Annotated in this window: 52 protein-coding genes and 1 pseudogene (1 of these 53 only partly in view); 28 read left to right on the forward strand and 25 right to left on the reverse strand. The window is 70.8% G+C overall.

All coding sequences use genetic code 11. The annotated features are described in order from the left end of the window. Positions 1 to 307: 307 nt before the first annotated feature. The 5 genes and pseudogenes from ACZ68L_RS08565 to ACZ68L_RS08585 all read right to left on the reverse strand — a co-directional run. Positions 308 to 712, reverse strand: a pseudogene (locus ACZ68L_RS08565) (YdcF family protein); the annotation flags it as partial. Between the two features lie 178 nt (positions 713 to 890). After that, complete coding sequence (locus ACZ68L_RS08570; RefSeq protein WP_469575314.1) at positions 891 to 2057, reverse strand: acyl-CoA dehydrogenase family protein; 1167 nt, start codon at positions 2055 to 2057, stop codon at positions 891 to 893. A gap of 8 nt (positions 2058 to 2065) precedes the next feature. Next, positions 2066 to 3025, reverse strand: a complete 960-nt coding sequence (locus tag ACZ68L_RS08575; RefSeq protein ID WP_469575316.1) for a hydroxymethylglutaryl-CoA lyase — start codon at positions 3023 to 3025, stop codon at positions 2066 to 2068. Next, entirely contained in the window at positions 3022 to 5100 is a 2079-nt protein-coding gene (locus tag ACZ68L_RS08580) for an acetyl/propionyl/methylcrotonyl-CoA carboxylase subunit alpha (RefSeq protein WP_469575867.1), read from the reverse strand. Before ACZ68L_RS08580 ends, ACZ68L_RS08575 begins: the two co-directional genes overlap by 4 nt. Before the next feature lie 13 nt (positions 5101 to 5113). Further along, positions 5114 to 6736, reverse strand: coding sequence for a carboxyl transferase domain-containing protein (locus ACZ68L_RS08585; protein ID WP_469575318.1), 1623 nt, complete (start codon positions 6734 to 6736; stop codon positions 5114 to 5116). Positions 6737 to 7063: 327 nt separating this feature from the next. Between ACZ68L_RS08585 and ACZ68L_RS08590 the strand changes: the two genes are divergently transcribed. From ACZ68L_RS08590 to ACZ68L_RS08625, 8 genes are all read left to right on the forward strand, one after another. Next, positions 7064 to 8290: a DUF418 domain-containing protein gene (locus ACZ68L_RS08590; RefSeq protein WP_469575319.1), complete on the forward strand. Its 1227-nt coding sequence runs from the start codon at positions 7064 to 7066 to the stop codon at positions 8288 to 8290. 407 nt (positions 8291 to 8697) lie between these two features. Next, on the forward strand, positions 8698 to 8931 hold the full coding sequence (locus ACZ68L_RS08595; RefSeq protein WP_469575321.1) for a response regulator transcription factor: 234 nt from the start codon (positions 8698 to 8700) through the stop codon (positions 8929 to 8931). A 120-nt stretch (positions 8932 to 9051) separates the two neighbouring features. Continuing rightward, entirely contained in the window at positions 9052 to 9501 is a 450-nt protein-coding gene (locus tag ACZ68L_RS08600) for a hypothetical protein (protein ID WP_469575322.1), read from the forward strand. A gap of 74 nt (positions 9502 to 9575) precedes the next feature. Beyond that, the gene (locus ACZ68L_RS08605) at positions 9576 to 9839 is read left to right on the forward strand and encodes a hypothetical protein (protein ID WP_469575324.1); all 264 of its coding nucleotides are present in this window, start codon (positions 9576 to 9578) and stop codon (positions 9837 to 9839) included. A 608-nt stretch (positions 9840 to 10447) separates the two neighbouring features. After that, complete coding sequence (locus ACZ68L_RS08610; RefSeq protein ID WP_469575327.1) at positions 10448 to 11053, forward strand: SACE_7040 family transcriptional regulator; 606 nt, start codon at positions 10448 to 10450, stop codon at positions 11051 to 11053. Between the two features lie 238 nt (positions 11054 to 11291). Continuing rightward, positions 11292 to 12761, forward strand: a complete 1470-nt coding sequence (locus tag ACZ68L_RS08615; RefSeq protein ID WP_469575329.1) for a glycosyltransferase — start codon at positions 11292 to 11294, stop codon at positions 12759 to 12761. Positions 12762 to 12854: 93 nt separating this feature from the next. Further along, entirely contained in the window at positions 12855 to 14366 is a 1512-nt protein-coding gene (locus ACZ68L_RS08620) for a DUF6056 family protein (RefSeq protein ID WP_469575330.1), read from the forward strand. 66 nt (positions 14367 to 14432) lie between these two features. Beyond that, the gene (locus ACZ68L_RS08625) at positions 14433 to 15212 is read left to right on the forward strand and encodes a phosphatase (RefSeq protein ID WP_469575331.1); all 780 of its coding nucleotides are present in this window, start codon (positions 14433 to 14435) and stop codon (positions 15210 to 15212) included. Between the two features lie 146 nt (positions 15213 to 15358). Here the strand turns inward: ACZ68L_RS08625 and tesB are convergent, their stop codons facing one another. The 4 genes from tesB to ACZ68L_RS08645 all read right to left on the reverse strand — a co-directional run bounded on the left by tesB (position 15359) and on the right by ACZ68L_RS08645 (position 19822). Next, positions 15359 to 16234: an acyl-CoA thioesterase II gene (gene tesB / locus ACZ68L_RS08630; protein WP_469575333.1), complete on the reverse strand. Its 876-nt coding sequence runs from the start codon at positions 16232 to 16234 to the stop codon at positions 15359 to 15361. 18 nt (positions 16235 to 16252) lie between these two features. Further along, complete coding sequence (locus ACZ68L_RS08635) at positions 16253 to 17410, reverse strand: acyl-CoA dehydrogenase family protein (RefSeq protein WP_469575334.1); 1158 nt, start codon at positions 17408 to 17410, stop codon at positions 16253 to 16255. 236 nt (positions 17411 to 17646) lie between these two features. Next, the gene (locus ACZ68L_RS08640; protein ID WP_469575335.1) at positions 17647 to 18051 is read right to left on the reverse strand and encodes a peptidase inhibitor family I36 protein; all 405 of its coding nucleotides are present in this window, start codon (positions 18049 to 18051) and stop codon (positions 17647 to 17649) included. Between the two features lie 205 nt (positions 18052 to 18256). After that, positions 18257 to 19822, reverse strand: coding sequence for a serine protease (locus ACZ68L_RS08645; RefSeq protein WP_469575336.1), 1566 nt, complete (start codon positions 19820 to 19822; stop codon positions 18257 to 18259). A gap of 144 nt (positions 19823 to 19966) precedes the next feature. On the opposite strand from ACZ68L_RS08645, the gene ACZ68L_RS08650 reads away from it, so the two are divergent. Together ACZ68L_RS08650 and ACZ68L_RS08655 are read left to right on the forward strand one after the other, a co-directional pair. After that, a complete protein-coding gene (locus ACZ68L_RS08650; RefSeq protein ID WP_469575339.1) occupies positions 19967 to 20650 on the forward strand; it encodes an RNA polymerase sigma factor in 684 nt (227 codons plus the stop codon). Continuing rightward, positions 20647 to 21741, forward strand: coding sequence for a CU044_5270 family protein (locus tag ACZ68L_RS08655; protein ID WP_469575342.1), 1095 nt, complete (start codon positions 20647 to 20649; stop codon positions 21739 to 21741). The genes ACZ68L_RS08650 and ACZ68L_RS08655 overlap by 4 nt, the downstream gene beginning before the upstream one ends. A 123-nt stretch (positions 21742 to 21864) precedes the next feature. Here the strand turns inward: ACZ68L_RS08655 and ACZ68L_RS08660 are convergent, their stop codons facing one another. Next, positions 21865 to 22086, reverse strand: coding sequence for a DUF397 domain-containing protein (locus tag ACZ68L_RS08660; RefSeq protein WP_469575344.1), 222 nt, complete (start codon positions 22084 to 22086; stop codon positions 21865 to 21867). After that, the gene (locus ACZ68L_RS08665; RefSeq protein ID WP_469575345.1) at positions 22079 to 22876 is read right to left on the reverse strand and encodes a helix-turn-helix domain-containing protein; all 798 of its coding nucleotides are present in this window, start codon (positions 22874 to 22876) and stop codon (positions 22079 to 22081) included. Before ACZ68L_RS08665 ends, ACZ68L_RS08660 begins: the two co-directional genes overlap by 8 nt. 341 nt (positions 22877 to 23217) lie before the next feature. On the opposite strand from ACZ68L_RS08665, the gene ACZ68L_RS08670 reads away from it, so the two are divergent. The 6 genes from ACZ68L_RS08670 to ACZ68L_RS08695 all read left to right on the forward strand — a co-directional run bounded on the left by ACZ68L_RS08670 (position 23218) and on the right by ACZ68L_RS08695 (position 28243). Further along, complete coding sequence (locus ACZ68L_RS08670) at positions 23218 to 23565, forward strand: hypothetical protein (RefSeq protein ID WP_469575347.1); 348 nt, start codon at positions 23218 to 23220, stop codon at positions 23563 to 23565. A gap of 310 nt (positions 23566 to 23875) precedes the next feature. Further along, on the forward strand, positions 23876 to 24046 hold the full coding sequence (locus ACZ68L_RS08675) for a hypothetical protein (RefSeq protein WP_469575348.1): 171 nt from the start codon (positions 23876 to 23878) through the stop codon (positions 24044 to 24046). A gap of 18 nt (positions 24047 to 24064) precedes the next feature. Further along, complete coding sequence (gene hemC / locus ACZ68L_RS08680; RefSeq protein ID WP_469575350.1) at positions 24065 to 25000, forward strand: hydroxymethylbilane synthase; 936 nt, start codon at positions 24065 to 24067, stop codon at positions 24998 to 25000. Between the two features lie 816 nt (positions 25001 to 25816). After that, the gene (locus tag ACZ68L_RS08685; protein WP_469575351.1) at positions 25817 to 26650 is read left to right on the forward strand and encodes a thiopeptide-type bacteriocin biosynthesis protein; all 834 of its coding nucleotides are present in this window, start codon (positions 25817 to 25819) and stop codon (positions 26648 to 26650) included. 92 nt (positions 26651 to 26742) lie between these two features. Beyond that, positions 26743 to 26895, forward strand: coding sequence for a hypothetical protein (locus ACZ68L_RS08690; RefSeq protein ID WP_469575354.1), 153 nt, complete (start codon positions 26743 to 26745; stop codon positions 26893 to 26895). A 91-nt stretch (positions 26896 to 26986) separates the two neighbouring features. Further along, entirely contained in the window at positions 26987 to 28243 is a 1257-nt protein-coding gene (locus ACZ68L_RS08695) for a lanthionine synthetase LanC family protein (RefSeq protein ID WP_469575356.1), read from the forward strand. Between the two features lie 114 nt (positions 28244 to 28357). Here ACZ68L_RS08695 and ACZ68L_RS08700 read toward each other — a convergent pair whose 3' ends face one another. Further along, a complete protein-coding gene (locus tag ACZ68L_RS08700) occupies positions 28358 to 28924 on the reverse strand; it encodes a TetR/AcrR family transcriptional regulator (RefSeq protein ID WP_469575357.1) in 567 nt (188 codons plus the stop codon). An 87-nt stretch (positions 28925 to 29011) separates the two neighbouring features. Here ACZ68L_RS08700 and ACZ68L_RS08705 point away from each other — a divergent pair, with 87 nt between their 5' ends. Then, positions 29012 to 29437 carry a nuclear transport factor 2 family protein gene (locus ACZ68L_RS08705; protein ID WP_469575358.1) on the forward strand — a complete coding sequence of 142 codons (426 nt, stop codon included), beginning with the start codon at positions 29012 to 29014 and terminating at the stop codon, positions 29435 to 29437. A gap of 301 nt (positions 29438 to 29738) precedes the next feature. Here the strand turns inward: ACZ68L_RS08705 and ACZ68L_RS08710 are convergent, their stop codons facing one another. The 6 genes from ACZ68L_RS08710 to ACZ68L_RS08735 form a co-directional block, all read right to left on the reverse strand. Beyond that, complete coding sequence (locus ACZ68L_RS08710) at positions 29739 to 30020, reverse strand: sulfurtransferase TusA family protein (protein WP_469575869.1); 282 nt, start codon at positions 30018 to 30020, stop codon at positions 29739 to 29741. A gap of 11 nt (positions 30021 to 30031) precedes the next feature. Beyond that, positions 30032 to 30697 carry a class I SAM-dependent methyltransferase gene (locus ACZ68L_RS08715; protein WP_469575359.1) on the reverse strand — a complete coding sequence of 222 codons (666 nt, stop codon included), beginning with the start codon at positions 30695 to 30697 and terminating at the stop codon, positions 30032 to 30034. A gap of 35 nt (positions 30698 to 30732) precedes the next feature. Beyond that, positions 30733 to 31071, reverse strand: coding sequence for a hypothetical protein (locus tag ACZ68L_RS08720; protein ID WP_469575361.1), 339 nt, complete (start codon positions 31069 to 31071; stop codon positions 30733 to 30735). Between the two features lie 18 nt (positions 31072 to 31089). Beyond that, positions 31090 to 31803, reverse strand: coding sequence for a cation efflux transmembrane domain-containing protein (locus tag ACZ68L_RS08725; RefSeq protein ID WP_469575363.1), 714 nt, complete (start codon positions 31801 to 31803; stop codon positions 31090 to 31092). Further along, a complete protein-coding gene (locus ACZ68L_RS08730; RefSeq protein WP_469575365.1) occupies positions 31804 to 32139 on the reverse strand; it encodes an ArsR/SmtB family transcription factor in 336 nt (111 codons plus the stop codon). A gap of 196 nt (positions 32140 to 32335) precedes the next feature. Continuing rightward, on the reverse strand, positions 32336 to 33820 hold the full coding sequence (locus ACZ68L_RS08735; RefSeq protein ID WP_469575367.1) for a PucR family transcriptional regulator ligand-binding domain-containing protein: 1485 nt from the start codon (positions 33818 to 33820) through the stop codon (positions 32336 to 32338). Positions 33821 to 33941: 121 nt separating this feature from the next. Here ACZ68L_RS08735 and ACZ68L_RS08740 point away from each other — a divergent pair, with 121 nt between their 5' ends. From ACZ68L_RS08740 to ACZ68L_RS08750, 3 genes are all read left to right on the forward strand, one after another. Next, the gene (locus tag ACZ68L_RS08740; protein ID WP_469575369.1) at positions 33942 to 35447 is read left to right on the forward strand and encodes a sodium:solute symporter family protein; all 1506 of its coding nucleotides are present in this window, start codon (positions 33942 to 33944) and stop codon (positions 35445 to 35447) included. 68 nt (positions 35448 to 35515) lie between these two features. Then, positions 35516 to 36484, forward strand: a complete 969-nt coding sequence (gene speB, locus ACZ68L_RS08745) for an agmatinase (protein WP_469575371.1) — start codon at positions 35516 to 35518, stop codon at positions 36482 to 36484. Beyond that, complete coding sequence (locus ACZ68L_RS08750) at positions 36481 to 38166, forward strand: thiamine pyrophosphate-binding protein (protein WP_469575373.1); 1686 nt, start codon at positions 36481 to 36483, stop codon at positions 38164 to 38166. The genes speB and ACZ68L_RS08750 overlap by 4 nt, the downstream gene beginning before the upstream one ends. Before the next feature lie 19 nt (positions 38167 to 38185). Here the strand turns inward: ACZ68L_RS08750 and ACZ68L_RS08755 are convergent, their stop codons facing one another. Beyond that, entirely contained in the window at positions 38186 to 38557 is a 372-nt protein-coding gene (locus tag ACZ68L_RS08755; RefSeq protein ID WP_469575375.1) for a hypothetical protein, read from the reverse strand. A 219-nt stretch (positions 38558 to 38776) separates the two neighbouring features. Between ACZ68L_RS08755 and ACZ68L_RS08760 the strand changes: the two genes are divergently transcribed. Further along, positions 38777 to 39739, forward strand: a complete 963-nt coding sequence (locus ACZ68L_RS08760) for a serine hydrolase (RefSeq protein ID WP_469575376.1) — start codon at positions 38777 to 38779, stop codon at positions 39737 to 39739. Between the two features lie 248 nt (positions 39740 to 39987). Beyond that, on the forward strand, positions 39988 to 43743 hold the full coding sequence (locus ACZ68L_RS08765) for an ABC transporter ATP-binding protein (RefSeq protein WP_469575378.1): 3756 nt from the start codon (positions 39988 to 39990) through the stop codon (positions 43741 to 43743). Between the two features lie 21 nt (positions 43744 to 43764). Here ACZ68L_RS08765 and ACZ68L_RS08770 read toward each other — a convergent pair whose 3' ends face one another. After that, complete coding sequence (locus ACZ68L_RS08770) at positions 43765 to 44262, reverse strand: hypothetical protein (protein WP_469575380.1); 498 nt, start codon at positions 44260 to 44262, stop codon at positions 43765 to 43767. 319 nt (positions 44263 to 44581) lie between these two features. Between ACZ68L_RS08770 and ACZ68L_RS08775 the strand changes: the two genes are divergently transcribed. Further along, positions 44582 to 44950, forward strand: a complete 369-nt coding sequence (locus tag ACZ68L_RS08775; RefSeq protein ID WP_469575871.1) for a hypothetical protein — start codon at positions 44582 to 44584, stop codon at positions 44948 to 44950. Between the two features lie 191 nt (positions 44951 to 45141). Further along, on the forward strand, positions 45142 to 46611 hold the full coding sequence (locus ACZ68L_RS08780; protein ID WP_469575381.1) for a S28 family serine protease: 1470 nt from the start codon (positions 45142 to 45144) through the stop codon (positions 46609 to 46611). A gap of 147 nt (positions 46612 to 46758) precedes the next feature. On the opposite strand, the gene ACZ68L_RS08785 is transcribed toward ACZ68L_RS08780, so the two are convergent. Beyond that, positions 46759 to 48624: a glycoside hydrolase family 3 protein gene (locus ACZ68L_RS08785; RefSeq protein WP_469575382.1), complete on the reverse strand. Its 1866-nt coding sequence runs from the start codon at positions 48622 to 48624 to the stop codon at positions 46759 to 46761. A gap of 233 nt (positions 48625 to 48857) precedes the next feature. Beyond that, on the reverse strand, positions 48858 to 49772 hold the full coding sequence (locus tag ACZ68L_RS08790; protein WP_469575383.1) for a LysR family transcriptional regulator: 915 nt from the start codon (positions 49770 to 49772) through the stop codon (positions 48858 to 48860). 106 nt (positions 49773 to 49878) lie between these two features. On the opposite strand from ACZ68L_RS08790, the gene ACZ68L_RS08795 reads away from it, so the two are divergent. After that, positions 49879 to 50892: an EamA family transporter gene (locus tag ACZ68L_RS08795; protein ID WP_469575385.1), complete on the forward strand. Its 1014-nt coding sequence runs from the start codon at positions 49879 to 49881 to the stop codon at positions 50890 to 50892. A 94-nt stretch (positions 50893 to 50986) separates the two neighbouring features. Here the strand turns inward: ACZ68L_RS08795 and ACZ68L_RS08800 are convergent, their stop codons facing one another. Then, positions 50987 to 51775: a sugar phosphate isomerase/epimerase family protein gene (locus ACZ68L_RS08800; RefSeq protein ID WP_469575387.1), complete on the reverse strand. Its 789-nt coding sequence runs from the start codon at positions 51773 to 51775 to the stop codon at positions 50987 to 50989. A 113-nt stretch (positions 51776 to 51888) separates the two neighbouring features. Further along, complete coding sequence (locus ACZ68L_RS08805; RefSeq protein ID WP_469575389.1) at positions 51889 to 52995, reverse strand: LacI family DNA-binding transcriptional regulator; 1107 nt, start codon at positions 52993 to 52995, stop codon at positions 51889 to 51891. Between the two features lie 139 nt (positions 52996 to 53134). Here ACZ68L_RS08805 and ACZ68L_RS08810 point away from each other — a divergent pair, with 139 nt between their 5' ends. From ACZ68L_RS08810 to ACZ68L_RS08820, 3 genes are all read left to right on the forward strand, one after another. Then, positions 53135 to 54286: a Gfo/Idh/MocA family protein gene (locus ACZ68L_RS08810; RefSeq protein WP_469575390.1), complete on the forward strand. Its 1152-nt coding sequence runs from the start codon at positions 53135 to 53137 to the stop codon at positions 54284 to 54286. Between the two features lie 119 nt (positions 54287 to 54405). Further along, positions 54406 to 55551: a dihydrodipicolinate synthase family protein gene (locus tag ACZ68L_RS08815; RefSeq protein WP_469575392.1), complete on the forward strand. Its 1146-nt coding sequence runs from the start codon at positions 54406 to 54408 to the stop codon at positions 55549 to 55551. Continuing rightward, positions 55548 to 56375, forward strand: coding sequence for a sugar phosphate isomerase/epimerase family protein (locus tag ACZ68L_RS08820; protein WP_469575393.1), 828 nt, complete (start codon positions 55548 to 55550; stop codon positions 56373 to 56375). The genes ACZ68L_RS08815 and ACZ68L_RS08820 overlap by 4 nt, the downstream gene beginning before the upstream one ends. Positions 56376 to 56765: 390 nt before the next feature. Here ACZ68L_RS08820 and ACZ68L_RS08825 read toward each other — a convergent pair whose 3' ends face one another. After that, positions 56766 to 56772, reverse strand: partial view of a DUF6584 family protein gene (locus tag ACZ68L_RS08825; protein WP_469575394.1) — the 3' end only. It continues 500 nt past the right edge of the window; the window shows 7 of its 507 coding nt (coding positions 501–507); its start codon lies beyond the right edge, outside the window; its stop codon occupies positions 56766 to 56768.

Here is a 56772-nt window from a genome sequence, read left to right on the forward strand (position 1 = left end):
GAGCCTTTAGGGCTTGCTTGAGCCGTGTGCGGTGAAAGCTGCTTGCACGGTTCTGAGGGGGCGGGGACGCAGTAATGCGTCCCCGCTACCCGACTGCTCGGCGACGAACTCCCCTGGTACACATGGGAGAACGAGGAGGAGAAGTGCGCGGAGCTGACCACCTGGCTGGTCGTCCACGCCAAGACCCGACTCACCGTCCACGGCGCATCCGACGAACTGCTCCACCGGATACGGCTCCTCGGCCTCACCGGCCCCGACCGTTGGGAGGACCCGCACTGGCCCGGTCATCGCTACTGAGCAGCTGGACTCAACCGTCGGATACCGCGTCGCCCGCCACGAGCCGGCTCGTGAAGCCCGCGCGGCACAGCGGCTCGTACGCTGCCGCCACGTCGCCGGGAACGGGGCTGGAGATCATGAACCCCCGGTCCGGACAGAGCATCAGACGTTGCAGCGCACCGACGAGCATGTCGATCACCAGACGGTCGTCCTGGATGGATGCCACGTACTCCTCGAACGTCATCGGGCTCGACGCGCTCACGAACTCGATGCCGGGCCACAGCTTGCGGGCGGTGGCGTGGGCGCGGCGTTCCTCGTACGGCTTGCTGATCAGCAGTACGGACGAGACATCGACGCCCGCCTCTTCGAGCAGCGCCCGCGAGAATCGGATGTTCTCGCCCGTGTTGCGGGCGCGTGGTTCCACGAGCACGGCAGCAGCGGTACAGGGGCCTGGCAGGGTGAGTCATGAGGTGCCGCTGTGCGGGACATCCGCGCGTGTACTCGGCGCACGGTGCGTGCGGACGAGGCCGGCTGGGGGCTGTGCCGACGGGGCTCCGGGGCGCAAGGGCGGGGCGGGCCCGGAACCCGGACCCGCCCCGTACCGCCGCAGGACGTCAGGCCGGCAGACCCAGCTCCCGGGCGATCAGCATCCGCTGCACCTCGCTCGTGCCCTCGCCGATCTCCAGGATCTTGGAGTCGCGCCACATCCTGGCCACCGGGTACTCGTTCATGAAGCCGTAGCCGCCGTGGATCTGGGTCGCCTCGCGGGCGTTGTCCACCGCCACCGTCGACGAGTACAGCTTCGCGATGGCCGCCTCCTTCTTGAACGGTTCGCCCGCCACCAGGCGCGAGGCCGCGTCACGCCAGCCGACCCGGGCCATGTGCGCCCGCGTCTCCATGTCCGCGATCTTGAACTGGATGGCCTGGTTGGCGCCGATCGGCCTTCCGAAGGCGTGGCGCTCCTTGGCGTACTTCACCGACTCGTCCACACAGCCCTGCGCCAGGCCCGTGGACAGGGCGGCGATGGCGATCCGGCCCTCGTCCAGGATGCGCAGGAACTGGGCGTAGCCGCGCCCCTCCTGCCCCAGCAGGTTCCCCAGGGGGACGCGGACGTCGGAGAAGGACAGCTCGCGGGTGTCCGAGGCGTTCCAGCCGACCTTGGAGTACGGGGCGGCGACCGTGAAGCCGGGGGTGCCGGACGGCACGATGATGCAGGAGATCAGCGGGGCGCCGTTGTCCTTGCGGCCGGTCACCGCCGTGACCGTGACCAGTTCCGTGATGTCCGTGCCGGAGTTGGTGATGAAGCACTTGGAGCCGTTGATCACCCACTCGCCCGTCGCCTCGTCGCGCACCGCCGTCGTGCGGGTGCCGCCCGCGTCCGAACCGGCGTCCGGCTCGGTCAGGCCGAACGCGCCGAGCGCCTCGCCCGAGCAGAGCTTCGGCAGCCACTGACGCTTCTGCTCCTCCGTGCCGTAGTGGTACACGGGCATCGCGCCGAGCGAGACCCCGGCCTCCAGCGTGATCGCCACGGACGAGTCGACGCGGGCCAGTTCCTCCAGGGCGATCCCGAGGGCGAGATAGTCGCCGCCCATGCCGCCGTACTCCTCGGGGAACGGCAGCCCGAACAGCCCCATCCGTCCCATCTCCCGCACGATCTCGTACGGGAACTCATGGCGCTCGTAGAAGTCGCCGATCTTCGGCGCGATCACATCGTGCGCGAACTCCTCGACGGTGCGACGCAGTTCCTCGTGCTCGGCGGTCAGCCGGTGGTCCAGGGACATGGTGGGTGTCACTCCTTGTGGGACTGGGTGGACCGCACCGAGAGCGCGCGGACGGTACGGGACGGGCTGGGTCGGCCCAGCTGTTCGGCGAGCCACACGCTGGTGGCGGTGAGCGCGTCGAGGTCGACCCCGGTTTCGATGCCGAGGCCGTCGAGCATCCACACGAGGTCTTCGGTGGCGAGGTTTCCGGTCGCGCTCTTCGCGTACGGGCAGCCGCCGAGGCCGCCCGCGGAGGCGTCGACGGTGGTCACACCGTGCTGGAGCGCGGCGAGGGTGTTGGAGAGGGCCTGGCCGTACGTGTCGTGGAAGTGCACGCCGATGGTGTCGGTGGGCACGCCCTCCTCGTTCAACTCGGAGAGCAGGTCCTGCACATGGCCGGGGGTGGCGACGCCGATGGTGTCGCCGAGGGAGAGTTCGTCGCAGCCGAGGTCCATCAGCGCCTTGGCGACCCGGACGACCTGGTGGACGGGGACGGGCCCCTCCCACGGGTCGCCGAAGCACATCGACAGATAGCCGCGGACATGCACCTTGTCGGCCTTGGCCCGTGCGACGACCGGTTCGAACATGGCGAGCGACTCGTCGACGGTGCGGTTGAGATTGCGGGCGGCGAACGTCTCGGTCGCCGAGCCGAACACGGCGATGCGGCGGGCGCCGAGCGCGAGCGCCCGGTCCAGTCCGCGTTCGTTCGGCACGAGTACGGGCAGGGCGACGTCCCCGATGTCCCCCAGGAGCGGGAACAGGTCTTCCGCGTCCGCCAGTTGGGGCACCCACTTCGGGTGCACGAAGCTGGTCGCCTCGATGGTGGTCAGACCCGACGCGGCGAGGCGGTGGATGAACTCCGCCTTCACCCCGGTCGGCACGACGGCCTTCTCGTTCTGCAGTCCGTCGCGGGCGCCGACCTCGTGGACACGCACCCGTGGGGGCAGGTCCTGGGCGGGCACGGTCATGGGCAGGGTGCGAGGTGTCATGCGTCCTCCCCGGGAGCTCCGGTGGGTGCCACCACGGCCAGGACCTGGTCCATGGCGACCGTGGCACCGGCGATGACATCGAGTTCGGTCACGGTCCCGGCGTGCGGGGCGGAGATGACGTGTTCCATCTTCATCGCCTCGACGACGAGCAGGCTCTGACCGGCCACGACCTCGTCCCCGACCGCCACCTTCACGACGGTGACGGTGCCGGGCATGGGCGCGGCGAGCGTGTCCGCCCCGGAACGGGCGGCACCGGCCAGCGCCGCCTCCACCGGGTCGTGGTCCTGGACGTGCCAGGTGTCGCCGTCGCGGCCCAGCCAGGTCCCCTCCGGAGAGGCCGCGTGGGCGAACGTGTGGGTGACACCGGCGAGTTCGAGGACGATCCGGTGCGCGGTCAGCTCCACGGTCTTCGCCGTCTCCCTGCCGCCGGGCATCGGGGCCAGCGGACCGCAGGCGCCCGTCGCGGGCTCCGGTGGCCGCGCGCCCTCCCCGACATGGCCGAACGTCAGCTCGGTGCCCGCCGGGCAGGTGCGCAGCGAGACCTGGACGGGGTCGTGGCCCGGCAGCCGGAAGTGGCGCACCGTGAAGGCCGGGGTGCCGCCCATCCGCCAGCCGCTCGCCACCGAGAACGGGTCCACCCAGGTCGTGGCGGGCCCGGCCGCCGGTACGCCCTGCCGCAGCAGTGCCGCCGCCGCGTAGACCTCCTCGGGCACCCCCTCCGGCACCAGCCCGTCGACCTCGCGCTCCACCAGACCGGTGTCCAGATCGCCGGCCACCACGGCCGGGTGGGCGAGCAGCCGGCGCAGGAAGCCCGCGTTCGTCGGGACGCCGAGGATCACCGTGTCCGCGAGCGCCGCACGCAGCCGGCGCAGGGCGGTGGCGCGGTCGGGGCCGTAGGCGATGACCTTCGACAGCATCGGGTCGTACAGGCTGCCGACCTCGCCGCCCTGGCCGAGCCCGGAGTCCGTCCGCACGCCGTTGCCCTGCGGCTCGTGCAGTGCGAGCACCGTGCCGCCGGACGGCAGGAAGCCGCGGGACGGGTCCTCCGCGCAGATCCGGGCCTCGATCGCATGGCCGGTCAGCGCGATGTCCTGCTGCGCGTAGGGGAGTCGCTCGCCCGCCGCGACCCTGAGCTGCCACTCCACCAGGTCGAGGCCGGTGATCAGCTCGGTGACGGGGTGCTCGACCTGGAGGCGGGTGTTCATCTCCATGAAGTAGTACGAGGCGGGGTCGTTGCCCGGGACGATGAACTCCACCGTGCCCGCGCCCACGTATCCGCAGCTGCGCGCCGCCTGGACGGCCGCCTCGCCCATCGCCGCCCGGGTCTCCTCGTCGAGCAGGACGGACGGCGCCTCCTCGATGATCTTCTGGTGGCGGCGCTGGAGCGAGCACTCGCGCTCACCGAGGTGGACCACGTTGCCGTGGGTGTCCGCCAGGACCTGGATCTCGATGTGCCGGGGCCGGTCGATCCACCGCTCCACGAGCAGGGTGTCGTCGCCGAACGAGGCGCGTGCCTCACGCCGGGCGGCGGCGATCTCGTCCGCGAGCAGCGTCTCGTCGCGCACCAGCCGCATGCCCTTGCCGCCGCCGCCCGCCGAGGGCTTCAGCAGCACCGGCGTCCCGATCTCACGGGCGGCATCGCCCAGTTGGGTATCGCTGAGCCCGCTCCCCGACGAGCCGGGCACCACCGGCACCCCGGCCGCCGCGACCGTCTCCTTGGCCCGGATCTTGTCGCCCATCAGCGAGATGGCGTCGGCGGGCGGACCGATGAAGACCAGCCCCGCCTCCGCGCACGCCCGCGCGAAGCCAGCGTTCTCGGCGAGGAACCCGTACCCGGGGTGGACGGCCTGCGCGCCGCTGCGGCGGGCCGCGTCCAGCAACGCGGGCACGCTCAGATAGCTCATCGAGGCGGGCGCGGGCCCGATCCGTACCGCCGTGTCGGCCTCCCGTACATGCCGGGCGTCCGCGTCCGCGTCGCTGAAGACGGCGACCGAGCGGACGCCGAGCTCGCGCAGCGTACGGATGACACGTACCGCGATCTCGCCGCGGTTGGCGACAAGAACGGTGTCGAACATCGTCATCTGTTCCTCACATCCGGAAGACGCCGAAGCCGGGCGCCGCAGGGTCCTTCTGGGGGAGTGGGGCGTTGGCGCACGCGGTCAGGGCGAGCCCCAGCACCTGCCGGGTCTCCATCGGGTCGATCACACCGTCGTCCCAGAGCCGGGCCGTGGCGTAGTACGCGTTGCCCTGGGTCTCGTACTGCTCGCGGATCGGGGCCTTGAAGGCCTCCTCGTCCGCCGTGCTCCAGTCGTCGCCCAGCTGGTCGCGCTTGACCGTCGCGAGGACGGACGCGGCCTGCTCGCCGCCCATGACGGAGATCTTCGCGTTCGGCCACATCCACAGGAAGCGCGGCGAATAGGCCCGCCCGCACATCGAGTAGTTGCCGGCCCCGTACGAACCGCCGACCACCACCGTCAGCTTCGGCACACGGGTGCAGGCGACCGCCGTCACCATCTTGGCGCCGTGCTTGGCGATGCCGCCCGCCTCGTAGTCGCGCCCCACCATGAAGCCCGAGATGTTCTGCAGGAAGACCAGCGGAATGCCGCGCTGGTCGCACAGCTCGATGAAGTGGGCGCCCTTCTGGGCGGACTCGGAGAACAGGATGCCGTTGTTGGCGACGATGCCGACGGGGTGGCCGTGGACGTGGGCGAAGCCGGTGATCAGCGTCGTCCCGTACTCGGCCTTGAACTCGGCGAACCGCGAGCCGTCCACCACCCGGGCGATCACCTCCCGTACGTCGTACGGCGTCCGGGAATCGACCGGGACGGCCCCGTACAGCCCGGCGGGATCGACCTTCGGCTCCTCGGCCGGCCGCACCGGCCACGGAAGCGTCCCGCGCTCCGGCAGCGTGGCGACGATGTTCCGCACGATCCGCAGCGCGTGCGCGTCGTCCTCGGCGAGATGATCGGTCACCCCCGACGTACGGGAGTGCACCTCGCCGCCGCCCAGCTCCTCGGCCGTCACGACCTCGCCGGTCGCGGCCTTCACCAGCGGCGGACCGCCCAGGAAGATCGTGCCCTGGTTCCGTACGATCACGGCCTCGTCGCTCATCGCGGGGACGTACGCCCCGCCCGCCGTGCACGACCCCAGCACCGCCGCGATCTGCGGAATCCCGGCCCCCGACATCCGGGCCTGGTTGTAGAAGATCCGCCCGAAGTGCTCCCGGTCCGGGAAGACCTCGTCCTGCATCGGCAGGAAGGCCCCGCCCGAGTCGACGAGATACAGGCAGGGCAGCCGGTTCTCCAGGGCCACCTCCTGGGCGCGGAGGTGCTTCTTCACGGTCATCGGGTAGTACGTGCCGCCCTTGACGGTGGCGTCATTGGCGACGATCACGCACTCCCGCCCGCCGACCCGCCCGATCCCGGCGATCACCCCGGCCGCCGGGGCGGCGCCCCCGTACAGCCCCTCGGCCGCCAGCGGGGCCAGCTCCAGGAACGGCGACCCCGCGTCGAGCAGGGTGTCCACCCGGTCCCTGGGCAGCAGCTTGCCGCGCGCGACATGCCGGGCGCGGGCCCTCTCACCCCCGCCGAGCCTGGCCGTGGCGAGCCGCTTGCGCAGCTCGTCGGAGAGCGCGTGATGCGCCGCCTCGTTGGCCTGCCAGGCCTCGGAGGCGGGATCGGCCGCGCTCGCCAGCACCGGTGCCTGCTGCATCGTGTCGAGCCCCCTTGCCCGTACCGCAGTGGTTAATGAGCGTTAACATCTGACTTTAGGTTAACGACCGCTAACAGCCTTGTCCAGGCCGCTCTGTCGGTGCCCCCAGTGGTTGTGGCAGGTATTGGTCACGTACGTCCCGCAGCGGACAGGGCGCGCGGTGGGCCCGGAATAATGACCCGCGCCGCTCCCCGACCCGGAGCGGCACCGGTTGCGGTCCGACGAGGACCGTGACCGAGCGAGTTGCCTGGCGTGTGTGGGGGCTCCGGTCGTCATGGCCGGGGACGTGTATCGGCCGACGGCCGATCGGGTGGGGGAGACCAGCAGATGACGCAACAGCCGCAGTCGGTGCGAGGGGTGGGCGGGGGAACGGCCAGGGGAGTGGCGGAGAGGCCGCGCATGCTCGAAGTGGACGCCCTGCGCGGGTTCGCGCTCGCCGGGATCCTGGTCGTGAACGTCCTGACGACGGCCGGGCCTCCGGGTGTCAGGGGCGGGCTCACGCATGTGCACGCGGCGGACGGGGCCGTGGAATGGCTGGTCGTTCTCCTCGCGCAGTCGAAGTTCTACCTGCTCTTCTCCTTCCTCTTCGGCTACAGCTTCACCCTTCAGATGGACTCGGCCGCCCGTGCCGGGGCACGCTTCGTACCCCGGCTGTCACGGCGGCTGGCCGGACTGTCCGTGCTCGGGCTCGCGCACGCGGTGCTGCTCTACACCGGCGACATCCTCATGATGTACGCCCTGTGCGGACTGGTCCTGCTGGCCGCCCGGAACGCCGGGCCCGCGAAGGCCTGGCGGGCGGCGCTCTGGGTGTACGGCGTCGCCGGAGGGTTCCTGCTGCTCGTCGGTCTGGGCGCCGCGCTGTTCGATCCCGGTGACCTGAGCGAATCCGCCGCAGTGAAGGCCGAGCTGACCGCCGCCTACAGGAGTGGCTTCACCGAGGTCGTCGGCGCCAACATCAAGGCTCTGCCCGACATTGTGGCAGCCCTCCCGCTGATGGGCGGTTATGTCGTCGCCGCCTTCCTCGTGGGGTTCGTGGCCGGCCGGCGGCAGTGGCTCGGAGCAGCCGCGCTCGCCGACCGGGCGCGGCTGCTCCGCATCTTTCTGGCAGGTCTCGCCATCGGAGTCCCCGGGGCGGTCTTCTCCGCGGCGGGGATGGCGGGGCCGCTGCCGGAGCGCTGGGAACTGTTCGGCCTGACAGTCGGTCTGGCCGCGGCCCCGGCGCTCTCGGCCGCGTACGCCACGGGGCTGCTGCTGTGGTTCACCACACCGAGCGGCGCCGCGACGGCCCGGGTCCTCGCGCCCGCCGGGCGGATGGCGCTGACCAACTACCTAACCCAGTCCCTCGTCATGGCCCTCGTCTTCTCCGGGTACGGCCTGGGACTGTACGGCCGCACGGGCGCGGCGGCGGCGGTCGGCGGGGCGCTCGTGCTCTACGCCTGCCAGCTCGCGCTCAGCGGGTGGCTGATGCGGCGCCACCGGCTCGGGCCCGTGGAGTGGCTGTTGCGCGCCGTGACGCTGTGGGCGTGGCCCCCGAAGGCAGCGGGAGGCCGCTGAACGAGGGGCATTGCACAGGGCGTTGTGACCGGACGCTGCGCAGCCGCATCCGCCGGCGCGGGGCGCCTTCGGTGCAACAAATGGAGTTTGCTCATCCATTTGTTTGCAAAGCGCTGAAGATACATGGAGGCTTGGGTGATTTTGGCCAAAACTTTTAGTCATCACCCTTTGGTGGCCGGACGGTCGGCCTGGCTGGGCAGGGTGCCCGCTCGATTATTTTGCTTTCCTCTTTCCTAGTGCGAACAACTGCCCTAGGGTGTGCGGGGAGCGCCGCTCGTGGTGCTCCATGGGGGAGGTGTATTTGATTTGACCACTCAGGATGCCTTGGAAACGGGTGCAGGGTCGCGCATGGTTGTCGTTGGAACGGGGGCCGGTTCCGTGCCCGGGGATCCGGCGGGGCGCCGCTTTTGACCGGTCGTGAGCGCCAGGTTCTCGTGCTGATCGGGGGCGCCGCCGGAAATCGGGTGATCGCCCGGCGGCTCGGCATTGCCGAACGTACCGTGAAGGCTCATTTGACCAGCATCATGGGAAAAATTGGTGTGTCCTCCCGGCTGGAAGCCGCGTTGTTCGCATACGCCCATCACGAGCTGATCTGCCCTGTGGGGCAATGCCCTTCGGGTCACCTCCCCAAGGTCCAATAGTGCGAAACATCGGAAGCGTTGAAGACTCCTTCTCGCCGGCCGGAAATACCGGCCAGGGCATGGTGTTTCAGGAACCGCTCCTTGAATCGTCGTGCCTCCTGGTGAGCAGGAGGATTATTGATGCACAACAAGATGCGTATGACCGCTGCCGCGCTCACGGCGGTACTCGCGCTCGGTGTCGCGGCCCCGGCGGCGTCGGCGGCGGACACCGGTCGCTCCCGGGTCGCGTCCACCGCTTCGGCCGTACAGACGGCTCCAACGGGTGTCGCACTGACCGCCGGTGTGTCGAACGGCAGCACGGCGACCGGCGTGAACGGCGGAGCGGCATCTCTCGGTACGCAGACCGATGTTGGCGCGAAGGGCATCAGCGGCGCGGCCAAGAAACTGGTCGACAAGATAGTCAAGAGCAAGTACGGGAAGTCCGCGATCAAGGCGGCGAAGAAGGGGCGCAAGGCCTTCAAGAAGTGGGTCGACAGCCTCTCCAACTTCAACCCGCTGAAGTGGGTCATCAAGGCGGCTCCCGTCTATGTGATCGACGAAGTCATCTCGTACCTGATCAGCCATTTCTAGAACATCCGTAGGAAGATCGTGGCCCCCTCCAGCAAGGGAGGGGGTCGCGTCCGCATTGATCCAGGAGGGTTTCGTTGTCGGAACGTCAGGAAGTGGTCGAGCGCAATTTGTGGGCCGCTCCGGCACTCTTTGTTTTTGTGGCATGGGTGCTGTTCAAGATGGACGACAGCCAGTCGATGGAGAGAACCGCCTGGATCGTCTATGCAGCGGGCTGGGTCCCGGTTGCCGGAATGCTCGGTCGAACCGCCGTGCAACGCAGGAATCCTGGAATCGGTGCCGTCTTCGGGGTCGGAATCCTCTTGATCATGGGCGCCGTATTCTGGGCGAACCATGGCTGATTCCCCCGTCGTCATGGGCTGCTGGCCGGTGATCGCCGTGTCGACGGCCGCCTTGATACGCAACCGGATTGGAACCCACTCGTCCTGGTGTTGTGGCCCCTGCTGGGCGAGCGGCCGGCAGGCATCGCCCTCGGCATGATGCCGGGCCTCGGCGGGACAGCCCTTAGCTGCCGTTCGGTGCCGCTCGGGCGGCCATGCTCGGTGCGGAGTCGACGGGTGAGGACGGCGGGTTCGTACAGTCGCTGGTCGGGACGGATCTGACGCCGGGGGCAGGGCTGCTGGTGTTCTGCGTGTTCGCCGCGGTTCTGGCGTGCGCCGGGGCGTACGTGTACGGGCGTCGGGACGCCCCTTGAGCGTGGAGTGCGGTGGACGCCGGCTGAACACTCCGCGTCCCTGGCGGCCGCACGTTCGCCGCAGGGGACGCCGATGCCGGTGACGATGCCGATCGGATGGCCACGGCGGGGTGTACACGATGTTCCGCACGATCCGCAGCGCGTGCGCGTCATCCGTACGGCGAGACGGTCGGTCACCCCTCGACCCGGTCAACGAGCCTTGACGCCCGACGCCAAGGTTAACGTTCGCTAACCAGGCTGTCTAGAATCGAATCCATGACCACCAGGACGGACGCCCCCACCCGCCGCGAGCAGATCCTCAAGGAGGCCGCCCGCCTCTTCGCCGAGCGCGGCTTCCACGGCGTCGGCGTCGACGAGATAGGCGCCGCCGTCGGGATCAGCGGTCCCGGCCTCTACCGGCACTTCCCCGGCAAGGACGCGATGCTCGCCGAGCTGCTGGTCGGCATCAGCGAGCGGCTGCTGGCGGGCGGGCGGCTGCGCGTGTCGGAGGACGCGGCCTGTGGGGACGGCTCCCCGCAGGCCCTGCTCGACGCGCTCATCGAGGGCCACATCGACTTCGCCCTCGACGACCGCCCCCTGATCACCCTCCACGACCGCGAGCTGGACCGCCTCCGGGAGGCCGACCGCAAGCGGGTCCGCCAGCTCCAGCGGCAGTACGTCGAGGTGTGGGTGGAGGTGGTCCGCGAGCTGTACCCGGACCTGCCCGAGCACGAGGCCCGCGCCGCCGTCCACGCCGTCTTCGGGCTCCTGAACTCGACCCCCCACCTGGGCCGCCCCGGTGCGCAGCCCGACCGCGCGGACACGGCGGCGCTGCTGCACCGGCTGGCGCGCGGGGCGTTCGAGGCGGCGGTGCGGGCGTAGATCCCGGCCGCGGCGCCGGGCCGTGAGCCGGGCCGTGGCGCCCCCGGCGGGTGCGTCGTCGGCTGCGAGCGGCACCAATTCCGCCGACCCGTTGAATATATGAATTTATGCGAAAAGGAAGAAGCGACTCCTCAAATTCCCCTTCCTTTTCCTCGGCGAGCTCCGTAGATCGGAGTGTCGCGGTGACCCTCAGGCATATGGTTTGAGCTGTCTCGCCCACGCCTGATGGGGAACTCAAATGAAAACGTGTCAGGTTTCGGTCGTTGTCCCCTGTTTCAATGAGGACGAGGTGATCGAGACATTTCACCGTGCCCTGATCTCTGTCCTCGAACCGACGCGGCGGACCTTCGAGATCTGTTATGTCGACGACGGCAGCAGCGACCGGACCAGGATCCGGATCGGATCGCTCGCCGCCGCGGACCGACGGGTCCGCTACACCTCCTTCAGCCGCAATTTCGGCAAGGAGGCCGCCATGCTCGCGGGGCTGCGCATGTCCCGCGGCGACGCCGTCGTCCTCATGGACGCCGACCTTCAGCACCCGCCCGAACTGCTGCCCCGCATGCTGGAGCTGCGGCGGCGCGGCTACGACCAGGTCGTCGCGCGGCGGGACCGCACGGGCGAAGGCGCCCTGCGCACCGTTCTCAGCGCCGCCTACTACCGGGCGATGGGCCGGTGCATGGACGTCGAGGTCGTCGACGGCGAGGGCGACTTCAGACTGCTGTCGCGCAACGCCGTGGACGCCGTGCTCGCGATGCCCGAGACCAACCGGTTCTCCAAGGGGATCTTCTCCTGGATCGGCTTCGACACCGTCAGCTTCACCTACCAGAACACCCAGCGCGTGGCGGGACGTTCGAAGTGGGGCGGCCGACGGCTGCTCAACTACGGGATCGACGGGCTGATCTCGTTCAACAGCCGCCCGCTGCGCCTGGCCATCCACGCCGGCCTCGGACTCGCGCTGGCCGCGCTGGGATACGCCTTGTGGATCATCACCGAAGTCGCCGTGCACGGTGTCGGCGTGCCCGGCTACACCACCCTGCTGACGGCCGTCGTGGCGCTCGGCGGAATCCAGCTCGCCACGCTCGGCATCATCGGCGAGTACGTGGGACGCATCTACTACGAGGCGAAACGGCGCCCCCACTACGTGGTGCGCGAAACGGACGAATCCCCGCACGTCCTGCCGGTCGACATCCCGGCAGTGGCCCGTTCGAGCCCGCCCGCCACCGGGGCCAGGAGACCGCTCGCGGGGCGCACCGGGTCGACCGCGATCGGGGCGTCAAGATTCCGTACCGTACGCCAGTTCATCATTTTCGGGATGATCGGCGTCGTCAATACGGCGGTATATCTGGCGGTGTACGTCTCGCTGAACACCTGGATCCCCTATCTTGCCGCGCACGTCATCGGATACGCGGTCAGCATCGTGGGATCGTTCCTGCTCAACTCGTACATCACCTGCCGTACGAAACCGACCTGGCAGGCCTTCGTGCGGTATCCCCTGTCGAGCGTCGTCAATCTCGTGCTTACGGGCGTTCTGCTCTACCTCGGCGTGAGCGGGCTGGGCATGGACAAGAACATCGCCGCCGTGGCCGCGGGAATCCTCGCCACCCCCTTCTCGTTCCTGCTCGCCCGCTGGGCCATCGACTCGGGCGCCGCCCTGGCCCGGCAGAGCCCCGGCCCGGCCGAGAACCCCGCCCGGCACCCCGTCCCCTGAACCCGCACCTCCCGCACCCCCACCCCCGCATCCCCACCGCCCGAACCTCTCGGCGCGCACGACGCGAGCAACGTACGAAGGGCACCAGCGCACATGACCGCGGACACGTCCAAGACCGCTGACGCACAGAAGGAGAGCGACCAGTCCCCCCAGAAGGCCCGTCCGGGCCCCGCGCGGCGGTGGGCGTCGATCTGGACGTTGGCCCTCACCCTGGTGCCGCTCACCCTGCTCGGCGCGGCCTTCTGGGTCGGCCGCCTGGTCCGCCCGGGAGGGGACGACTGGTGCTTCCTGCCGGTCGTACGGGACGACGGCGCCTCCGGGATGATCGCGAAGTTCTTCCTCCATGACAACGGACGCATCGCCAACGCCTTGCTGGTCATCGCGTACGGAGCCTTCGGCGTCGCGGGCCATCAGTGGTTCGCCCTGGTCAGCGGGGTGCTCATGCTGGGCGTCCTCTGGGCGCTGACCGCCTCCGCGCTCCGCAGGGCCCGACTGACCGCGCCGCGCGGGCTCGCGCTGCTGGTGGCCGCGATGATGGCGGTGGTCTTCTTCTTCGCGACGCCCAACCCGTACAAGACGTTCTACTGGCCCGCCTCATCCGTCTCGCACACCGTGTCACCGGTGCTGGCCTGCGCCGCCGTGATCCCGCTGCTGCGCGCACGGACCAGGCTGGGGCGCGACTTCGCGGTGGGCATCGCCTTCGTGGCCGGAGTCTTCATCGGCACGCTGTCGGAGGAGACGGCGGTCGTCGCGTTCGTCGTGCTCGCCGCCGCGCTGCTGATCAGCCACTGGATGGCTCCCGGTCCCGGCCGGACCCACGCGCGCATCTGGTGTGCGTTCGCCTTCGCCGGGGTGGCGGTCGGCACCGCCATCCTGTACCTGTCGCCCGGCGCACGCACCCGGCGCGCACGGTTCGGCGCCGACAGCTCCTCCATGTTCGGCCCGGAGGCGCTGACCACGGGACTGCGGGCGTTCGCACACATCATGGGGACGATCCTCACGACCTGGCAGTACCTGGGAGCGTTCGCCGTCGGCGTGCTGCTGGGCCTGCTGGTGCGCGGCACCGGACAGGGAACGGACGTGCCCGCCGGATCCCTGCGCCGCAGGCCCCTCCTCCTGGTCCTCACCGGATGCGTCACCTTCCTGGTCTCCGGCTACCTCTGCGTCCTCGTCGCCTACCCCGCCTTCGGGGCGAGCGTGGTGTACGCGTCCCGCGTCTGGGGCGACTTCCTCCTGCTGTACGTGATGCTCCTGGTCGGCATCGGCACCCTGCTGGGACGGGCGCTGCGAGCCCGCCGGTGGGGGATCCGTACGGCGACGGCCGTGGCCGCCGGCGCCGCATGCGCCCTGGCCTGCGTCGGCCTGGCCGTTCCGCTGCACCAACTGGAGCGGAAGATGGACGTGCGCGCCCAGCGCTGGGACCGCCAGGACCACTTCCTGAGGACCCAGGCGGCGCGCGGCGCCCAGGTGCTTCCGTACACACCGGTGTCGGTCAGCGGTTTGGGGGAGCCGTTCGGCAACCACGGCAAGAATCAGTGGCCGGCGAAGTGCGTCGCCCAGTACTACCACCTCAAGAAGATCACGTACTCGACCCGGCTTCCCTGAGCGGCCGTTCCGTCCGTCGTGCAAGACACCCGGCACACTGCGCACACCTGACGGCACAATGGGTTCATGCCGATACCCAGCCGTGCCGCCCTCGTGGAACACCTCGTCCGTACGCGTATCGCCGGAGACGTCGCCACACCCCGCGACAACAACCTCTCCCACTACCGCAAGCTCGCCAACGGCGACCGCCACTACTGGCTGGGTCTGGAACTGGGCGACCGGTGGCGTGACGAGCAGGACGTGCTGGCCGTGATGGCCGAGCGCTGCGGGGTCAGCGACGACCCGGAGCACCGGTTCGGGCAGGACACCATCGACCCGGAGCTGACGGTCGACGCCCTGGAGCGGATGGCGGCGCGGCTGCGGAAGGCGGCGGCGGGCACGGAGCGGGTGCTGTTCGCGACGGGACACCCGGGCGGGCTGCTCGATGTCCACCGGCAGACCGCCCAGGCGCTGGGGGCCGCCGGCTGCGAGATCGTACGGATTCCCTCGGGGCTGGTGGCCGACGAGGGCATGGTGTTCCAGTTCGCGGACGTCGCGGTGCAGGAGCGCGGCGCGACGCTCTGGCACACCCACTCGCCCGCCCCGATGGCGGCCATCCTGGACGGCCTGGAGCGCGAGGGCCGGCCGCTGCCGGACCTGGTGGTCGCCGACCACGGCTGGGCGGGGTGCGCGGCGCAGCGCGGGCTGGACGCGATGGGATACGCGGACTGCAACGATCCGGCGCTGTTCCTCGGCGAGGCGGAGGGGACGCTCCAGGTGGCCGTTCCGCTGGACGACCATGTGCTGGACCCGCGGTTCTACGACCCGCTGACGGACTATCTGCTGGACGCGGCGGGGCTGATCTGACGCCGAACGGTCCTGGTTCGGCCGGTCCGGGTTCGAACGGTACGGGTTTCGGTCGGTCCTGGTTCGGCCGGTCCGAGGACGGTCGGACCGAGGCGGGCCGGACCGAGGCGGGCCGGACCCAGGGGCCGGAGCCCCTGGGGGACGTATCAGCCCCGGGGGACGCGGACCACGCCCTCCTGGATGACGGTGATCGCCAGCCGGCCGTCCTGGGTGTAGATACGGGCCTGGCCGAGCCCGCGCCCGCCGGACGCGGACGGCGACTCCTGGTCGTACAACAGCCATTCGTCGGCCCGGAACGGCCGGTGGAACCACATCGCGTGGTCCAGGCTCGCCCCGACCACGTCGCCGACCGCCCAGCCCCCGCGCCCATGGGCGAGGAGCACCGAGTCGAGCAGCGTCATGTCGGAGACGTACGTCGCCATGCAGACGTGCAGCAGCGGGTCGTCGGCGAGCTTGCCGTTGGTGCGGAACCACACCTGGGAGCGGGGTTCGCGCGGTTCGCCGACCGTGCCGAAGGGCGGGGCGTCCACGTACCGCAGGTCGACCGCCGCCCGCGCCTCGATGAGCCGGTCCACGACCCCCGGATCGCTGAACTGGTCCGCGTAACGGGGCAGCATCTGCGCGGCCGTGGGAAGCGTCTCCGGGTCCGGGGCGGGCGGCATGTCCGCCTGGTGCTCCAGGCCCTCCTCGTGCGTCTGGAAGGACGCCGAGAGATGGAAGATCGGCTGGCCGTGCTGGACGGCGACGACCCGGCGGGTCGTGAAGGACCGGCCGTCCCGGATGCGGTCGACGCTGTAGACGATCGGCGCGCCCGGGTCGCCCGCCCGCAGGAAGTAGGAGTGCAGGGAGTGGGCGGTGCGGTCGGCGGGGACGGTACGGCCCGCGGCCACCAGGGCCTGGGCCGCGACCTGGCCGCCGAAGACGCGGGGTACGACCGCCGAGCGGCTCGTACCCCGGAAAATGTCCCGCTCGATCTGCTCCAGGTCGAGCAGATCGAGCAGGGAATCAAGTGCTGAGCTCATGGAGAGAACGTAACCGCTCTACAGGCCCATGGACTTGGCGATGATCGACTTCATGACCTCGCTGGTGCCGCCGTAGATGCGGTTGACCCGGTTGTCCGCGTAGAGACGGGCGATCGGGTACTCGTTCATGTAGCCGTAGCCGCCGTGCAACTGGAGGCAGCGGTCGATCACGCGGTGCGCGACCTCGGTGCAGAACAGCTTCGCGGAGGCGGCCTCGGCGGCGGTCAGCTCACCGGCGTCGTGGGCCTCGATGGCGCGGTCGCAGACGGCCTCGGCGGCGTCCACCTCGGCCTGGCAGGCGGCCAGCTCGAACTTGGTGTTCTGGAACGACGCGACGGTCTTGCCGAAGACGGTGCGCTCCGAGACGTAGCTCTGGGCGAACCGGACGGCGGCCTTGGCCTGGGCGTACGCGCCGACGGCGATGCCGAGGCGCTCCTGCGGCAGGTTCTGGCCGAGGTAGGAGAAGCCCTTGTTCTCCTCGCCGAGGAGGTCCTCGACCGGCACCTTGACGTCGACGAACGCCAGCTCGGCGGTGTCGGAGGTGCGCAGGCCCAGCTTGTCGAGCTTGCGGCCGACCGAGTAGCCCTCGGCCTTGGTGTCGACGACGAGGAGGGAGATGCCGTGCCGGCGGTCGTCCGCCTTGGGCGCGTCCGTACGGGCGCAGACGATGACCCGGTCGGCGTGGACGCCACCGGTGATGAACGTCTTGGCGCCGTTGAGGATGTAGTGCGTGCCGTCCTCGGAGAGCTTGGCGGTGGTCTTCATGCCCGCCAGGTCGGAACCGGTGCCCGGCTCGGTCATGGCGATGGCGTACATCGTCCTGCCGCTGACGAAGTCCGGCAGCCAGCGCTTCTTCTGCTCCTCTGTGGCGTACGCCTTGATGTACGGCAGGCAGAGCAGGACGTGCACACCGGAGCCGCCGAAGTTGACGGCCGCGCGGGCGCACTCCTCGGAGATGATCGCCTCGAACTTGAAGGACTCCACCCCGGCGCCGCCGTACTCCTCCGGCACCTCGATGCCGAATATGCCCAGCTCGGCGAGCTTGTAGTAGAAGTCACGGGGCACCTGGCCCGCCGCGAACCACTCGTCGTAGACGGGGGCGACCTCGGCCTCGATGAAGGCGCGGATGGTCTCCCGGAACGCCTCGTGGTCCTCGTTGAATACCGTACGGCGCACGGGGTGCCTCCTTGGTCAGCTTCGATCGGCTTCGGGCGAGCTTCGGGCGAGCTTCGGCCAGGCTGGACAGGCTGGCTAAGCGCTTGCTCAGTCCTGCTTAAAAGTTACCCGGCGGTCATCGACGCTGTCCAGGGTGATGCTCAGCACGCCCGCCCCGATCTTCCGGCCGCGGGACGCGCGGGAGCCCTTCCCGGCCACCTGCCGGGAAGGGCTCCTCACGTCCTGCCCGCTCCTGCCTACTGGGGCTTGAAGGAGCGGATCTGGTAGCTCCCCTGGAGGTTGCCGCCACTTCCGGCGGCGGTGGATCCGACCCGGGAGTTGTAGTTGGTGTTCGTGTAGTACTGCACGCGGTGCCCGGTCCCGTTCCAGACGGAGCGGACGTTCTTGCCCTGCTGGATGAAGGGGCAGTCGTCGGCGGTATTCGCCCGCTGCTTGTCCGGCCACTGGCAGCGGGTGCCACCTCCGTTCCAGTCGCTGTAGATACAGAAGTGACCGGGGCTGCAGTTGTAGGACGCCGTGGTGCTCTCGACGGTGGCGTTCTGGACGGCGGCGTTCTCGGCTGCTGTGGCTGCGACGGGTCCGGTGCCGAGTCCCAGCGCCAAGGCGAGCGAGGTGACGGCGAGCGCGGTGATGCGGTTCATGGCGAAGCCCCTTCATTCCCGTGTGTGACGGATCGGGCACTCTTGGTGATCAATACCGTGTCACGGCTGTGGTCGCAGAAGGCAGGGCGGAGGGAGGGGCGCCCGAAGCGTGTGTCACGGCTCGGGACGCCCCTGTGTACACCGGCGCGCACGGCCGCCGTTCGCCTGCCCGGACTACGGGGTCATGGGTGCAGGCTTCACGGGTTCACTGCGTGCGGTAGGCGTCGAGAACGGTCTGGGTGAGGGTGTTCCCCTCGGTGTCGGTCAGCGCGGCGCGCAAAGAGACGCCGGTGCCCGCGCGCGGGTTGTGGATCGTGACGGCGCCCCGCTCGACCGGGACCCGGGTCCACGACGTGCCACCGTCCACGGACATCGAGACCGCCATCGAACGTGTGCGTCCGTTCGCGGCGGCGCCCAGCACGGTGACCGGGACACGGAGCGTCTCGTTCGCCACCGCGGTGCCGGTCGGGCTGAGTTCGGGCGAGAACCGCACGGCGCTCACCGGCACCGGGACCGGACCCGTCGTCGTGTCCGAGGTGAAGGTCCACGACGTGGTCACCCGCGTGGCGACGCCGGGCGCACCGCCGCGCTTCACCGTGCTGGTGAGCCGGTACGCCGCGCGCCCCGGCGCCACGGTGAACCCGGCCTTTCCGGGGGTGCCGGTCTTCGTCCCGACGAGCACACCGTCGCGGTGCAGGGTGGTCGACGCCGTGTCGTACGACGGTGACGACGGCACGTGGCCGTCGCCGTCGGCGAGCAGCGGGACATCGACGGCGAGCCGGTTGCCGTCGCGCACGATGCCGGGGCGGTCGGTGAGATCAGGGCCGAAGACGGCGTTGTCGAAGGTGTGGGTGGTCGTGCTTCCGGCGCGCACGGCGATGCCGTCGGCGCTGTAGCGGTTCGATGCCGCGCCGGGCGCGTTGGGGGCCCAGTAGGTGAGGTCCCAGGTGCCGCGTTCGGGCGTCACGAGGTAGGTGGCGGTCGCGGGGACCGACAGGGCCTGGGTGACGCCGAGGGTCGGTCCGGCAGTGGGTTGCAGGTCGACGGTCGCCCTCCCCTCGGTGCCCGGCCGCGCCGCGCCGCGGATCTGCACCGTGGCCAGGTCCTTCGCGGCGGGGTGCCGGACGAGCCCGGTCAGGGCGCGGCTGCCGGTGAAGGTGTGGCCGAGCGCGTAGCCGACGGTGTCGCTCGTCCAGTAGGAGTCGAACCACTGCTTCACCGAGCCGGGTTCGCTGTCGGGGCCCAGATGCGCGACGCGCAGGTTCGGTGTGCCGTTGACCAGGTTGGCGCTCTCGACCGCGCCGTCGTGCTCGACCTGGACGAACATCGCGCTGTGCTGGAACCTCGCGGAGCGGTCGGGCGGCCGTACGTCGACGGGGGCGGTGGTCCGCGCGTCGACGGTGACGGTGGTGTCGTGGTCGAGGTCGAGGCGCGGCTGGACGACCCAGTCCGTGCCGTCCGCCGCCGTGCCGGTGGTCAGGGAACTGTCCAGGAGATACCGGCCCTTGGGCAGACGCACGGTGGTCGTGCCGGAGGCGTCGTACGGCTGGACGGCCTCGTCGGCACCCGGCCCGGAGACTCCGGTGACGTGGGTGGTGTAGTCCGCCGTCCTGTGGCCGGTGCGGTCGAGGTGATTGATCGTGAGGGTGTACGTCGCCGGCTCCGCGGCGAAGGCGGCGGTGTTCCACGCGGGCGTCGTGCTGCTGACCAGGGCGACGGCGAGAGCGAGTGTCCGGAGCGCGCTCCGGCGGGATACGGAAGAACTGTTCATGACGTGCACTGCACTGCCGGGCGCCGCCGTTCCCGTGAGCTGAGTCACACGGATGCGGGGCGTGACCCCGGGGCGGGCACGCGTGTGGCGCACGTCACCGGAACCGGCGCAACGGACGCGGCAGTGCAGAGTGTGGAATCACTCATGAGGAATCGCTTCCGCCGCGGAGATCGCGACGCCCTGGGGGAGCTGTACGACGAGCACGCCCAAGTGGTGTACCGCTATGCCCTGCGGGTGACGGGCGACTGGGCGGAGGCCGAGGACGTCGTCTCGGCGACCTTCCTGGAGGCGTGGCGCAGCCGGGAGAAGCTGCGCCCCGACGGGGACGGTCTGCGCCCGTGGCTGCTGGGCATCGCCACCAACATCATGCGCCGCAACGCACGCGCACGCCGATGCCGCGAGATCGCGCTCGCCCGCGTCCCGGAACGCGGCTCGATCCCGGACTTCGCCGACGACCTCGTCACGCACCTCGCGGACACCGAGCAACTGCGTGCCGCGCACGCCGCCCTCGCCCGCCTGCGGCGCCGGGACCGGGAGGTCTTCACGCTGGTGGTGTGGGCCGGCCTGGACTACGCGGCAGCGGCCGAGGCGCTCGGCGTGCCGGTCGGCACCGTCCGGTCGCGCCTGTCCCGCGCCCGCACCCGACTGCGCGAGCTCACCGAGGCCGAAACCCGCGCCACACGCGCGCCGGACACGCGGGCCGGAACCGAACGGCCACCGGCGGCGGGAAGCGGAGCCCCCGCCACCAGCAACCCCACCACCCCCGACAAGCCGCTGCCGGGCCGCACCCCCGTGGCCCCGTTGCTGACCCAGGAGAACCACGGATGAACCTCACCTCGCGGCGCCGCACGCACGACCGGTCCGAGGAGACCGAACGCCCCGGCCTCACCGCACTGATGCCCCCGCCGTCGGTCCCCGGCCTGGACCCCGACCGTGAACTGCTGCTGAAGGAAGCGCTGCTGCGCGAGGCCGCCGTCGCCGAACCGCGCGGAGGCCTCTCCCCCCAGGTCTCGCGCCCGCGCCGACGTCTGGTCCGGGTCATGGTGCCCGCTGTCGCCTGCGCCCTGGCGGTCGGCGGCGTCGTGGTGGTCAACCTCGCGGACTCGCCGGGGCACGGCCCCACCGCGGCCTCGGGCGGCCGCACCCCCGGCACGTCCGAAGCGGCACAGCTCCTCGACCGCATCGCACTCGCCGCCGCCGGGGAGAGGCAACCGACGGTCCGCGCCGACCAGTTCGTGTACATCGAGAGCAAGGTCGCCTTCGCCGGGCAGAGCGCCGGGGGCGGCAAGGTGACCATGCCTGCCGCGCACACGCGGCAGGTGTGGCTGTCCGCCGACGGCAGCCGCCCCGGTCTGCTGCGCGAGGAGGGCGAGCCCGACTCCTCGCTCGGCGATGACGCACCGGTCTACGACCTCGACGGCCGAGGGGCGACGCCCCGGCCGCGCACCGCACACAAGAAGGCCGCGTCGATCAGCGACCCGACGCACGAGTACGTCGCGTCGCTGCCCACCGACCCGGACGCCCTGCTGAAGCTGATCCGGGACGAGACCCACGGGCAGGGCCAGGACCCGGACCAGCGAGCGTTCACCGCGATCGGCGACCTGCTGGCCGAGACCTGGGCACCCCCGCAGGTCGGCGCCGCGCTCTACCAGGCCGCCGCGAAGATCCCCGGAGTCACCGTGATCGATGCGGCCACCGACGCCGCAGGACGCGAGGGTGTCGCCGTCGCCCGTACGGCACACGGGCAGCAGACGCAGTGGATCTTCGACCGGACCACGTACGCGTTCCTCGGCGAGCGCACGGTCCTCACCGAATCCGGCGACGCCGGCCCGGCCGGAACCGTTGTCGGCATCTCCGCGGTCCTCACCAAGGCCGCGGTCGACCGTACCGGCGAGACTCCCGCCCCGACGACGGCGTAACACGGCAGCTCTGCACACTCGCGTGGCCTGAACGGCTCCGTTCCGTATCCCCGTCCCGCAGCTCCGTCGCCGGTCCGCCTCCGTTGCGGGCCGGCGATGGGACGTTCGCTGGACGCCGGAGTATCAGGCGGGGAAGGTGTTGTCCTTGACCGCGGCGACGAAGGCCGACCAACCGGCTGCCGGGAAGACGAGGGCGGGGCCGTGCGGGACCTTGGAGTCGCGGACGGGGACGCCGGAGGGGTGACCGTCCAACACCTCGACGCAGCTGTCGTTCGCGCTTGAGCTGTACGACGACTTGTGCCAGCCGCTCAACGTGGACGCGTCCGGGATGGCGCGCTCAGTCATGGTGTCCGTACTCCTTCGCTGCCGTCCTCAGCAGGGCTTGCGACTCCTTCAGCGGCAGGGCGTCGCTCAGGGCCAGATCGTATCGGCTCTGCAACTTCCGTACCACGGACGGAGAATCCTGCACCTTACCCATGGATAAGCCCTCGCTGTACGCCAACGGTGGCTGGTCCTCGAACCACATCAGCGTGAGCATGCCGTCCATGAGGGGGTGTAAGCCCAGTGCGAACGGCATCACGTGTACGCGGATGCGCTCGGTCTCGGCCAAGCGGACGATGTGCATGAGCTGTTCCGCCATGACGCCCGGCCCGCCTACGGGGCGACGCAGCACCCCCTCGTCCAGCAGCGCCCAGACGACGGGCGTCACCGGGTCGCTCAGGATCCTGGCCCGTTCAAGGCGTGTGACGACGTTCTTGTCACGCTCCTCGGCGCTCGTGGGCGGGAACGCCGAGCCGAGGACCGCGCGAGCGTATCTCTCCGTCTGAAGGATGCCGGGCACGAAGTTCAGGGCGAACTCCCTGATCATCGTGGCCTGGGGTTCGAGCTGGCGCACGGGTTCGAAATGGTTGGCGACGGTGCCGTCGTTCTTGCTCGGCAGGAAGCTGCTCAACACATCACCCGTGTTGAGGGCCTTGTCCAGGCGCCGGGCGTCCTCCTCGGACGGGATGCGGCGCCCCGCCTCGATGTGTGAGATGTGCGACCGCGTCATGATCGCCGCCTCGGCCAGCTCCTGCTGCGTCAGTCCGGCCGCTTCCCGCTGCGCCTTCAGCCAATCCCCATAGGTATTACTCATGGTCAACTCCCGTGCGCCAAAGGGCCTGTCACCTGGAACCCCCTGGCGAGCCTAGTCCGCGCCGTCTCACTCTGTGAGTGGATCGCTACACAGCGGTGGCTCGTCCGGACGTCGACCGCTGCCGTCACACGGTCCGGGAAAACGGCCATCTACCTCAACGGAGTTGACGACGTGCTGTGCTGTATCGCCGATGCTTTTGAGCCGCTGTTGCGGTTCCTGTGGCCCGCCCAGGGGTGCCACCAGCCCATGGACTCGTATCGTGCCGAGCCGACCGCAGGCGTACACCCCGCGCCAGGCGTCGGCGTCGCGCCTCGCCCGATCCATGGTGTCGAGGTGACCGCGTGATCGCCCCGAACGCCCAGGACTCCGATTTGGTACGTCTGCTTCCGTGGTCCGGCGTGGACGGGAACCCGTGTTACGTCATCGGTGACGGGACCGGATACGTCTCCCGCGTCGCCGACAACGTCGAGAGCGTGCAACTCGGCATGGCCGCTGAACTCCTCGATCACGTCGACGACATGTTCGACGATTCCGAGGTCACGTCGGTGCAGCTCCGCTATGTCGTGGCCCGCATGGCCGAGGCGCTGCGCGATGTGTGCCGCATCGCCGAGAGCAGGGGCCTTCGCCTCCGGTCCTCCGGCCGGGGTCCCGGCGTCCCGGACGCCGACGCGTGTCCTTCGGAGTCCTGAATTCACCATGCCCCGGCCCGGTGATGCCCCTCGCGTCCTGGGCCGGAGGCGGCTGCGAAGCCGCACGAGAGATCCGTGGTGACCAGATCGGTGAGCGGGCCCGGCGTACATAGCGGGTTCGGAGTCGTCGCACAGCCCCCCATGTCCAGTGCCCCGTTCACTCTCAGTTCGGCGAGCAGCACCAGGCCGACAAGGGCGCGCCCCACCGCAGAATCAGGCCGCGTCCCGTTGGCGGTCACGCCGCTCTGCCACCGCCTACGTCGACTGCCGACCAGGGAAGTTCCATCGCCTGGACGACCTCATCGGCCTCATGACGCCGGGCGGCCTCTACGTCGTCGACGACCTGCTGCCGCAACCCACATGGCCCAGCGACCATCAGCCGCGCGTCGACAGCTTCCTCGCACAACTGCCCGAGCATGCCAACTTGCTTGGAACAGCCGCGACATGGGCATCCGGGGTGCTCGTCGGAACACGTATCTGACGGACTATCGTGGGCGGCATGTCCGCCCCTGAGCTGATCCGCATCGTGTCCCGCGACTCGCCTATGGCCCTTGCCCAGGTGGAGCGCGTCCGTGCCGAGCTGGCCGCGCTCCACCCCGCCACCGCCACCGAAGTTGTGCCGGTCAAAACGACCGGTGACAAATGGATGGGCGACCTCGCCCAGGTCGAAGGCAAAGGCGCGTTCACCAAAGAGGTCGACCAGGCGCTGCTCGCGGGCGAGGCCGATCTCGCGGTGCATTGTGTCAAGGACGTCCCCGCCGACCGGCCCCTGCCCGCCGGCACCACCTTCGCCGCCTTCCTGAAACGCGACGACATCCGCGACGCGCTCATCCACCCCGGCGGCCTCCACCTCGACCAGCTCCCGCACGGCACCCGGATCGGCACCTCGTCCGTACGGCGCATCGCCCAGCTGACCGCGTCCCACCCACACCTCGTCTGCGTGCCGATGCGCGGCAACGCGAACCGGCGCCTGGAGAAGCTCGCCGCAGGGGAGGCAGACGCACTGCTCCTGGCCGCTTCCGGGCTGGACCGCATCGGTCGCACCGACGTGATCACAGAGATCCTGTCGCCCGAGGCGATGTGCCCGCCGATCGGGGCCGGGGTCCTCGCCCTGCAATGCCGCGAGGGTGACACCGCCCTCATCGACCTCGTGAGCCCACTCGGCGACCCCGCCACGCATCGCGAGACCACTGCCGAGCGCATGTTCCTCCACGTCCTGCAGGGGCATTGCAACAGCCCCATCGCGGGATACGCCCGGGTCGAAGGCAACGGCGAACTTTCGCTGCGGGCCAAGGTCTTCACGCCCGACGGAAAAACGGTCCTGAACGCGCACGAGTGGGCCGGCCGTCTCGACCCCGCCACGCTCGGCACGTCCGTTGCCGTTGCCCTGCTGCGTCAGGGGGCGCGGGAGCTGATTGACGGCATTGCCCACTGAGCCCTCAGCCCAGGGCTCATCCCCCGCCTGAAGCGGCCCGAGCGCGGATCCGGCCGACGAACCTGGGCGCCCCCATACCCTCAGTAGCGGCGACGCCTCCACGGCGGAGTCGGCACCATACCCGTCACGCGCTACCAACTGCGGGCGGACCCGGATCCATTCCGGTTGAAACCCCTGCGCACTACTCGAACGTCGCAGAGACTCCTCTTGTCGACGCAGGAAGAAACGCGGCTTTGCTCATCTCGCACAGATCGGCCGCCTTCGTGAACCGAGCGGACTCCACGTCGTGCATGGGGCGACTGGGCTGGTGAGGGCGCTTGAGCGAGTTCGACTGACGGGCGCGCCGGCGCTTGCGCGAGAGAGGCTCGGCCGGTCGCTGCGTTCCAGGCTGCGGTCCCTCCTCGCCGCTGCCTGCTCGCCCGACGCCCCCCACCAGGCAATGGGAGTGACCATGAATGCCGATCCGTGCGACGGCGCAGCCGACTACGCGTGTTCCTCATGGACGCGCCAAGCGCACACCCGTTCATCATGTGACTAATTGAAATATCTCTTTCAGTTGGTGGCAAAGCGGGAACTGAGGTGGGTGAAGGGTCTGGGAGGCCCGACACCAGCGAGCAGGACGGCTTCGGCCACCCACCCCCCGCGCATCCGGTTCGACCGGCGAGCGTTGCGGCCTCCACCGCATCCTGTGAACCCGCGGGCGACACAGAGCGAAACCAAGGGCTTTCTCCCGATGTCCCGGACGCATCCGCAGCCAACGCACCGCGGTCCGTGAGGGGCCCTGCAGTGCCGGAACCGCGACACACGGAGGGGCCCATGCAGGGGGTGGAACACCCGGAGGCGAACTGGGTACAGGTGAACCTGACCCCGCGTTCCCGTGCCTGGCCGAGCCTGTACGACTGGCTCGCCGACGCCGCACGCGACCTCCTCGACGCGCATGCCGCACGCGCGTTTTTTTACATGCACAAGCCCCCGGGCCTGCGGGTGCGCTTCCAGGCGTCCGGGGCGGGCGCCGCCTTCTCCCTGCGGGCCGAACTCCTCGACCAGCTCGCATGGTTCGACGGGCTGGCCGCCCCGCCGGTGTGCGCGGTGTACGAGCCGGAGTCCTATCTCTTCGGCGGGCCCGCCTCCATGCCGTGGGTGCACGAGGTGTTCACGGCGGACTCGCTGGCCTGGCTCGACCATTACGCCCGATGCGGGGACGGTGACGGGCAGGCGCCGGCCGACTGGCGCCTCTCCCTCCTGCTGCTCCGCGAGATGTTCGACGGCCTGGGGATCGTCGGCCGGGAGCACCGGGGCGTCTGGGAGGCGGTGCGCACGGACACCGGACGCGCCCTGGCCGGCGGCCCCTGGGACGTCGCGCTCCGCCAGGCCGCCCAGGGCATCCGCACCTACTGGCAACGGCCGCGCGCACAACTGCTGGACGCGATGCCCGAGGCCTGGCGCGCGTCGCAGGAGCTCCACGGCGAGGCGGTACGCCGGGCCGCGGATCGCTGGCGCACGGGCTACTTCGAGGCCGGTGACGTGGTGCGTGGACCGCGCCGCGCCGCCGCCCACGCCGTGATCTTCCACTGGAACCGGGGACGGCTGTCGTACGCCCGGCAGAGCCTGCTCGCCGAGGCCCTGGCCGACGACGGGGCGGGGGACTGAGATGACCGACGCCCGAGTCCACTCCCGTCACGCCGCGACCGAGGGCCGGTTCCTCGGCGCTGCCGCTCCGGAAGGAAACAGGAGGAAGCGTCATGCCCATCATGGAACGCACCGACCTCGACCCCCTGATCGACGAACCGGACGAGCGGATCACCGGCACCGAGCTGCCCGCCGTCGACAGCCTGGCGTGCGGCTCGGTCCTCGTCTGCGACTCGACCTTCGGTGGATCCACCGTCAACTGCTGACGGCTCTCCACCCGGACATCACCTGTCCACCGCCGAGTTGAACGGAGTCACCCGGACCCGATCCGGGTGGCTCCCCCGACGAGGAGCTCCGATGCACCCAGGCAGCCAGGCCGCGTCGCGCCGCGCGGCTCTCGACAGCGCCATCCGAACCGCCGTCCGACTGTTCGACGATTTCTCCGAGGGCGGGCACGCGACGCCCGACCCCGGCATTCCCGTACTGGCCAGTCTGGTCGCCGAGACGCGCGGCCCGGCGGCGCGGACACCCGACCCCGTGGCGGCGGCGAGCGCCGGACGCGCGGTGGCCACGTGGGCGCGGACCATCGGTCGCGGCGCCTGCCATTCCGGGCTGTACGACGGCGGGTTGGCCGGAACGCTCGTCGGCCTGCGACTCGGCGCCCGCATCCACCCACCCCTGCACCGCGCCGCCGACCGGCTGCGCGACCACCTGCTGGACAGGGCGGGGACGCGCCCCTGGCGGGCGGCGGACGTCGGCCTGTCCGACTACGACCTCATCAGCGGACCGTCCGGCACACTGCTGGCGCTCTGCGTCGGCACGCCCCAGCCGAGACGGAGCGAACTCCTGCCATTCACAGTCCACTTGACGGAGCTGTGCGACAGCGGTGACCTGCGTCGACTGCGCGCCGGCCAGTATTCCGGCCACCCGGGCCTGGGCTGGATGCAGGGCCGGGTGAACACCGGCATGGGGCACGGCGTGGCGGGGCTCGTCGCCGCGCTCACCGCCGCCGTCCGCCGCGTCGGCCCGGAGCAGGAGCTGCTGGACGCCCTGCGCGGCGCCACCCGTTGGCTGGTACGGCAGTCCTTCGACGACGACCGGTCCATCCGTAGCTGGGACCCGGCGGGGCTCGACGGCCTGCCTCCTTCAGGGGCACGAGCCCGCCAGGCGTGGTGTTACGGCACCCCCGGTGTCACCTGGGCGCTGTGGGACGCGGCCGACGCCCTGGGCGACAGGTCGACGGCCGACTGGGCGGCGACCGCGTTCACCACCCTCGCGGAGCGGTACGACGAGGACCTCGACCTCTTCGGCGATCCCCTGACGGACCGACTCGGGCTGTGTCACGGTGCGGCGGGCGTGCTGGCCGTGGCGGACGCCTTCCACCGATGGGCCCGCCTGCCGGCCGCCGCCGCGCTCGGCGACCGCCTGGCCGATCACCTGGGCCGACGACTCCCGGCGGCGCTCACCTCCGGCGGACCCCGAACCACCCGGCCCGGCCGGACCTCGGCGGCTCGCACCTCGCTGCTCGACGGAGCCCCGGGCGCACTGGGCGCCCTCCTCACCGCCGACCACAACGCCTCGCGCGACTGGCTGCCCTGCTTCGGGCTGCGGTAGTGACGGCAGCGTCCCGCCGCGTCACAGCCGCCGTCCGCGCTGGTGGAGGTATTCGGCCCGGCACGGCAAGGACTCTTACGCCCGGATCGCCGGCCACGCCTGTAGTCCTTTATTTCAGCCCGGCGGTCCTGCCAGGGCCTTGAACGCCGGGCGGAGCAGGTCGGCGATGCGGTCGGCCGGGGCGTCACGCAGAGCGGCCAGGCCGAGGAACTGGTGGCCGATGGTGACGCCCAGCAAGGTGGCGATGACCAGTGCGGCGCGCAGCTCGGGGTACTCGGCTGCGGGCAGGGCAGCGCTGACGCTGTCGATCTGCCGATCGAGGGTGGCGCGGACGTGATCGGCTGCTGTCGGGTCGGTGAGCATGGAGCGCAACATCACCAGCGTGCCCTCGGGAAGGCCGCCGAGCTTGAGGTCGAGCGTGGCCAGCAGCTGATCGACGAGCGCGTCGGTGTCAGTGGCTGCCGGCAGTGTGGGGAACGCCTGCACCGTTTGGGTGAAGAGCTCGCGCTTCGAGCCGAAGTACTGCATGACGAGAGCCGGGTCGACGCCTGCCGCGGTCGCCACGGCGCGGATGGTGGTGCGATCGAATCCCTTCTCGGCGAACAGCTCCCGGGCGCTGTTGAGGATGCGCAGTTCGGTGGCTCGGCGGCGGTCGGCGCGGGACCGGTGAGGGGAGGGCACTAATTCACTCTACAGCCGTTGACCGAACCCTCGGCCGACTCCTACGGTGGTTGGGTCAACGCGTGTTGAGTGAATGGAGTGATCCCTGTGCCGGACCTGGAGACACCTGCCCTCCGCACCCCTCGCGAGGTGCTGGCCTGCTACTACCAGGCCATGCTCGACAAGTCCGCAGACGATCTCGCCGACCTGTATGCCGTGGACGCGGTGCACGAGTTCCCGTTCACCTCTCCTGGCTTTCCCCCGCGTTACGAGGGGCGCGAGGCCGTGCGTGCGGGATACCGGGTGGCCTGGGGCGCCAGCCCCGTCCGGGTGGAGGAGATCAGGAAGACCGCAGCCCACGAGACCGCCGATCCGGAAGTGATCATCGCTGAGCATGTCGTGGTAGCAACGCTGCCGACCAGACGCACCACCTTCACCGTCCCCGGTCTCCTGATGCTCCACGTCCACAGCGGACTGATCACGCGGGTCCGCGACTACATGGACGGCTTGGGAGTCGTCGGCGCCAGAGGATGAAGGCCGGACCGACAGGGGCGGACCAGGTCACCTGAGACCCAAGGTGAATCGGACCAGATCCCTTGAGATGAGACCAGGTCCCTGAAGACGGGACACGATCGCTCTCGGTCGGTGCCTCATGGCTCTGCTTGTGAGATTGCTGAAAGTGACCTTCGGCGGAGCGAAGGGTACTTTTTTGCGGCGCGATGCCGGCGAGGACAGCGAGGACACGTCAAGCCCGGGCGACTGCTGCCGTGCTGTCAGGTTCTGTCCCGGCCGTCCTGGAGGATCCCTCCTGTTTCGCCGTCGAGCAGGCTTGCGTTCACGGAGTCGGGACCGGGTGCCAAGGTGCGTCAGCGAGGGTGGGGTGGGCGTCCGCGGTCAGCCGGAGCGCGTACACCGGGCGTTCGCCGGGCACCGGGCCCAGGTAGTCGTGGCCGACCATGTGGCACCAGGCCGGCAGGTCGAGGGGTGCGGCCGGGTCCGTCGCGATCACGTGCACCACGGTCCCCGGCGGCGCTCCCTCGATCTGCCTGCGAAGACGCAGCAGGAGCGTGACGCACAGCAGTCCGGCGCCGTCAACGGTGATGTCCGCCGGGGGCATCAGGTCGCCGCTCACCGGGGCAGGGTCTGGGTGACGCGCCACAGGCGGCGGGGCAGGTCGCCTTCCTCGAAGGCGTGGACCTCGTCGAGTGTCCAGCCGTCGGCGAGGGAGTCGACCAGACGGCGGGGGAAGAAATGCACGGCGAAGCCTCCGTGTTCGTGGATGTCGTCGCCGTGGGCGATGCCGGTGCCGTAATGGGCGTCGCCGGTGTGCCGGACGGTGTAGACGAAGGTCCCGCCGGGCCGCAGCACCCGACGGACCTCACGCACGAGGCCGTGGATCTCCTCGGTGGGCAGGGCCATGCACAGCAGCATGTGCGCGAAGACCGCGTCCACGGACGCGTCCGGCAGCGGCAAGGGCTCGCGTACGTCGTGGACCGTGGTGGTCACCCGCTCGGCGACGTCCTGGGACAGCGCGGCCCGGCGCAGCTGTTCCAGGCCGACGGGGCTGAAGTCGGCGGCCCGGACGCTGAATCCCTGGCGGGCGAGCCAGAGGGCGTCGCGGCCGTGTCCGGCGCCCAGCTCCAGCACGTCCTTCGCTCCGGCCGCGCGGAAGACCCGGGCGGCGTGGACGGCGGGGGCGGAGGGCTCTTCGCCGTACATGCCCGGGTGGGAGGTGTAGGTGTTCTGCCAGTGCTGCCGTTGTGTCTCGGCCAGCTCCTCGGCGCCGTCGCTCATATCCGCTTTCTTCCCTTTCCGGATTCCCCGACAGCCTAGGCCGTGTCGTCCCGGAGGGCGTCGGCCAGGGCCTGGCGCAGTTGGTCGGCCGTTGGTACGCCGGCCAGGCCGTCCGGGGTCCGGTACATGCGGCAGGTCAGTCCCGGGGCCCGGCCGGGCTCGGCGAAGGGGTCACGTCCGTCGATCAGGATCGTCGGCGAGCCGGTGAAGTGCGCGGCCTCCGCCTCGGCCTGGGTGGTGAGAGTGCGGGTCCGGAACGTCACATCGTGCAGGCCCAGCCCGGCGAGCTCCTGATGGAGGCGGTCGGCGGCGGTCCGGGTGTTCGGGCAGTCGGGCACGACCAGCAGTTCGATCTTCATGGCGTCGTTGTGCATGTTGTGTTCCCGTCGGGATCAGGTGCGGCAGTCGCCGCCGGGGCGGCAGCCGCACGGGTCGGCCTCCGAGGCGGCGGCCGGCGTCGTGGGGGCGGAGCTTGGGGCGCAGCAGCCCTTGCCCTGCCAGGCATCACGGCCTTCCCTGACGGCGATGGCGGCGATGACAAGGGCGGCGATCGGGTCGGCCCAGGACCAGCCGAGCACCAGGTTGGCCAGCAGGCCGGCCAGGAGCACGGCGGAGAGGTAGGTGCAGAGCAGGGTCTGCTTGGAGTCGGCGACGGCGGAGGCGGAGCCGAGTTCCCGGCCGGCCTTGCGCTGGGCCGCGGACAGGAACGGCATGATCGCCAGCGAGAGCGCGGCGACGACGATGCCGGGGACGGAGCGGTCGGCATCGCCGGATCCGGTCAGCGCGCGCACGGAGTCGACGCTCACGTACAGCGCGAGGGCGAAGAAGGAGACGGCGATGATCCGCAGCGCGCGCTGCTCGCGGGCTTCGCGGACGGCGTGGTCGGTCGCGGAGAACTGCCAGGCGACGGCTGCGGCGGAGGACACCTCGATGACGGAGTCGAGCCCGAAGCCGATCAGCGCGGTGGAGGAGGCGACGGTGCCGGCGGTGATCGCGACGATTGCCTCGATGACGTTGTAGGCGATGGTCGCGGCGACCAGCAGGCGGATGCGTCGGGTCAGCGCATCACGGCGGGCCGGGCTCGGGCCGAGTGATACCGCGGTCATTCAGCAGCATCCCTTCTCGTCCGCCTCGACGCAGGTACGGTCGGCCTCGACGGCGACGACGGCGTTGCGCAAGTCGTCCAAGGCGTGCCCGAGACGTTCGTCGGCGAGCTCGTAGCGGGTGCGCCGGCCGTCGGGGACGGTCACGACCAGGCCGCAGTCGCGCAGGCACGCGAGGTGATTCGACAGCCGGGTCCGGGAGATCTGCAGAGAGTCGGCGAGGTCGGCCGGGTAGGCCGGGGCCTGCCCCAGGGCGAGCAGTATGCGGCAGCGGATGGGGTCGGCGAGGGCGCGACCGAACCGCGCCAGCACCTCGATGTCAGCGGCGAGAGTCAGCACACCATGACAGTACATGAATTCGTGAATTCAGCAATGCGTGGATCGTTGTCGCCGATACGGCTGCTCGCCTCCGCGCCGTGGGCGGGGTGAGGCCCCTGGCCTCGGCATCCCGGTGCAGCCGCATCGTTTGGCCCGCACCTCGGCCAACTGGGGCCGACGGGCGGTGTGGTGTCGGTATGTCAGGAGTGTCGTCGGCTCACCGCTGCCGCAACGCGAACCACAGCTCCGTCCGTACGTCCATGTCGTCCAGGTCCGCGTCCAGCAGCGTCGCGCAGCGGGCGATGCGCTGGCGGACCGTGTTGCGGTGGACCTGGAGGGCGGTGGCCGTGCGGTCCCAGCTGCCGTGCAGGCTCAGCCAGCAGCGCAGGGTCTCGGCCAGGGGCTCGGTGAGCGGGGCGAGGAGGGCGCGGGCGTGGGCCTCCGCCTGGTCGGGAGGGATCAGGGCGGCCAGGCCGGCTCCGGCGCCGGTGTGGTGGTGGGCCAGCGGGGTGCGGGTGGCCACGGCGCGGCCCAGGGCGCGGGTCGCCTGGCCGTCGGCGAGGTCGAGTGCCGTGATGGGTGCGGGGGAGGAGGCGCCGAGCGTCCAGCCGGGCTGCGGGGTGATCCGGTCGCCGCCGGGGACCAGCACCCTGACGGCGTCGCGGCCCCGGCCCGCGTCGACCAGGGCCGAGCCGAGGGCGGCGCCCAGCGCGCCGGCGGTGAGCGGGTCGACCGGGCCGTCGCCGCTGCGGCGCGCGCGCACCACCGTCCACTGCTCGGCGCAGCCGAGCAGCGGCGCGACGTCCTGCGGGTCCGCGCCCAGCAGCATCCGGACGAGGGCGGCCGACCGGCCCGCCGCGTCGGCGCCCTGGTGCGGGGCGGCCAGCAGGGAGAGCAGGACGACCGCGACCCCGGCGATGGTGTGGTCGCCCGCCTCGCGCCGGTCCGTCGCCAGTGCCAGGACGAGGCCCTGGCCGCCGCCCAGCGCGTACGCGGACAGGTGTGCCTTACGCAGGGTGTCGGTGGCGGACGTCGGGGCGGGGCGCGTCACGGTGGAGACCACCCGGGTGAGCCGGGTCAGCGCAGCCCCGATGTCGGGGGCCGGGCGGCGGCCCGACGCGTGCAGTTCCTCGCCGTCGGCGGAGAGCAGCACCGCCCGGCCCTCCAGTTGGGCCGCCAGCTGGTGCAGTACCGCGGGGATCGGGTCCGGCCTGGCCGCCGCCGTGGCCAGGGCCTGCTGGGCCCGGGTCACCCGGCGCAGCTCGCGGTGCCGGGCCTCGGCCATCAGCCGCCACACCGCCCGCGCGATCGTCGTGAACGGGGTCTCGGGCGGCACCTCCACCAGCGGCAGCCCATGCCGGTCGCACGCCTCGATCAGCGCCTGCGGCACCGTGTCGAACACCGGCGTCACCCCGAAACCGAGCGCCGCCGCCCCCGCCTCCACCAGCCGGGCCACATAGGCGTCCGGGTCCTTGAGCAGCACCCCGGCGCTCAGCAGCAGCTCACCGCCGAGCAGATACGGGTACGGGTCGGCCATCTCCGAGGTGTGCACCCACAACAGATCCGCCTCGGCCGGACCCGCGATCCGGTGCAGCCCGAGCTCCTCACGGGCGAGCAGCTCCGTGAGCGGGATCGGGGGCGTGGGGGGAGCGGAGAGGGGAGGGGGACTGGGCGGGGCGACCCCGGCCGAGGCTTCCGGCATGGACGGTCCATCCATCGAGGATTTCAATTATGGATGAAACGTACACTTCAGCGTCGCTTGCGGGCCACCTACCGTCTTCACCACATACGACGAGCGCACATGACTGAAACGGAGGAAGCCCATGGCTGTCGACTACGCGGTGATCATCGTCTATCTGGCCGGCATGCTCGCCATGGGCTGGTGGGGCATGCGCCGCGCCAAGTCCAAGAGCGAATTCCTGGTGGCCGGGCGCCGCCTCGGCCCCTGGATGTACTCCGGCACGATGGCCGCCATCGTTCTCGGCGGCGCCTCCACCATCGGCGGTGTCGGCCTCGGCTACCAGTACGGGCTCTCCGGCGCCTGGATGGTCTTCACCATCGGCCTCGGACTGCTGGCCCTCTCCGTCTTCTTCTCGGCGCGCATCGCCCGGCTGAAGGTCTACACCGTCTCCGAGATGCTCGACCTGCGCTACGGCGGCCGGGCCGGGCTCATCTCCGGTGTCGTCATGTGGGCGTACACGCTGATGCTCGCGGTCACCTCGACCATCGCGTACGCCACCATCTTCGACGTCCTCTTCGACGTGAACCGGACCGTCGCGATCATCCTCGGCGGCGCCATCGTCGTCGCGTACTCGACGCTCGGCGGCATGTGGTCGATCACGCTCACCGACATGGTGCAGTTCGTCGTCAAGACCATCGGTGTGCTGCTGCTCCTGCTCCCCATCGCGGTGATCAAGGCGGGCGGCTTCAGCGAGATGAAGGCCAAGCTGCCCACCGAGTACTTCGACCCGCTGGGCATCGGCGGCGAGACGATCTTCACGTATGTGCTGATCTACACCTTCGGCATGCTGATCGGCCAGGACATCTGGCAGCGGGTGTTCACCGCGAAGAGCGACCGGACGGCCCGCTGGGGCGGCACCGTCGCCGGTACGTACTGTCTGGTGTACGCGGTCGCGGGCGCCGTCATCGGCACCGCCGCCAAGGTCATGTACCCGAACCTGTCCAGTGCGGACGCCGCGTTCGCGACCATCGTCAAGGACGAACTGCCCGTCGGTGTGCGGGGACTGGTCCTCGCCGCCGCGCTGGCCGCGGTGATGTCCACCTCCTCCGGTGCGCTGATCGCCTGCGCGACCGTCGCCAACAACGACATCTGGTCGCGGTTGCGAGGCGCGGTGTCGCGGGGCGGTGGCGAGGAGCACGACGAGGTGAAGGGCAACCGGGTCTTCATCCTCGTCATGGGCGTCGGCGTCATCGCCATCGCCATCGTGCTCAACAACGTGGTCGAGGCCCTGACCGTCGCGTACAACCTCCTCGTCGGCGGCCTGCTGGTGCCGATCCTCGGCGGACTGCTGTGGCGCCGCGGAACCGCGGCGGGCGCGCTGGCCGCGGTGTCGGTCGGTGGCGTCGCCGTGATCGGCCTGATGGCGACGTACGGAATCCTCGCCAACGAACCCGTCTACTACGGGCTGCTGGCCTCGCTCGCGGTGTATGTGATCGTCTCCCTGGCGACGAAGCCCACCGACGAGGCCGTACTGGCCGTCTGGCGCGAGCGGCTGGCGGGGCGGGCGGACCAGGACGGGCCGACGGCCGAGAAGACCGCCGCCGCCGTGGGGACCCCGCACTCCACCGCGTCCGCCACATTCGAATAACGTACGAACGCCCACAAAGCGCGTACCACCTCCGCGTCACCCGTATCGCAACAAGAAAGGCACCCGCCATGAGCAGCAACGAAACGCCGCGCGGTCCCGTCGACTCCTCCCGCGTCCCGCGGTACGCCGGACCCGCGACGTTCGCCCGGCTGCCCCGCCTCGACGAGGTCGGCACCGCCGATGTCGCCGTCGTCGGCGTGCCCTTCGACACGGGTGTCTCCTACCGCCCCGGTGCCCGCTTCGGCGGCAACGCGATCCGTGAGGCGTCGCGCCTGCTGCGCCCGTACAACCCGGCGCAGGACGCCTCGCCGTTCGCCCTCGCGCAGGTCGCCGACGCCGGTGACATCGCCGCGAACCCGTTCAACATCAACGAGGCCGTCGAGACGATCGAGGCCGCGGCCGACGATCTCCTCGCGACCGGCGCCCGTCTGATGACGCTCGGCGGCGACCACACCATCGCGCTGCCGCTGCTGCGGTCCGTCGCGAAGAAGCACGGCCCCGTCGCCCTGCTCCACTTCGACGCCCACCTCGACACCTGGGACACGTACTTCGGCGCCGAGTACACCCACGGCACCCCGTTCCGCCGGGCCGTCGAGGAGGGCATCCTCGACACCTCCGCGCTCTCCCACGTCGGCACCCGCGGCCCGCTCTACGGCAAGCAGGACCTGGACGACGACGCGAAGATGGGCTTCGGCATCGTCACCTCCGCCGACGTCATGCGGCGCGGTGTCGACGAGGTCGCCGACCAGCTCCGTCAGCGCATCGGTGACCGGCCGCTCTACATCTCCATCGACATCGACGTCCTGGACCCGGCGCACGCCCCCGGCACCGGCACCCCGGAGGCCGGCGGTCTGACCTCCCGAGAGCTGCTCGAAATCGTCCGCGGTCTGTCCTCCTGCAACCTGGTCTCCGCCGACCTGGTCGAGGTCGCCCCCGCGTACGACCACGCCGAGATCACCTCCGTCGCCGCCTCCCACACGGCGTACGAGCTGACGACAATCATGTCCCGCCAGATCGCAGAGGCCCGCACGAAGTGAGCCACGACCACCACGACGAGCGGCCGCAGCTCACCCCCGAGCAGATCGCGGCCGCTCTGAACCCCCCGGCCGGACGCAACGGCGGAGACCTCGTCGTCGAAACCCTCCAGGGCCTCGGCGCGACCACCGTCTTCGGTCTGCCCGGCCAGCACGCGCTGGGCATGTTCGACGCGCTGCGCCGCTCGTCGCTGAACTACATCGGCCTGCGGGTCGAGAACAACGCGGGCTTCGCCGCCGACGCCTACGGCCGGATCACCGGCGAGGTCGCCCCGCTGCTGCTCTCCACCGGCCCCGGGGCGCTCACCTCCCTCGCCGCGCTCCAGGAGGCGGCGGCGGCCTCGGCCCCCGTGCTGGCCGTCTCCAGCCAGATCCCGACCGCGGGACTGGGCGGCGGACGCCACGGCTACCTGCACGAACTGAGGGACCAGAAGGCGTCGTTCCGCGATGTCGTGAAGTCGGTCCACACCGTTCGTACGGCCTCCCAGATCCCGTCGGCGATCGCGGCCGCCTGGGAGTCCGCGCTGACCGCCCCGCACGGTCCGGTCTGGGTCGAGATCCCGCAGGACGTACTCCTCGCCGAGACCACGCTGCCCGTCGTCACGGCGATGGACGCCACCCCTCGCGCACTGCACGCCCGTCCCGAACTGACCGCCGTCGCGGCCGACCTGCTGTCGAAGGCGGAACGCCCGGCGATCATCGCGGGCGGCGGAGTCGTACGCTCCGACGCGTCCGGCAAGCTGCTCGCGCTCGCGGAGAAGATCGACGCACCCGTCGTCACCACCTTCGGCGGCAAGGGCGCCTTCCCGTGGGAGCACCCGCTCTCGCTCCAGTCCTGGCTGGAGGACCGCCACACGACGGACTTCCTGGAGTCCGCCGACGTGCTGCTGGTCGTCGGCTCCGGACTCGGTGAACTCTCCTCGAACTACCACACGTTCGCCCCGCGCGGCCGGGTCGTCCAGATCGAGGCCGACGCCGGCAAGCTGGAGTCCAACCACCCCGCGCTCGGCATCCACGCCGACGCCCGCGAGGCCCTGTCCGACCTCCTCGACGCGGTCGACCGCCGCGAGGACCCGTCGGCGCCGGACCGGGTCCGTACGGTCCTCGCAGCGGTACGCGACCGGATCGCCGGCCAGGAACTCACCCTGGAGCAGCAGCTCATCGCCTCGGTCCGCCAGGCGCTGCCCGACGCGTCACCCAGCTTCTGGGACATGACGATCCTGGCCTACTGGGCCTGGTCCGCCTTCGACGCCCGCCATCCGAACACGATGCACTCGGCCCAGGGCGCGGGCGGCCTCGGCTACGGCTTCCCCGCCGCCCTCGGCGCGGCGACGGCCGACCGTACGAGGCCGGTGCTGGCGGTCTCCGGCGACGGCGGCGCGATGTACTCGATCGCGGAGCTGGCCACGGCCCGCCAGTACGACCTGCCGGTCACCTGGCTGATCGTCGACGACGGCGGCTACGGCATCCTGCGCGAGTACATGACGGGCGCCTTCGGCGAGGCCACGGCGACGGAACTCGCCCGCCCCGACTTCGTCGCCCTCGCCGAGTCCTTCGGCGTTCCGGCGGTCCGCACGACCCCCGGGACGCTCGCCGCCGACCTGGCGAAGTCCTTCGCCGAGCCGGGCCCTTCGGTGGTCGTGCTCCCGGCCCTGCTGAGGATGTTCGAGCCGACGCATCTGTGACCGCGCCGGGCCCCGTGCGTCAGGTCATCAGACGGCCGTGCACGGGTGCGTAATCGGCCATCTGCTGATGGAAGCCCTTGGTGAACTCCCCCCTCTCTCCTTCTCCGAGAGTGGTGGGGAGTTTGCCGTTGGCCGGTATGAAGTCCGCTATGGCGCGGAACAGTTCGCCGGCGGCCTTTCCGCGGTCCGACCCCTTCCGCCGGGCCTCCATCAAGTAATGCGCCGCCTTGCTCAGCGGGGGCCTGAGATGCTCCTCCGGCCGCTTCAGCACTTTGTCCCGGGCCTCCTGTTTGTCCAGCGCCCGGTCGCCGGTACCGACGGAACACAGGACGTGCAGGGTCGCGTACAGCTGACCGCAGCGGTAGGCGGTGCTCGGCTGGGCTTCGGACATGACTTCGTGAACCTCCTCATGGGGCCGGCCGACGACTGCGACCACTGACTACCCCGGTCCCGGACGCCGCGAACGTCCCGGCGCAGGCATCGGGCCTTTGAACGTCAAGTCCTGGCCAATTGGACCGTGTTCCCTACAACTTTCCGGTCCGTCGGGAGTCATCTGTGTCGGGCGTGCCGGGGGCGCGCCCGTACAGATGACTCAGGGGACGGAAGCCTCATGACTGGATCCCACATAACCCGCCGTGCACGGGGCGCGCTGTCCGTCGCGCTCGCGGCGGGCGTGCTCGCACCCGTGGCGCTCGGCGCCGCACCCGCCGCCGCCGCGACGCCGACGGTGAGCTGCACGTCCGGCAAGGCGGGGCTGGCCGCCAAGCTGTCGAAGGACATCACCGCCGCGCTCAAGGGCCGGAAGTCGACGACGGCCGTGGCCCTCTACGACCGGACCACCAAGACGAACTGCTCCCTGCGGGCGACGACGAAGTACGACTCGGCCAGTGTCGTGAAGGCGACCGTGCTGGCCACGCTGCTCTGGGACAACAAGAAGCACAACCGCTATCTCACCCAGCGCGAGATCAACCTCACCACCGCCATGATCACCAAGTCCGACAACGACGCGACCACCAGTCTGTGGAAGCAGCTCGGGGTGACCAAGGTCAAGGCGTTCCTGAAGGCCGCCGGGATGACGCACACCGTGCCCGGCTCCGGTGGCTACTGGGGACTGACCCAGATCACCGCCCAGGACGAGCAGCGGCTGCTGACCCTGCTGACCGCGAAGAACTCCGTGCTGAGCGACAACGCGCGCTCCTATGAGCTGGGCCTGATGCGCAAGGTCGTCTCCTCGCAGCGCTGGGGCACGCCCGCCGGCGCGCCGTCCGGCGTGACCGTCCAGGTCAAGAACGGCTGGCTGCCGCGCGCCACCCACGGCTGGCGGGTGCACAGCATCGGCGCCTTCACGGGCAAGGGGCACGACTACGCGATCACCGTGCTCACCCAGGACAACAAGACGATGAACGACGGCATCAACACCATCCAGGCCGTCGCCCGCGCCGTGCACAAGGACCTCAACCCGGCCGTCGCCACGAAGTCCACCGTCGCCCCGCCCGCCGCCCCGCAGGAGGCGGTGCCCGCGGTGCCGGAGGCACCGGCCGTACGGATGCTCACCGCGACGCCGCAGTCGTAGCGGACGCGTCCGAAGCCGCCCTCGATCGCCGGACGCGGCATGCTCGTCCGGCGATCGGGGAGACGGCGGGCCGGGCCGCCCTCGCCCGGCACAGCGGCCCCGGCTCCCCGGGCTGACGCAACCGGGCGTAGTGCCTTTCGTCGCATCGGACCTACGCCGAAGGGACCGTCTTTTGTAACAGCGGGATGAAATCCGCTGCCCAGCGCGTTGGTGCCTTCCGGTAGAGCAGGTCGAACGGGGAGGTACCGGTGACGGACGCAGGGCAGGCGGAGGGCGCGGCGCAGGCCTCGGGCTGGGCTCGGCGGCTGATCGGCTACGCATGGCGCTACCGGCGCAATGTGCTGCTGGCGCTCGGCTCGTCGCTGGCCGGCATGGCGGTGATGGCGCTCGTCCCGCTGATCACCAAGGTGATCATCGACGATGTCGTCGTCGACCACACGCGTTCCCTCGCCGTCTGGACCGGACTCCTCATAGTCGCCGCCGTGCTGGTGTACATATCCACGTACATCCGCCGCTACTACGGCGGCCGGCTCGCCCTCGACGTACAGCACGACCTCCGTACCGAGATGTACGGGACGATCACCCGCCTCGACGGCAAGCGGCAGGACGAGCTGTCCACCGGGCAGGTCGTCGGGCGCGCCACCAGCGACCTCCAGCTGATCCAGGGACTTCTGTTCATGCTTCCGATGACCATCGGGAACGTGCTGCTCTTCCTCATCTCCCTGGTGATCATGGCGTGGCTCTCGCCCCTGCTCACCCTGGTCGCGATCGCCGTCGCGCCCGCCCTCTGGTACATCGCCCGCCGTTCCCGCGCCCGCCTCTTCCCCGCCACGTGGTACGCCCAGGGGCAGGCCGCCGCCGTCGCCGGAGTCGTCGACGGGGCCGTCTCCGGGGTCCGGGTCGTCAAGGGCTTCGGGCAGGAGGACCAGGAGACCGGCAAACTGCGCGAGGTCGGCCGCAAGCTGTTCGCCGGACGGCTGCGGACGATCCGGTTGAACTCCCGCTACACCCCGGCGCTCCAGGCCGTCCCCGCGCTCGGCCAGGTCGCGATGCTGGCCCTCGGCGGCTGGCTCGCCACCCGGGGCGAGATCACCCTCGGCACGTTCGTCGCCTTCTCCACCTACCTCGCCCAGCTCGTCGGCCCGGTCCGGATGCTCGCCATGGTCCTCACCGTCGGACAGCAGGCCCGTGCCGGCGTCGAGCGCGTACTGGAGCTGATCGACACCGAGCCGGCCATCAAGGACGGCACCAAGGAACTCCCGGCCGACGCCCCCGCGAGCGTCGAGTTCGACGACGTACGGTTCGGCTACGCCGACGACCGCCCCGTCCTCGACGGGTTCTCGCTGACCATCGAGCCCGGTGAGACCGTCGCCGTCGTCGGCGCGTCCGGCAGCGGCAAGTCCACCGTCTCGCTGCTGCTGCCCCGCTTCTACGACGTGACGCACGGCGCCGTCCTGGTCGGCGGCCACGACGTCCGCGAGCTGACCCAGCGGTCCCTGCGTGCCGCCATCGGCCTCGTGCCGGAGGACAGCTTCCTGTTCTCCGACACCGTCCGCGCCAACATCGCCTACGGAGTCCCGGACGCCACGCAGGAACAGATCGAGCAGGCGGCCCGCGCCGCCCAGGCCGACCGGTTCATCGCGGACCTGCCCGGGGGCTACGACACCAAGGTCGGCGAGCACGGACTCACCCTCTCCGGCGGCCAGCGCCAGCGCGTCGCGCTCGCCCGCGCCATCCTCACCGACCCCCGGCTGCTCCTCCTCGACGACGCCACCTCCGCCGTCGACGCCCGCGTCGAGCACGAGATCCACGAGGCACTGCGCCAGGTGATGGCCGGGCGGACGACCCTGCTGATCGCCCACCGCCGCTCCACCCTCGGTCTCGCCGACCGGATCGCCGTGCTGGAGCACGGCAGGCTCGCCGACATCGGTACGCACGAGGAGCTGGAGCGCCGCTGCGCGCTCTACCGGCGGCTGCTCACCGACCCGGACGAGCTGGGTGGCACCTCACCCGGACACCACCCGCTGACCGCCGCCGCCGACACCACCCCCGAGGACGACCGCGCGCTCCAGGAGGAGCTGGACGCCGCGTTCGACGCCGAGCGCGGCATCAGTCCCCACCTGTGGATCCGCAAGGACGAGCCGCGCGACTCCGGGGCGGCCGGCATGCCCGCGACCCCCGAGCTGCTCGCCCAGGTCGAGGCCCTGCCACCGGCCACCGACACACCCGACATCGACGAGGCGAGGGCCGTCCGCGCCGAGGAGTCGTACGGCCTGCGCAGGCTGCTGCGCGGCTTCGGGCTGCCGCTCCTGGCGAGCCTGGCCCTGGTGGCGGTGGACGCGGGCGCCGGACTCCTGCTGCCCGTACTGATCCGGCACGGCATCGACCAGGGTGTCTCCCAGCTCGCCCTCGGTGCCGTCTGGGCGGCCTCCGCGCTGGCCCTGGTGGTCGTGCTCGTGCAGTGGGCGGCGCAGATCGGCGAGAACCGGATGACGGGCCGCACCGGCGAGCGGGTGCTGTACTCACTGCGGCTGAAGATCTTCGCGCAGCTCCAGCGGCTCGGCCTGGACTACTACGAGCGCGAGCTGACCGGACGCATCATGACCCGGATGACGACGGACGTGGACGCGCTGTCGACGTTCCTGCAGACCGGTCTGGTCACGGCCTTCGTCTCCGTCGTCACCTTCTTCGGCATCATGGTCGCCCTGCTGGTCCTCGACGTGTCGCTGGCCCTCGTCGTGTTCGCCACGCTGCCGGCGCTGATCGTCGGCACGTTCTTCTTCCGCCGCAAGAGCGTCAAGGCGTACGAGCTGGCCCGCGAGCGCATCAGTGTCGTCAACGCCGACCTCCAGGAGTCCGTCTCCGGACTGCGGATCGTGCAGGCGTTCCGCCGCGAGCGCGACGGCGCGGACCGGTTCGCGGAGCGCAGCGACCACTACCGCCGGGCGAGGGTCCGCGGCCAGTGGCTGATATCGGTCTACTTCCCGTTCGTGCAGCTGCTGTCGTCGGTGGCCGCGGCCGCCGTCCTGATCGTCGGCGCGGGCCGGGTCGACCACGGCACGCTCACCACCGGTGCGCTGGTCGCGTACCTCCTCTACATCGACCTGTTCTTCGCCCCGGTGCAGCAGCTCTCCCAGGTCTTCGACGGTTACCAGCAGGCCACCGTCTCCCTCGGCCGCATCCAGGAACTGCTGCGCGAGCCGACTTCCACCGACGCCGCGGACGAACCGCTGGACGTGCTGTCGCTGCGCGGCGAGATCGCCTTCGAGGACGTGACCTTCGCCTACGGCTCGGGTGACGACGCCGAGGAGGCCCTGATCGGGGTCGACCTGCGGATACCGGCCGGCCAGACGGTCGCGTTCGTCGGCGAGACGGGCGCCGGGAAGTCCACCCTCGTCAAGCTCGTCGCCCGGTTCTACGACCCGACGGGCGGCCGGGTCACCGCGGACGGCACCGATCTGCGCCGGCTCGACCTCACCGCGTACCGGCACCGGCTCGGAGTCGTGCCGCAGGAGGCGTACCTCTTCGCCGGAACGGTCCGCGACGCCATCGCGTACGGGCGGCCCGAGGCCACCGACGCTCAGGTGGAGGCGGCCGCGCGGGCGGTGGGCGCCCACGACATGATCGCCACCCTGGACGGCGGGTATCTGCACGAGGTCGCCGAGCGGGGCCGCAACCTCTCGGCCGGGCAGCGTCAGCTGATCGCCCTCGCCCGCGCCGAACTCGTCGACCCCGACGTCCTGCTGCTCGACGAGGCGACCGCCTCCCTCGACCTGGCCAGCGAGGCCCTGGTCAACCAGGCGACCGACCGGCTCACCGGCCGGCGCACCACCCTGGTCGTCGCCCACCGGCTGACCACCGCGGCCCGCGCCGACCGGGTCGTGGTGATGGACCACGGCCGGGTCGTCGAGGACGGCACGCACGACGAACTCCTCGCCCGCGACGGGCACTACGCCCTGCTGTGGCGCACGTTCATCGGGGAGGACGAGCCCGCCGGGGTGTGAACCGCGGGCCCGCCCACCCGTTCACCCGCTGATGCCGGAGATCCTGCCGGTCCGCAGGTCCGACCGCACGGTCAGATACGTGTACGTGGGGTGCCTGCCCTTGCTCCAGGTGAGCCGCACCTTCGACCACGTGTGGCCCGCCCCGCTCTCGTCCGGGGTGACCCGGAAGGCGAGCGGGGTGTTCTGGGCGCGGAGCACACCGTCCGCGTGGTTGCGCTTCTCCCAGGTGTTCAGCTGGGTGCGCAGGTGGGGCGTCAGGTAGAACGACCTCAGGGCGGTGGCGAGCTTGCCGCCGCCCTCCACCGTGGCGGCATCGATGTAGGCACCGTAGAAGTGGGCCACCTGCTGGTAGGCCGGGGTTCCGGCGTCGCTGCGTACCGGCGCCGCGACCACCGGCGCCTGCGGGGCCGACGCGGCGGCCGGGACCACGGCGACGACGGAGAGGAGTGCGGTGGCGAGCAACGTCTTTCCGACGACGCGCCGGCCGAGGGGGCCTTGTGCACTGCGGAGTTGGAGCATGGCAGTTCCTGCCTTTCGTGTGGCTCTGCCTGGTTGGAGCCATGCTGTGGCGATTTGGTTGCCCGGGAGGCGGAGCACGCCGGATGCAACCTTCGGATGACCTCCTGCGTCGTACGCATGTGTGCGTATGTACCGAGCGAGGGCGTAAATGTTCGATTAGCTGATGGGGCTGCTGGTGATCAGAAGGACCGGAGAGGCCGGAGGGACCGGAGAGGCCGGAGGGACCGGAGCACTCGATGCGACCGGTGCGGCTGATGTGGTCGACGCCGGCGTTGTGGCCGGAGCGGTCGGCGGGGGCGGACGCGGCATCGGGCGCCGGATGCTCGTATACCTGTTCGTCCTGCCGCTGGTGACCGCAGGTCTGCTGCTCAGCGGCACCGCGGCGAGCAGCGCCCAAGCTGCGACGGCCTGCCCCGGGCGCCTCGCGAAGGCGGTCCCGTTCAAGACCGGTGAGCTACGCGTCTACAAGAGCCGCTCCTACGCCTGCGCCGTCGCGGTCGCCAAGAAGCCGGGCCCGCGCCGCAAGATGTCCGTGACGATCCAGCCGCGCGGCGGCAGCCCCGTCGTCGACAGCGGCAGTTACACCAGGCAGGCCGGCCCGGTGACGGTCCACGCGCTGAACCGGTGCGTCCGGGCCTCGGCCACGATTTCGGGGAAGTCCGGTTCCACGGGCTGGATTCTCTGCTGAGGCGGGCGGGCCGACCTCCGTCGGTCCGGCCGACGACGGCGGCCGGAGCGGCCGACGAGGACCGACGGCCCGGGACCGTGGCTTTCCCCGGCATCTCTCCCCCGGAATCTTTCCCATGACAACAGGGTCTGGCGGTGCCGGTGTTGCCCCGCTAGGTTCACGACGAATGTTGTGAATCATGGGGAGGGTGCATGCGCAAGGCGCTCAGAGGGTTCCTGTCACTCGCGGTGCTCATCGGCACGGTGAGTGCGACGGGTGCCTCGGCCGGGGCGGCCACCGCCGCGGAACCGGCCGCGTTCCGGAGCACGGCCGTCGGCGACGACGGCACGAGTACGGACATCAAGGACCGCATCCTGGCCATCCCGGGAATGAGTCTCATCGAGGAGAAGCCGTACGCGGGCTACCGCTACTTCGTCCTCAACTACACCCAGCCGATCGACCACCGGAACCCGTCCAAGGGCACCTTCCAGCAGCGCATCACCCTGCTGCACAAGGACACGTCCCGCCCGACGGTCTTCTACACCAGTGGCTACAACGTCTCCACGAACCCCGGCCGTTCCGAGCCGACCCGGATCGTCGACGGCAACCAGGTCTCCCTGGAGTACCGTTTCTTCACCCCGTCCCGCCCGGCGCCCGCCGACTGGTCCAAGCTCGACATCTGGCAGGCCGCCAGCGACCAGCACCGCGTCTTCACCGCGCTGAAGCAGATCTACACCAAGAACTGGCTGACCACCGGCGGCTCCAAGGGCGGCATGACCGCCACGTACTTCGAGCGCTTCTACCCCGAGGACATGGACGGCGTCGTCGCGTACGTCGCGCCCAACGACGTGGTCAACAAGGAGGACTCGGCGTACGACCGGTTCTTCGAGAACGTCGGCACCAAGGAGTGCCGCGACAAGCTGAACGGGGTGCAGCGCGAGGCGCTGGTCCGCCGCGGGCCGCTGGAGAAGAAGTACCAGGAGTACGCCGCCGCGAACAGCTACACCTTCGACACCGTCGGCTCGCTCGACCGGGCGTACGAGGCTGTCGTCATGGACTACGTCTGGGCGTACTGGCAGTACAGTCTGCTGTCCGACTGCGACACCATCCCCGCCGACGCCAAGAACGCCCCCGACCAGGCGATCTGGGACTCGATCGACTCGATCTCCGGGTTCTCCGCCTACGCCGACCAGGGCCTGGAGAAGTACACCCCGTACTACTACCAGGCGGGCACCCAGCTCGGTTCCCCGAACATCAAGCAGCCGTGGCTCGGCAAGCTGAGCCGGTACGGATACCAGCCGCCGCGCACCTTCGTGCCGCGCTCCATCCCGATGAAGTTCCAGCCGTCGGTGATGCGTGACGTCGACAACTGGGTGAAGCGTCACGCCAACCACATGCTGTACGTGTACGGGCAGAACGACCCGTGGGGTGCCGAGCCCTTCCGGCTCGGAGCGGGCGCCCGTGACAGCTATGTCATGACCGTGGCGGGCGGCAACCACGGCTCCAACGTGGCAGGGCTCGACGCGGATGACAAGGCGACGGCCACCGCCGCCATTCTGCGCTGGGCGGGCGTCGCACCGGCCGCCGTGCGGGAGGACCCGGCGAAGGCGAAGCCGCTCGCGAAGTTCGACGCGCGGCTCGACAAGCGGGACGTGACGAGCGAGCGCGGGCTGCGTCCGTAGCGGTTGCTGAGAAGCGGTCCTCGTGAGGCCGTCCTCGCGGGGAGGGAAGGGGCTGTGCGCGAGCACAGCCCCTTCCCGGTTCGGCGAATTCCCGGGACCGGGGGCTTTCGTTCAGGATCACGCCGGGCTGATCCCAGACGAAGGACCCTAGTACGTCAGCCCGTGACCGACCGGGTACAGCACCCGCGCCGGGTCGTCGGCGCGCTGCACGGGCACCGGCAGCGTGCCCTCCGGCTCTACGCGGCCCGCGATCACGCGGGCGGCGGCGCGCAGTTCGACATCGGTCCAGGAGTACGTGGCCAGGTTCGCCGCGAACCCGGTCCCGGCCAGCTGGGCGACGTCGTACGGATTGCGGATCGCGACCGTGATCACCGGGATGCCGGTGGCCGCGAGGGCGCTCACCAGGGTGCGCTGCGAGCTGGTCGCCGTGACGTTGTACGTCCCGACGATCACCGCGTCCTTGCCCTGTGCGGCCGCCACCGCCTCGTCGATCTTCGCCTTGGTGGGGGCGGTACCGGTGGACAGCGCCGTTGCCGTGTGACCCAGTTCACCGAAGGCGGTGGCCAGGGTGGTGGTCGGCGGTCCGGTGGTGCCGGACGGGGAGGCCGGGTCGGCGCCGACCACGAGGAGGTTCTTGTGGGAGCGGCGCGAGAGCGGCAGCACCGCGCCGTCGTTGGCGAGCAGCGTGGTGGTGCGCTCGGCGATCCGGTCGGCGGCGGCGAGATGGGCCCGGGTCCCCACGGTGTGGTCCACGCCCTTGTGGCTGACGAACGGGTCGTCGAACAGCCCGAGCTTCGTCTTCAGCCGCAGGATGCGCAGGATCGATTCCTCGATCCTGGCCTCGCTGATCTCACCGCTCTTCACGGCCTCCAGGACGGCGTTCCAGGAGACGCCCAGGTTCGGCGGGTTGAGCAGCTGGTCGACGCCCGCCAGAAGGGCGAGGACCGGCACGCGCTCGTCGCCGTACTTCGTCCGCACGCCCTCCATGCCGAGCGAGTCGGTCACCACGACCCCGTCGTAGCCGAGCTCCTCGCGCAGGATGCCGGTGAGGATCGGACGGGAGAGCGTCGCCGGGTCCTCGGCCGGATCCAGCGCCGGGACCACGATGTGCGCGGTCATGATCGAGTCGATGCCCGCGGCGATCGCGGCCCGGAACGGCGGTTCGTCCAGCTCCGCCCACTGCTCCCGGGTGTGGCGGATGACGGGCAGACCGGTATGGCTGTCGGTGCTGGTGTCGCCGTGGCCCGGGAAGTGCTTGGCGGTCGAGGCGATCCCGCTGCTCTGATACCCCTTCACCTGCGCGGCGACCATCCCGGCCACGGACTGGGGGTCGGATCCGAAGGACCGTACGCCGATGACCGGGTTGGCCGGGTTGACGTTGACATCGGCGTCCGGGGCGTAGTTCTGGTTGATGCCGATCGCCGCCAGTTCGGCGCCCGCGATCTGCCCGGCCTTGCGGGCGTCGGAGCGCGAGCCGCCGGCACCCAGCGCCATCGCGCCGGGCATCAAGGTGGCGGGCTCGCCGACGCGGCAGACGATGCCGTGCTCCTGGTCGGTGGAGACGAGGAGCGGCAGGGGAGTCGGGCCGGCGAGGCCGGCGCGCTGGATGCCGTTGGAGAGGTCGGCGATCTGGTGCGGGTCGCGCGTGTTGTGCGCCCAGGCGAAGTAGATGATTCCGCCGACGTGGTACTTGGCGATCATCTCGGCGGCGGTGCGGACGCCGATCTCGGCCAGGTTGGCGTCGATGTCGGCCTGGTCGGGCTCGGTGGCGGAGTGCCCGTACACCCGCATCACGAAGAGCTGTCCGACCTTCTCCTCCAGGGTCATCCGGGAGATGAGCCGCTTGAGGCGCTGGGTGGTGGCGGCTGAGTTCTGCTGACCGCCGCTGTGCCCGCTGCTCGCGGACCTCTGGGCGGCGACGGCGCCGGGGGCGATGACGCCGCCGGTGACGGCGACCGCGGCCGTCGCGGCGGTGGCGGTGAGAAGGCTGCGTCTGGAGGTGCGGTGGTGCACGTGAGCTCCTTCGGCCGTACTCGGGGACGAGAGAGAAGGTGAAAGAAACTTCCAAGGAGCACGGATATACAGAAAATAACTTCCGGTCAAGGGCCTGGACCGTTTTGAGCCTGCCCGGTGCTTGACTCGGCGCCCGTGGACGCGGCGGCGCGGCCCCGGTCGCGAAGCCCCGCCGCAGCCTCTGCGGATCCCCTGCACGGCTCGCACCGCGACCCTGCCGCCGGAGCTCTGCCTCAGCCCTGTCGAAGTCCCACTGCCGCCCCGTGCGCCTGGAGTGCCGACACGGCCGCCGTGATAGCGGGCCGCCGGGCCGCCTCCGTACGCCACAACGCGTACAGCCGACGCACCGGTACGGGGGCGAGCGGCACCGCCACCACCCCCGTCGGCAGCGGCCCCAGCCCCAGCCGGGGGATCATCGCGACCCCGAGACCGGCGGCGATCAGGGCCAGTTGGGTGTGGTTCTCCTCCGCCTGGTGCCGGATGTCGGGCTCGTATCCCGCCGCACGCAGCGTCCGTACGAGCCAGTCGTGGCAGACCGTCCCCGGCGGCTGGCAGATCCACCGCTCCTTCGCGAGCTCCTCGCGCCGCACCGCGTCCCGCCCGGCGAGCCGATGGTCCTCGGGCACCAGCAGATCGCACTGGTCGTCACCGATCACCGCCTGCGCCACACCGTCGGGAGCGGGCAGCGGGGCGATGTCCCAGTCGTGCGCGACCGCCAGATCGATCACGCCCTTGGCCACCAGATCGACCGAGAGGTGCGGATCGACCTCGGTCATCCGGATATCCAGGGCGGGGTGGTCCCGTTCCAGCCCGGCCAGCACCCCGGGCAGCAGTCCGCGCGCCGCGGAGGCGAACGCGCCGATCGACAGCCGCCCGGTCGGCAGCCCCCTGCGCTCCTCCAGCGTGGTCTCCGCGCATTCCATGATCGCCAGCAACTGCTGGGCCGTCGCGGCGAGATGGAGCGCCTCCTCGGTCAGCGCGACACCGCGTCCGCGGCGTTCGAGGAGCGTCGTGCGGGTCTCCCGTTCCAGCTTGGTGATCTGTTGCGAAACCGCCGACGGGGTGTAGCCGAGCGCGGCAGCCGCGCCCGCGACGGAGCCGTGGACGGAGATGGCGTGCAGTGCGCGCAGCCGGGACAGATCGAGCACCGGAACCTCCCGGACGTGGAATCTCGCGATTCATTAGCAACGCTCAATTCCACCATGAAGGAATCCGTGCTGGTGCTACATGGTCCGTGCGGGCGATCCTCGGTGCATGCGTCCCCTCCACATCGCCCTGGCCGCCCTGGTGGCCGCCGTCTGGGGTGTCAATTTCGTCGTCATCGAGATCGGCCTCGGGCACTTCCCGCCGCTGCTCTTCTCCGCCCTGCGCTTTCTGGTCGCCGCGCTGCCCGCGGTCTTCTTCGTCGGCCGGCCCAAGGTCGCCTGGAAGTGGATCGTGGGTGTCGGGCTCGTCCTCGGAGTGGCGAAGTTCGGTCTGCTCTTCATCGGCATGGACCGAGGCATGCCCGCCGGCCTCTCCTCCCTGGTGCTCCAGGTCCAGGCGGTCTTCACGGCCCTCTTCGCGGCACTCGCGCTGGGCGAACGTCCCGGAAGAACGCGCATATTGGGGATGGGGGTGGCGCTGGCGGGCATCGGCGTGGCGGCGGTCGACGAGGGCGCGAGCGGGCCCGTGCTCGCCTTCGTCCTGGTGATCGCGGCGGCGGCCTGCTGGGGGGTGTCCAATGTGCTCACCCGCAAGGCCGCGCCGCCCGACTCCCTCAACTTCATGGTCTGGGTCTCGACCGTCCCCGTGCTCCCGCTGCTCGGCCTCTCCCTCCTCTTCGAGGGCTGGGACCGCGATGCCGACGCGTTGTCCGCGCTCGACTGGAGCGGCGTCGGAATCATCGTCTACGTCGCCTGGATCACCACCGTCTTCGGCTTCGGGGCCTGGGGCTTCCTGCTGCGCCACCACCCGGCATCGTCGGTGGCCCCGTTCACCCTGCTCGTCCCGGTCTTCGGGATGTCCTCGGCCGCGCTGTTCCTCGGCGAGTCGGTGAGCCCGCTGCGGTGGTGCGCGGCGGCGCTGCTGGTGGGCGGGGTGGCCCTGACATCGCTGGCGGGGGCGCGCCGGACCCGCGCCGCGGTACCGGAGGTGTTGGAAGAGGTACCGGAACCGGAGCAGGGGCCGGAGCGGGAACCGGAACCGGAGCAGGGGTCGGAGAGGGAACCGGAACCGGAACCGGAACCGGAACCGGAACCGGAACCGCGGCCAAAGGCGCGGGTCTGAACGCGACCGTGACTGGGGATGCGGCCGTGACTGCGACTGCAACTGCGGCCGTGACCGCGTCCGCTGCTGCAGCCATGGCCGCGTCCGCGTCCGCCTACGACTTGAGCGCCCCCAGCCGCAGCAGATGCTCCCGTCCCGCGTCGAGCAGCCCCGGCAGCTCCGCCGCCCCCGGGTGCCACCGCTTCTCGTACTCCCAGCAGACCCAGCTGTCCGGGTCCAGCGTGTCCAGGCAGTCCCGCAGGGGCAGCACCCCGGCGCCCAGCGCCAACGGTTCGGTGTCCTGGGCCGAGGCGATGTCCTTCACCTGTACGTAGGCCAGGTGCGGGGCCAGCACGGCGTGGCTGGCGGCCGGTTCCTCGCCCGCCAGCCAGGTGTGCATGATGTCCCACAGCGCGCCGACCTGCCGGTGTCCGACCGTTCCGACGATCCGGGCCACGTCGGCGCCCGCCCGGTGCGAGTCATGGGTTTCGAGCAGGATGCGTACGCCCTGGTCGGCGGCGTGCGGAGCGGCGGCGCCCAGCCGTCGGGCGGCGGTCGCGTCGGCCGCGGCGGGGTCCTGGTCACCGCCGCCCGGGAAGACCCGGACGTGCTGCGCACCCAGGTCGTGGGCCAGCTCCACCAGTCCGGCGAGTTCGTCCAGCACGGGCCGGTCGTCCCCCTCGGCCGCGGCCCGGACATACCCGGCGACGGTCAGGATGTCGACGCCGCCCTTCCTGAACTCCTCGACGACGTGGGCCCGTTCGGGTGCCGAAAGACCGGGATGCACCGGTTCCTCGGGGTGGGCGCGCAGTTCCACCCCCTGATAGCCGTGCTCGGCGGCGAGCCGGACGACATCGGCCATCGGCATCCCCGGCACTCCGAGGGTCGAGAAGGCGAGCTTCATGTGCGTGTTCCTTCCGTCGGTACGTGCCACCGCCCCGCGCGGACCGGACGGTGGCCGGCACATCATGACGCCGGGTCCCGCCCTGCCGGTACCCCCGGCCCCGGGGTGCGGCCTCACACCGCCCGCGGCGGCGCCGTCGACCCCCGCACCATCAGCTCGGCCGCGATCGTCGCGATGCCGCCCGGCGGCGGCGCCTCCTTGCCCATCGCCAGCCGCCCCGCCCGCGCGCCCGCCTCGAAGAGCGGCAGCCGTACGGTCGTCAGCGCCGGGACCGCGTCCACCGAGAACGGCAGATCGTCGAACCCCGCCACCGAGACGTCCTCGGGGATGCGCAGGCCCCGGTCCCGGATCGCCGCACCGGCACCCAGCGCCACCGTGTCGTTGGCGGCGACGACGGCCGTCACCTCGGGCTCGCGGCGCAGGAGTTCGAGGGTGGCGTCGTAGCCGGAGCGGCGGTCGTAGGGGCCGTGGACGGTGAGCCGCTCCTGGTCGTACGCGTGCGCCGGACTCCCCTCCGTACCCCGTCCGTCGCCGACGAGCCCCGCCGCCCTCATCGCTTCGCGGTGACCTTCGAGCCGGTGACGGGTCGTCGTACGCTCCAGCGGGCCCGCGACATAGCCGATCCGTCGGTGGCCGAGCGAGAGCAGATGCTCGGTGAGGCGCCGCCCGCCGCCGCGGTTGTCGAAGGCGAGCGCGGCCACGACGGCCTCGCTGTCCGGCAGCGGGGGCCGCCCGCACAGCACCACCCGGGTGCCCGCGTCCGCGAGTTTCGCCAGCTTGGCGGAGACCGCCGCCTGGTGCACCGGATCCTCCACGGCGCCGCCGGTCAGGACGACGGCGGCGGCGCGCTGGCGCTGGAGGAGGGTGAGATAGGTCAGCTCGCGCTCGGGGGAGCCGCCGGTGTTGCAGACGACGGCGAGCTTCTCGCCGCCCGCCCGGCCCGAACCGTCCCCCGGCCCGCCGATCTCCGTCTGCGCCGCCCCCGCCATGATCCCGAAGAACGGGTCGGCGATGTCGTTGACCAGGATGCCGACCAGGTCGGACGCGGCCGCGGCCAGTGAGCTCGCGGGGCCGTTGAGCACGTAGTCCAGGTCGTCCACCGCACGCAGCACCCGCTCCCGGGTGGACGCGGCCACCGGGTAGTTGCCGTTCAGCACGCGGGAGACGGTGGCCGGGGACACCCGGGCGCGGGCCGCCACATCAGCCAGGGTGACTGTCATCGCTTTCCTCCGAGGAGTGCCGGGGGGTGAGAGGAGTGAGAGAGGTTGCCGGCGCGCCCCCTCTTGTCCGGGCCGCTGTCGGCAGGCTAGCGTCATCTCCGATAGAAAGCGCTTGCTATGAGGGTATGGAGGAACTTTCGTGACACGCAGGACAGTGCGCATCGCCATGAACGGCGTCACGGGTCGCATGGGATACCGGCAGCACCTGGTGCGCTCGATCCTCGCCATCCGTGAGCAGGGCGGCCTCGACCTCGGCGACGGCGACGTGCTGTGGCCCGAGCCCGTCCTGGTCGGCCGCCGCGCGCACGCGCTGGAGGAGCTCGCCGCCCGGCACGGCCTGACCGAGTGGTCGACCGACCTCGACGCGGTCCTCGCCGACGAGACCATCGACATCTACTTCGACGCCCAGGTCACCTCGGCCCGCGTCGAGGCGATCAAGAAGGCGATCGCCGCGGGCAAGCACATCTACACCGAGAAGCCCACCGCCACGGACGTCGAGGGCGCCCTGGAACTGGCCCGGCTGGCCCGTGACGCCGGGATCAAGCACGGCGTCGTCCAGGACAAGATCTTCCTGCCGGGCCTGCTGAAGCTGAAGCGCCTCATCGACGGCGGCTTCTTCGGCGAGATCCTCTCCGTGCGCGGCGAGTTCGGCTACTGGGTCTTCGAGGGCGACTGGCAGGACGCCCAGCGCCCGTCGTGGAACTACCGTGCCGAGGACGGCGGCGGCATCGTCGTCGACATGTTCCCGCACTGGGAGTACGTGCTCCACGAGCTGTTCGGCCGGGTCTCCACCGTCCAGGCGCACGTCCAGACGCACATCCCGCAGCGCTGGGACGAGCAGGGCAAGCCGTACGCCGCCACCGCCGACGACGCCGCGTACGGCATCTTCCAGCTGGAGAGCGGCGCCGTCGCGCAGATCAACTCCTCCTGGACGGTCCGCGTCAACCGCGACGAACTCGTCGAGTTCCAGGTCGACGGAACGAGCGGCTCCGCCGTCGCCGGACTCCGCAACTGCCGCGTCCAGCACCGCTCGGCCACCCCCAAGCCGGTCTGGAACCCGGACCTCCCGGTCACCGAACCGTTCCGCGACCAGTGGCAGGAGGTCCCCGACAACGCCGTCTTCGACAACGGCTTCAAGGCCCAATGGGAGCTCTTCCTGCGCCACATCGCGCTCGACGAGCCGTACACCTGGGACCTGATGGCCGGCGCCCGCGGAGTGCAGCTCGCCGAACTGGGGCTGAAGTCCTCCGCCGAGGGCCGCCGCCTCGACGTGCCGGAGCTGACGCTGTGACGAGCCACCCGGCTCACGGGGCAACGAAGTTGATCCCTTGACCGGCCACCTCGCGTACGGGACGTCGGAGGCGATCCCGTGACCATCCACCCCGCGTACGGAGTATCGGAGCCGACCCCGTGACCATCCACCTCCCGCAGGGCCCGTACGAGCCCCGCACCACCCCGCTCGACCTCGCCCCCGGCGGCGCACCGCTCGCCTCCCGTACGGTCTTCTCCGCCGCCCATGTCGTCGCCGACCCGTTCGCGGACATCAGCCCCGACGCACCGGCCGCCGTCGACTGGGACGCCACCCTCGCCTTCCGCCGCCATCTCTGGTCGCACGGTCTCGGCGTCGCCGAGGCGATGGACACCGCCCAGCGCGGCATGGGTCTGGACTGGGCGGGCGCGGCCGAACTGATCCGCCGCTCCGCCGCCGAGGCCAGGGCGGTCGGCGGTCGTATCGCCTGCGGCGTCGGCACCGACCAGCTCCCCGCCGGACCCGCCTCGCTCGCCGAGGTGCGGTCCGCGTACGAGGAGCAGCTCACCCTCGTCGAGGAGAGCGGCGCCCAGGCGATCCTGATGGCCTCCCGCGCGCTCGCCGCCGCGGCGAAGGGGCCGGAGGACTACCTGGAGACGTACGCGCACCTGCTGCGCCAGGCCTCCGCACCGGTCGTCCTGCACTGGCTCGGCCCGATGTTCGACCCGGCGCTGGAAGGCTACTGGGGCTCCGCGGATCTGGACGCCGCCACCGACACGTTCCTGAAGGTCATCGCCGAGCACCCGGACAAGGTCGACGGGATCAAGATCTCGCTCCTGGACGCCGAGCGCGAGATCGACGTACGCCGCCGCCTGCCCGGCGGGGTCCGCTGCTACACCGGCGACGACTTCAACTACCCCGAGCTGATCGCGGGCGACGACCGGGGCTTCAGCCACGCCCTGCTCGGCATCTTCGACCCGCTGGGCCCGCTGGCCGCACACGCGGTACGCGTCCTGGACACCGGCGACACCCAGGGCTTCCGCGACCTCCTCGACCCGACGGTCGAGCTGTCCCGCCACCTCTTCCGGACCCCGACCCGCTTCTACAAGACGGGTGTGGTGTTCCTCGCCTGGCTCGCCGGGCACCAGGACCACTTCACGATGGTCGGCGGCCTGCAGTCCGCCCGCTCGCTGCCGCATCTGGCGAAGGCGTACGAACTCGCCGACCGGCTGGGCCTGTTCCCCGATCCGGAACTGGCCGCATCCCGGATGCGCGCCCTGCTCACGGTCAACGGAGGTACCCGATGAGCGACGGCCGTCTCTCCATCAACCAGGAGACCGTCAAGCAGTGGTCGCTGCCCGAACTGGCCGAGGGCTGCGTCAAGGCGGGCATCGACAAGGTGGGCCTGTGGCGGGCGCCGGTGCAGGAGTACGGCATCGAGCGCACCGCCCGCCTGCTCGCCGACTCCGGCCTCCTTGTCACCAGCCTCTGCCGGGGCGGCTTCTTCACCGCCCTCGACCCGGCGGAACGGGCCCGCGCCCTGGACGACAACCGCGCCGCGATCGACGAGGCGGCGGCTCTGCCCACCGACACCCTGGTCCTCGTCTCCGGCGGCCTCCCGGCAGGCAGCAAGGACCTGCGCGGCGCCCGCGAACGCATCGCCGACGCCCTGGGGCAACTCGCGCCGTACGCGGCCGAGCGCGGCGTTCGTCTCGCGATCGAACCGCTGCACCCGATGTTCGCCTCGGACCGCTGCGTCGTCTCCACGCTCTCCCAGGCCCTGGACATCGCGGAACACTTCCCCGCCGACCAGGTAGGGGTGGTCGTCGACACGTACCACATCTGGTGGGACGACCAGGCGCCCGCCCAGATCGCCCGCGCGGGCGCGGCCGGCCGCATCCACTCCTTCCAGCTGGCCGACTGGATCACCCCGCTCCCGGCGGGCGTCCTGCTCGGCCGGGGGCAACTGGGCGACGGAGCCGTGGACTTCCGCGCGTTCCGTTCGCTGGTCGAGGCCACCGGCTTCGACGGCCCGATCGAGGTGGAGATCTTCAACGAGGGCCTCTGGGCCCGCGACGGCGCCGAAGTCCTCGCCGAGGTCGCGTCCCGCTACGTCGAACACGCCTGCTGAAAGGGCCTTTTTGCCACCAAGGTAAAGAGATCGTCAAGAGGTGCAACCGTTCGGCACCCCGCCGAGTCATATCTGTCGTCGGGCGCTTCCGGGGAGGGATCCGGGGGGATTCGGGAAGCCCTGACGGAGGGGGAAAGCGAGGGGGGTCCGGTCATCTGACCGGGCCCCATTCGGCTGTTCCGACCCCATCCCACCCTGTGCGTCCACTGCGCCCGGCACATGGTCCGGCGCACCGCCCCGGAGCCCGGCCGGACCCGTCGCGAACCGACCACACCGCCCGGCGTGCACTGTTCCCGTGACCGTAACGAGGCGGCTGCGCGCCATGAACGCCTCAGGCGGAGAACCCGTCCTGCCCGACGGCGGCGACGATGCCATGCTTGCGGCGGCCGGTCAGCGG

The organism is Streptomyces sp. NPDC104309, assembly GCF_055584025.1.

Coding starts and splice junctions, on each gene's coding strand:
- ACZ68L_RS08585 (WP_469575318.1), bottom strand. CDS start 6,736: ATGCAGCAGGCACCGGTGCTGGCGAGCGCGGCCGATCCCGCCTCCGAG.
- ACZ68L_RS08665 (WP_469575345.1), bottom strand. CDS start 22,876: ATGAGTAATACCTATGGGGATTGGCTGAAGGCGCAGCGGGAAGCGGCC.
- ACZ68L_RS08660 (WP_469575344.1), bottom strand. CDS start 22,086: ATGACTGAGCGCGCCATCCCGGACGCGTCCACGTTGAGCGGCTGGCAC.
- ACZ68L_RS08685 (WP_469575351.1), top strand. CDS start 25,817: ATGCAGGGGGTGGAACACCCGGAGGCGAACTGGGTACAGGTGAACCTG.
- ACZ68L_RS08725 (WP_469575363.1), bottom strand. CDS start 31,803: ATGACCGCGGTATCACTCGGCCCGAGCCCGGCCCGCCGTGATGCGCTG.
- ACZ68L_RS08795 (WP_469575385.1), top strand. CDS start 49,879: ATGCGTCCCCTCCACATCGCCCTGGCCGCCCTGGTGGCCGCCGTCTGG.
- ACZ68L_RS08690 (WP_469575354.1), top strand. CDS start 26,743: ATGCCCATCATGGAACGCACCGACCTCGACCCCCTGATCGACGAACCG.
- ACZ68L_RS08655 (WP_469575342.1), top strand. CDS start 20,647: ATGAACCTCACCTCGCGGCGCCGCACGCACGACCGGTCCGAGGAGACC.
- ACZ68L_RS08570 (WP_469575314.1), bottom strand. CDS start 2,057: ATGTCCCTGGACCACCGGCTGACCGCCGAGCACGAGGAACTGCGTCGC.
- ACZ68L_RS08600 (WP_469575322.1), top strand. CDS start 9,052: ATGCACAACAAGATGCGTATGACCGCTGCCGCGCTCACGGCGGTACTC.
- ACZ68L_RS08625 (WP_469575331.1), top strand. CDS start 14,433: ATGCCGATACCCAGCCGTGCCGCCCTCGTGGAACACCTCGTCCGTACG.
- ACZ68L_RS08780 (WP_469575381.1), top strand. CDS start 45,142: ATGCGCAAGGCGCTCAGAGGGTTCCTGTCACTCGCGGTGCTCATCGGC.
- ACZ68L_RS08620 (WP_469575330.1), top strand. CDS start 12,855: ATGACCGCGGACACGTCCAAGACCGCTGACGCACAGAAGGAGAGCGAC.
- ACZ68L_RS08575 (WP_469575316.1), bottom strand. CDS start 3,025: ATGACACCTCGCACCCTGCCCATGACCGTGCCCGCCCAGGACCTGCCC.
- ACZ68L_RS08650 (WP_469575339.1), top strand. CDS start 19,967: ATGAGGAATCGCTTCCGCCGCGGAGATCGCGACGCCCTGGGGGAGCTG.
- ACZ68L_RS08675 (WP_469575348.1), top strand. CDS start 23,876: ATGACGCCGGGCGGCCTCTACGTCGTCGACGACCTGCTGCCGCAACCC.
- ACZ68L_RS08740 (WP_469575369.1), top strand. CDS start 33,942: ATGGCTGTCGACTACGCGGTGATCATCGTCTATCTGGCCGGCATGCTC.
- ACZ68L_RS08640 (WP_469575335.1), bottom strand. CDS start 18,051: ATGAACCGCATCACCGCGCTCGCCGTCACCTCGCTCGCCTTGGCGCTG.
- ACZ68L_RS08590 (WP_469575319.1), top strand. CDS start 7,064: ATGACGCAACAGCCGCAGTCGGTGCGAGGGGTGGGCGGGGGAACGGCC.
- ACZ68L_RS08710 (WP_469575869.1), bottom strand. CDS start 30,020: ATGCCCCCGGCGGACATCACCGTTGACGGCGCCGGACTGCTGTGCGTC.
- ACZ68L_RS08775 (WP_469575871.1), top strand. CDS start 44,582: ATGCTCGTATACCTGTTCGTCCTGCCGCTGGTGACCGCAGGTCTGCTG.
- ACZ68L_RS08770 (WP_469575380.1), bottom strand. CDS start 44,262: ATGCTCCAACTCCGCAGTGCACAAGGCCCCCTCGGCCGGCGCGTCGTC.
- ACZ68L_RS08735 (WP_469575367.1), bottom strand. CDS start 33,820: ATGCCGGAAGCCTCGGCCGGGGTCGCCCCGCCCAGTCCCCCTCCCCTC.
- tesB (WP_469575333.1), bottom strand. CDS start 16,234: ATGAGCTCAGCACTTGATTCCCTGCTCGATCTGCTCGACCTGGAGCAG.
- ACZ68L_RS08760 (WP_469575376.1), top strand. CDS start 38,777: ATGACTGGATCCCACATAACCCGCCGTGCACGGGGCGCGCTGTCCGTC.
- ACZ68L_RS08695 (WP_469575356.1), top strand. CDS start 26,987: ATGCACCCAGGCAGCCAGGCCGCGTCGCGCCGCGCGGCTCTCGACAGC.
- hemC (WP_469575350.1), top strand. CDS start 24,065: ATGTCCGCCCCTGAGCTGATCCGCATCGTGTCCCGCGACTCGCCTATG.
- speB (WP_469575371.1), top strand. CDS start 35,516: ATGAGCAGCAACGAAACGCCGCGCGGTCCCGTCGACTCCTCCCGCGTC.
- ACZ68L_RS08615 (WP_469575329.1), top strand. CDS start 11,292: ATGAAAACGTGTCAGGTTTCGGTCGTTGTCCCCTGTTTCAATGAGGAC.
- ACZ68L_RS08610 (WP_469575327.1), top strand. CDS start 10,448: ATGACCACCAGGACGGACGCCCCCACCCGCCGCGAGCAGATCCTCAAG.
- ACZ68L_RS08645 (WP_469575336.1), bottom strand. CDS start 19,822: ATGAACAGTTCTTCCGTATCCCGCCGGAGCGCGCTCCGGACACTCGCT.
- ACZ68L_RS08715 (WP_469575359.1), bottom strand. CDS start 30,697: ATGAGCGACGGCGCCGAGGAGCTGGCCGAGACACAACGGCAGCACTGG.
- ACZ68L_RS08580 (WP_469575867.1), bottom strand. CDS start 5,100: ATGTTCGACACCGTTCTTGTCGCCAACCGCGGCGAGATCGCGGTACGT.
- ACZ68L_RS08805 (WP_469575389.1), bottom strand. CDS start 52,995: ATGACAGTCACCCTGGCTGATGTGGCGGCCCGCGCCCGGGTGTCCCCG.
- ACZ68L_RS08820 (WP_469575393.1), top strand. CDS start 55,548: ATGAGCGACGGCCGTCTCTCCATCAACCAGGAGACCGTCAAGCAGTGG.
- ACZ68L_RS08755 (WP_469575375.1), bottom strand. CDS start 38,557: ATGTCCGAAGCCCAGCCGAGCACCGCCTACCGCTGCGGTCAGCTGTAC.
- ACZ68L_RS08720 (WP_469575361.1), bottom strand. CDS start 31,071: ATGCACAACGACGCCATGAAGATCGAACTGCTGGTCGTGCCCGACTGC.
- ACZ68L_RS08800 (WP_469575387.1), bottom strand. CDS start 51,775: ATGAAGCTCGCCTTCTCGACCCTCGGAGTGCCGGGGATGCCGATGGCC.